48 protein-coding genes and 1 pseudogene (2 of these 49 only partly in view) are annotated in these 57,671 nt (G+C 61.4%); 13 read left to right on the top strand and 36 right to left on the bottom strand.

Annotation, left to right across the window (positions count from 1 at the left end):
- The 4 genes from ligA to J3P96_RS09580 all read right to left on the bottom strand — a co-directional run.
- On the bottom strand, nucleotides 1-1,106 hold the beginning of the coding sequence (gene ligA, locus J3P96_RS09595; protein WP_434656680.1) for an NAD-dependent DNA ligase LigA. The gene continues 1,252 nt to the left of window position 1, outside the view; the window shows 1,106 of its 2,358 coding nt (coding positions 1-1,106); it begins with the start codon at nucleotides 1,104-1,106; the stop codon falls past the left edge of the window.
- A 149-nt stretch (nucleotides 1,107-1,255) separates the two neighbouring features.
- A complete protein-coding gene (gene zipA / locus J3P96_RS09590; RefSeq protein ID WP_434656678.1) occupies nucleotides 1,256-2,107 on the bottom strand; it encodes a cell division protein ZipA in 852 nt (283 codons plus the stop codon).
- Between the two features lie 257 nt (nucleotides 2,108-2,364).
- Nucleotides 2,365-5,853, bottom strand: coding sequence for a chromosome segregation protein SMC (gene smc / locus J3P96_RS09585; protein WP_434656675.1), 3,489 nt, complete (start codon nucleotides 5,851-5,853; stop codon nucleotides 2,365-2,367).
- A gap of 1 nt (nucleotide 5,854) precedes the next feature.
- Nucleotides 5,855-6,514, bottom strand: a complete 660-nt coding sequence (locus tag J3P96_RS09580) for a GntR family transcriptional regulator (protein ID WP_305499923.1) — start codon at nucleotides 6,512-6,514, stop codon at nucleotides 5,855-5,857.
- A gap of 368 nt (nucleotides 6,515-6,882) precedes the next feature.
- On the opposite strand from J3P96_RS09580, the gene xdhA reads away from it, so the two are divergent.
- From xdhA to guaD, 4 genes are all read left to right on the top strand, one after another.
- Complete coding sequence (gene xdhA, locus J3P96_RS09575; protein ID WP_434656672.1) at nucleotides 6,883-8,337, top strand: xanthine dehydrogenase small subunit; 1,455 nt, start codon at nucleotides 6,883-6,885, stop codon at nucleotides 8,335-8,337.
- Complete coding sequence (gene xdhB, locus J3P96_RS09570) at nucleotides 8,330-10,729, top strand: xanthine dehydrogenase molybdopterin binding subunit (protein WP_434601342.1); 2,400 nt, start codon at nucleotides 8,330-8,332, stop codon at nucleotides 10,727-10,729. The genes xdhA and xdhB overlap by 8 nt, the downstream gene beginning before the upstream one ends.
- Nucleotides 10,730-10,852: 123 nt before the next feature.
- Nucleotides 10,853-11,689, top strand: coding sequence for a xanthine dehydrogenase accessory protein XdhC (gene xdhC / locus J3P96_RS09565; RefSeq protein ID WP_434656669.1), 837 nt, complete (start codon nucleotides 10,853-10,855; stop codon nucleotides 11,687-11,689).
- 20 nt (nucleotides 11,690-11,709) lie between these two features.
- Nucleotides 11,710-13,014 (top strand): guanine deaminase, encoded by a 1,305-nt coding sequence (guaD, locus tag J3P96_RS09560; protein WP_434629644.1) that lies wholly within the window; start codon nucleotides 11,710-11,712, stop codon nucleotides 13,012-13,014.
- A 184-nt stretch (nucleotides 13,015-13,198) separates the two neighbouring features.
- Here the strand turns inward: guaD and J3P96_RS09555 are convergent, their stop codons facing one another.
- Nucleotides 13,199-13,963: a GntR family transcriptional regulator gene (locus J3P96_RS09555; protein ID WP_305499918.1), complete on the bottom strand. Its 765-nt coding sequence runs from the start codon at nucleotides 13,961-13,963 to the stop codon at nucleotides 13,199-13,201.
- A gap of 242 nt (nucleotides 13,964-14,205) precedes the next feature.
- On the opposite strand from J3P96_RS09555, the gene J3P96_RS09550 reads away from it, so the two are divergent.
- Complete coding sequence (locus tag J3P96_RS09550; RefSeq protein ID WP_434656667.1) at nucleotides 14,206-15,396, top strand: benzoate/H(+) symporter BenE family transporter; 1,191 nt, start codon at nucleotides 14,206-14,208, stop codon at nucleotides 15,394-15,396.
- 165 nt (nucleotides 15,397-15,561) lie between these two features.
- Here J3P96_RS09550 and J3P96_RS09545 read toward each other — a convergent pair whose 3' ends face one another.
- Nucleotides 15,562-15,903: a YggL family protein gene (locus J3P96_RS09545; RefSeq protein WP_434572947.1), complete on the bottom strand. Its 342-nt coding sequence runs from the start codon at nucleotides 15,901-15,903 to the stop codon at nucleotides 15,562-15,564.
- A gap of 233 nt (nucleotides 15,904-16,136) precedes the next feature.
- Between J3P96_RS09545 and dacB the strand changes: the two genes are divergently transcribed.
- Nucleotides 16,137-17,603: a D-alanyl-D-alanine carboxypeptidase/D-alanyl-D-alanine endopeptidase gene (gene dacB / locus J3P96_RS09540; protein ID WP_434601346.1), complete on the top strand. Its 1,467-nt coding sequence runs from the start codon at nucleotides 16,137-16,139 to the stop codon at nucleotides 17,601-17,603.
- 128 nt (nucleotides 17,604-17,731) lie between these two features.
- Here the strand turns inward: dacB and J3P96_RS09535 are convergent, their stop codons facing one another.
- Nucleotides 17,732-20,116 (bottom strand): sensor domain-containing diguanylate cyclase, encoded by a 2,385-nt coding sequence (locus tag J3P96_RS09535; protein ID WP_434656665.1) that lies wholly within the window; start codon nucleotides 20,114-20,116, stop codon nucleotides 17,732-17,734.
- Between the two features lie 142 nt (nucleotides 20,117-20,258).
- A complete protein-coding gene (gene rlmKL, locus J3P96_RS09530; protein ID WP_434656662.1) occupies nucleotides 20,259-22,529 on the bottom strand; it encodes a bifunctional 23S rRNA (guanine(2069)-N(7))-methyltransferase RlmK/23S rRNA (guanine(2445)-N(2))-methyltransferase RlmL in 2,271 nt (756 codons plus the stop codon).
- Between the two features lie 531 nt (nucleotides 22,530-23,060).
- On the opposite strand from rlmKL, the gene rmf reads away from it, so the two are divergent.
- The gene (rmf, locus tag J3P96_RS09525) at nucleotides 23,061-23,276 is read left to right on the top strand and encodes a ribosome modulation factor (protein ID WP_003223300.1); all 216 of its coding nucleotides are present in this window, start codon (nucleotides 23,061-23,063) and stop codon (nucleotides 23,274-23,276) included.
- A gap of 166 nt (nucleotides 23,277-23,442) precedes the next feature.
- On the opposite strand, the gene J3P96_RS09520 is transcribed toward rmf, so the two are convergent.
- Nucleotides 23,443-24,462 (bottom strand): quinone-dependent dihydroorotate dehydrogenase, encoded by a 1,020-nt coding sequence (locus tag J3P96_RS09520; RefSeq protein ID WP_434656661.1) that lies wholly within the window; start codon nucleotides 24,460-24,462, stop codon nucleotides 23,443-23,445.
- Nucleotides 24,463-24,634: 172 nt separating this feature from the next.
- Here J3P96_RS09520 and J3P96_RS09515 point away from each other — a divergent pair, with 172 nt between their 5' ends.
- Nucleotides 24,635-26,158 (top strand): hypothetical protein, encoded by a 1,524-nt coding sequence (locus tag J3P96_RS09515; protein ID WP_434656658.1) that lies wholly within the window; start codon nucleotides 24,635-24,637, stop codon nucleotides 26,156-26,158.
- A gap of 57 nt (nucleotides 26,159-26,215) precedes the next feature.
- Here J3P96_RS09515 and J3P96_RS09510 read toward each other — a convergent pair whose 3' ends face one another.
- The 27 genes and pseudogenes from J3P96_RS09510 to J3P96_RS09380 all read right to left on the bottom strand — a co-directional run bounded on the left by J3P96_RS09510 (nucleotide 26,216) and on the right by J3P96_RS09380 (nucleotide 50,723).
- Entirely contained in the window at nucleotides 26,216-26,653 is a 438-nt protein-coding gene (locus J3P96_RS09510) for a hypothetical protein (RefSeq protein ID WP_434656655.1), read from the bottom strand.
- A complete protein-coding gene (locus J3P96_RS09505) occupies nucleotides 26,643-27,365 on the bottom strand; it encodes an oxygen-regulated invasion protein OrgB (protein ID WP_434656653.1) in 723 nt (240 codons plus the stop codon). The genes J3P96_RS09510 and J3P96_RS09505 overlap by 11 nt, the downstream gene beginning before the upstream one ends.
- On the bottom strand, nucleotides 27,337-27,906 hold the full coding sequence (locus tag J3P96_RS09500; RefSeq protein WP_434658145.1) for a secretion system protein: 570 nt from the start codon (nucleotides 27,904-27,906) through the stop codon (nucleotides 27,337-27,339). Before J3P96_RS09500 ends, J3P96_RS09505 begins: the two co-directional genes overlap by 29 nt.
- Nucleotides 27,896-28,616: pseudogene (locus J3P96_RS09495) on the bottom strand (EscJ/YscJ/HrcJ family type III secretion inner membrane ring protein); the annotation flags it as partial. The pseudogene J3P96_RS09495 and the gene J3P96_RS09500, both read right to left, overlap by 11 nt.
- Complete coding sequence (gene sctI / locus J3P96_RS09490) at nucleotides 28,613-28,921, bottom strand: type III secretion system inner rod subunit SctI (RefSeq protein WP_434656651.1); 309 nt, start codon at nucleotides 28,919-28,921, stop codon at nucleotides 28,613-28,615. The pseudogene J3P96_RS09495 and the gene sctI, both read right to left, overlap by 4 nt.
- A gap of 60 nt (nucleotides 28,922-28,981) precedes the next feature.
- A complete protein-coding gene (gene sctF / locus J3P96_RS09485; protein WP_434656650.1) occupies nucleotides 28,982-29,248 on the bottom strand; it encodes a type III secretion system needle filament subunit SctF in 267 nt (88 codons plus the stop codon).
- Nucleotides 29,249-29,251: 3 nt separating this feature from the next.
- Entirely contained in the window at nucleotides 29,252-30,433 is a 1,182-nt protein-coding gene (locus J3P96_RS09480; RefSeq protein WP_434656648.1) for a PrgH/EprH family type III secretion apparatus protein, read from the bottom strand.
- Nucleotides 30,434-30,562: 129 nt separating this feature from the next.
- Complete coding sequence (locus J3P96_RS09475) at nucleotides 30,563-30,967, bottom strand: transglycosylase SLT domain-containing protein (protein ID WP_434656646.1); 405 nt, start codon at nucleotides 30,965-30,967, stop codon at nucleotides 30,563-30,565.
- Between the two features lie 56 nt (nucleotides 30,968-31,023).
- On the bottom strand, nucleotides 31,024-32,259 hold the full coding sequence (locus J3P96_RS09470; protein WP_434656645.1) for a winged helix-turn-helix domain-containing protein: 1,236 nt from the start codon (nucleotides 32,257-32,259) through the stop codon (nucleotides 31,024-31,026).
- Between the two features lie 335 nt (nucleotides 32,260-32,594).
- Nucleotides 32,595-33,755 carry a hypothetical protein gene (locus J3P96_RS09465; RefSeq protein WP_434656644.1) on the bottom strand — a complete coding sequence of 387 codons (1,161 nt, stop codon included), beginning with the start codon at nucleotides 33,753-33,755 and terminating at the stop codon, nucleotides 32,595-32,597.
- A gap of 67 nt (nucleotides 33,756-33,822) precedes the next feature.
- Nucleotides 33,823-34,824 (bottom strand): IpaD/SipD/SspD family type III secretion system needle tip protein, encoded by a 1,002-nt coding sequence (locus J3P96_RS09460; protein WP_434656642.1) that lies wholly within the window; start codon nucleotides 34,822-34,824, stop codon nucleotides 33,823-33,825.
- A gap of 11 nt (nucleotides 34,825-34,835) precedes the next feature.
- The gene (locus J3P96_RS09455; RefSeq protein WP_434656641.1) at nucleotides 34,836-35,915 is read right to left on the bottom strand and encodes a cell invasion protein; all 1,080 of its coding nucleotides are present in this window, start codon (nucleotides 35,913-35,915) and stop codon (nucleotides 34,836-34,838) included.
- Nucleotides 35,916-35,939: 24 nt separating this feature from the next.
- Nucleotides 35,940-37,709, bottom strand: a complete 1,770-nt coding sequence (gene sctE / locus J3P96_RS09450; protein ID WP_434656639.1) for a type III secretion system translocon subunit SctE — start codon at nucleotides 37,707-37,709, stop codon at nucleotides 35,940-35,942.
- Nucleotides 37,706-38,197: a type III secretion system translocator chaperone SicA gene (gene sicA, locus J3P96_RS09445; RefSeq protein WP_434656636.1), complete on the bottom strand. Its 492-nt coding sequence runs from the start codon at nucleotides 38,195-38,197 to the stop codon at nucleotides 37,706-37,708. The genes sctE and sicA overlap by 4 nt, the downstream gene beginning before the upstream one ends.
- 294 nt (nucleotides 38,198-38,491) lie before the next feature.
- On the bottom strand, nucleotides 38,492-39,526 hold the full coding sequence (locus J3P96_RS09440) for an EscU/YscU/HrcU family type III secretion system export apparatus switch protein (protein ID WP_434629582.1): 1,035 nt from the start codon (nucleotides 39,524-39,526) through the stop codon (nucleotides 38,492-38,494).
- A complete protein-coding gene (sctT, locus tag J3P96_RS09435) occupies nucleotides 39,501-40,304 on the bottom strand; it encodes a type III secretion system export apparatus subunit SctT (RefSeq protein WP_434656634.1) in 804 nt (267 codons plus the stop codon). The genes J3P96_RS09440 and sctT overlap by 26 nt, the downstream gene beginning before the upstream one ends.
- A gap of 2 nt (nucleotides 40,305-40,306) precedes the next feature.
- The gene (locus tag J3P96_RS09430; RefSeq protein WP_434629577.1) at nucleotides 40,307-40,561 is read right to left on the bottom strand and encodes an EscS/YscS/HrcS family type III secretion system export apparatus protein; all 255 of its coding nucleotides are present in this window, start codon (nucleotides 40,559-40,561) and stop codon (nucleotides 40,307-40,309) included.
- An 8-nt stretch (nucleotides 40,562-40,569) separates the two neighbouring features.
- Entirely contained in the window at nucleotides 40,570-41,229 is a 660-nt protein-coding gene (locus J3P96_RS09425) for an EscR/YscR/HrcR family type III secretion system export apparatus protein (protein ID WP_434656632.1), read from the bottom strand.
- Nucleotides 41,222-42,145, bottom strand: coding sequence for a FliM/FliN family flagellar motor switch protein (locus tag J3P96_RS09420; RefSeq protein WP_434656629.1), 924 nt, complete (start codon nucleotides 42,143-42,145; stop codon nucleotides 41,222-41,224). The genes J3P96_RS09425 and J3P96_RS09420 overlap by 8 nt, the downstream gene beginning before the upstream one ends.
- Entirely contained in the window at nucleotides 42,142-43,017 is an 876-nt protein-coding gene (locus J3P96_RS09415; protein ID WP_434656627.1) for a SpaN/EivJ family type III secretion system needle length determinant, read from the bottom strand. Before J3P96_RS09415 ends, J3P96_RS09420 begins: the two co-directional genes overlap by 4 nt.
- Nucleotides 43,014-43,469 (bottom strand): type III secretion protein, encoded by a 456-nt coding sequence (locus tag J3P96_RS09410; RefSeq protein WP_434656624.1) that lies wholly within the window; start codon nucleotides 43,467-43,469, stop codon nucleotides 43,014-43,016. The genes J3P96_RS09415 and J3P96_RS09410 overlap by 4 nt, the downstream gene beginning before the upstream one ends.
- Nucleotides 43,453-44,739: a type III secretion system ATPase SctN gene (sctN, locus tag J3P96_RS09405; protein WP_434658143.1), complete on the bottom strand. Its 1,287-nt coding sequence runs from the start codon at nucleotides 44,737-44,739 to the stop codon at nucleotides 43,453-43,455. Before sctN ends, J3P96_RS09410 begins: the two co-directional genes overlap by 17 nt.
- Nucleotides 44,739-45,143, bottom strand: coding sequence for an Invasion protein B family (locus tag J3P96_RS09400; protein WP_434656622.1), 405 nt, complete (start codon nucleotides 45,141-45,143; stop codon nucleotides 44,739-44,741). The genes sctN and J3P96_RS09400 overlap by 1 nt, the downstream gene beginning before the upstream one ends.
- 12 nt (nucleotides 45,144-45,155) lie before the next feature.
- Complete coding sequence (locus J3P96_RS09395; protein WP_434658141.1) at nucleotides 45,156-47,207, bottom strand: EscV/YscV/HrcV family type III secretion system export apparatus protein; 2,052 nt, start codon at nucleotides 47,205-47,207, stop codon at nucleotides 45,156-45,158.
- A gap of 23 nt (nucleotides 47,208-47,230) precedes the next feature.
- Nucleotides 47,231-48,337: a type III secretion system gatekeeper subunit SctW gene (sctW, locus tag J3P96_RS09390; RefSeq protein WP_434656621.1), complete on the bottom strand. Its 1,107-nt coding sequence runs from the start codon at nucleotides 48,335-48,337 to the stop codon at nucleotides 47,231-47,233.
- Nucleotides 48,334-49,986 carry a type III secretion system outer membrane ring subunit SctC gene (gene sctC / locus J3P96_RS09385; RefSeq protein WP_434656619.1) on the bottom strand — a complete coding sequence of 551 codons (1,653 nt, stop codon included), beginning with the start codon at nucleotides 49,984-49,986 and terminating at the stop codon, nucleotides 48,334-48,336. Before sctC ends, sctW begins: the two co-directional genes overlap by 4 nt.
- A complete protein-coding gene (locus J3P96_RS09380; RefSeq protein ID WP_434656617.1) occupies nucleotides 49,983-50,723 on the bottom strand; it encodes a helix-turn-helix domain-containing protein in 741 nt (246 codons plus the stop codon). Before J3P96_RS09380 ends, sctC begins: the two co-directional genes overlap by 4 nt.
- A gap of 243 nt (nucleotides 50,724-50,966) precedes the next feature.
- Here J3P96_RS09380 and J3P96_RS09375 point away from each other — a divergent pair, with 243 nt between their 5' ends.
- The 5 genes from J3P96_RS09375 to nirB form a co-directional block, all read left to right on the top strand.
- Nucleotides 50,967-52,178, top strand: a complete 1,212-nt coding sequence (locus J3P96_RS09375) for a CmpA/NrtA family ABC transporter substrate-binding protein (RefSeq protein ID WP_434656616.1) — start codon at nucleotides 50,967-50,969, stop codon at nucleotides 52,176-52,178.
- A gap of 14 nt (nucleotides 52,179-52,192) precedes the next feature.
- Entirely contained in the window at nucleotides 52,193-52,768 is a 576-nt protein-coding gene (locus J3P96_RS09370) for an ANTAR domain-containing response regulator (protein WP_047737436.1), read from the top strand.
- 468 nt (nucleotides 52,769-53,236) lie between these two features.
- Nucleotides 53,237-54,448: a nitrate/nitrite transporter gene (locus J3P96_RS09365; RefSeq protein WP_305499861.1), complete on the top strand. Its 1,212-nt coding sequence runs from the start codon at nucleotides 53,237-53,239 to the stop codon at nucleotides 54,446-54,448.
- 9 nt (nucleotides 54,449-54,457) lie between these two features.
- Nucleotides 54,458-56,128 (top strand): protein kinase domain-containing protein, encoded by a 1,671-nt coding sequence (locus J3P96_RS09360; protein WP_434656615.1) that lies wholly within the window; start codon nucleotides 54,458-54,460, stop codon nucleotides 56,126-56,128.
- Between the two features lie 426 nt (nucleotides 56,129-56,554).
- Nucleotides 56,555-57,671 carry the beginning of a nitrite reductase large subunit NirB gene (nirB, locus tag J3P96_RS09355; protein ID WP_434656612.1) on the top strand. 1,337 nt of this gene lie beyond the right edge of the window, so the window shows 1,117 of its 2,454 coding nt (coding positions 1-1,117); it begins with the start codon at nucleotides 56,555-56,557; its stop codon lies off the right edge, out of view.

Here is a 57,671-nt window from a genome sequence, read left to right as displayed (position 1 = left end):
TCCATGTTGTGCAGCGTGGCGTTGGCCACGGTCACGCCAGCCACCTTGACCGGCTTGAGCCGCGCCACGGGGGTGACGGCGCCGGTGCGGCCCACCTGGAACTCCACGTCCAGCAACTCGGTGAGTTCTTCGCTGGCGGGGAATTTATGCGCGATGGCCCAGCGCGGCTCCCGTGCCCGAAAACCCAGCTCGCGCTGCGAAGCGATGTTGTTGACCTTGAACACCACGCCGTCGATTTCGTAGGGCAGCGAATTGCGCCGCTCACCGATGTCGCGATAGTAGTCCAGGCATTCGTCGATGCCGTGGGCCAGCTTCAGCTCGCGGCTGACGGGCATGCCCCAGGCCTTGAGCTGCTTGAGGTTGCCGATGTGGGTATCGGCGATGTCCGAGGTCACCTGGCCGATACCATAGCAGCAGAACTCCAGGGGGCGGTTGGCGGTGATCCTCGAATCCAGCTGGCGCAAGCTGCCCGCCGCGGCGTTGCGCGGGTTGGCGAAGGTCTTGCCGCCCACCTCCAGTTGCGTAGCGTTGAGACGCTCGAAACCGGCCTTGGACATGTACACCTCGCCACGCACTTCCAACACCGGTGGCCAGCCGCTGCCCTGCAGCTTGAGAGGAATATTGCGCACGGTGCGCACGTTGACACTGATGTCCTCGCCCGTGGTTCCGTCACCGCGCGTCGCGCCGCGCACCAGCATGCCGTCCTGATACAGCAGGCTGACGGCCAGACCATCGAGTTTCGGTTCGCAGCTGTACTCCACCGCCGCGCCAGCGCCGAGCAAATCGCCCGTGGGCAAGTCCAGACCTTCCGTCACCCGGCGGTCGAACTCACGCATGGTGTTTTCATCGAAGGCATTGCCCAGGCTGAGCATCGGGATTTCATGACGCACCTGGCTGAACGCCGACAGCGCCACGCTGCCGACCCGCTGGGTCGGGGAATCGCTGGTCACCAGCTCCGGATGCTGCTCTTCCAGGGCCTTGAGTTCGTGGAACAGGCGATCGTACTCGGCGTCCGGGATGGTGGGTTCGTCAAGGACGTGGTAGCGATAGTTATGCTGGTCCAGCTCGGAGCGCAGCTCCAGGATGCGGGTTTCGACGGCGTTCATGGTGTTCTCTCATAAAGCAAAAGAGCAGCCTGGGCTGCTCATTTTTCAAGACTTTCTGGGAGGGCTTCGCCCTCCAGCGGGAGCAAGCTCCCTCGCCACAGCAAGCTCCCTCGCCACAAAAAGCCCTAGCCATAAAGACTCTGGCGACTTCAGCGCTTCTGGGTCAGTGCCCGGCGCTCGAACTCGACGATACGCTGGCGGTAATGCTCGATGGTCTGGGCGGTCAGTACGCTGCGCTGGTCATCCTTCAATTCACCGTTGAGTTCCTGGGCCAGCTTGCGAGCCGCGGCCACCATCACATCGAAAGCCTGTTTTGGATGGCGCGGGCCTGGCAGCCCGAGGAAGAAGCTCACCGCCGGGGTACTGAAATGATCGATGTCGTCCAGATCGAACACGCCTGGCTTGACGGCGTTGGCCATGGAAAACAGCACCTCGCCATTGCCTGCCATGCTTTCGTGGCGATGGAAAATATCCATTTCGCCGAAACGCAGGCCACTTTCGAGGATGTTCTGCAGCAGCGCCGGGCCCTTGAAGCCGGCTGGATCGCGGCAGATCACACTGATCACCAGCACTTCTTCAGCCTGGGCCTGGTCCTTGTCACCGTTGGAACCGGAGGCCTTGCTCTCGTCCGGGAAATCACCGTCGCGGCTGCTGAAGCCTGGACCGCCATCAAGATCCAGGTTCAGGTTCAGGTCGCCCTGGGACGGCTCGCTGTTGCGCTTGCCGCGCTTGGAGCCCGACTCACGTGGCTCGCGCGCCGGCGCGCTCATGGACGGCAGGTCGTGTTCGTCCAGCTGCGGCTCCTTTTGGGTATCCAGCACCCGGGGCGGGCCCAGCAGTTCGGCACTGTCATCTTCATCCGGCAGGTTCGACAGGCTGCGATCCAGGCGAAACTTGAGTTTCCCCTTGCCGCCGCGCATGCGACGCCAGCCGTCGAAAAGAATACCGGCAATGACAATGATGCCGATGACGATCAGCCACTCGCGCAGACCGATTTCCATGTAATCCCGTGCCTCTATAAAAATGCTGATAAATAAGGGGCTTAGCTATTTGCAAACCGCTTTAAAACGTGGCGCCAACTCTATGTTCTGAATGGCGTTTTGCCCACGCACACGAAAAATTGACATTAAACTAGCACGACCAAAGACAACTTTACACCGTCTGTCGCATTGGCTTATGCCCAATCTGTGAATTGAGTGACAAGCCAAAAGGGTAAAAAGGCCTACAACGCCCTACGCAAAGCGCCTACAGACATGCTTTACGCATCAACCATGGCCATGGCCTCTTCCACATCCACCGCCACCAGTCGCGAGCAACCCGGCTCATGCATGGTGACGCCCATCAACTGATCGGCCATTTCCATGGCGATTTTGTTATGGGTGATGTAGATGAACTGCACCGTTTCAGACATTTCCTTTACCAGGCGTGCGTAACGGCCCACGTTGGCGTCGTCCAGTGGCGCATCGACTTCGTCGAGCATGCAGAACGGCGCCGGATTCAACTTGAAAATGGCAAAAACCAGGGCCAATGCGGTCAGGGCCTTTTCGCCGCCGGAAAGTAAATGAATGGTGCTGTTCTTCTTGCCGGGAGGACGCGCCATGATTGTCACCCCAGTATCGAGTAAATCTTCGCCCGTCAGTTCCAAATAGGCACTGCCGCCGCCGAAAACTTTCGGGAAAAGTGCCTGCAAACCGCCGTTGATCTGATCAAAGGTATCCTTGAAGCGATTGCGGGTTTCCTTGTCGATCTTGCGAATGACGTTTTCCAGGGTTTCCAGCGCCTCCACCAGGTCATCGTTCTGGGCGTCGAGGTAGCGCTTGCGCTCGGACTGCTGCTGATACTCGTCGATGGCGGCCAGGTTGATCGCGCCCAGGCGCTGGATGCGCGCGGCAATGCGTTCGAGTTCTTCCTCGGCCTCTTTCTCGTTGGCACCTGCCAGGAGGGTGGCAAGCACTCCGTTGAGGTCGTAGCCGTCCTCCAGCAACTGGTCCTGCAAGGCTTTGCGGCGGACCGTCAGGGCCTGCCATTCCATGCGCTGCTGCTCCATCTGGCCGCGAATCAGCTGGGATTGCTGCTCGGCCTGGCTGCGGCGCTTCTCCGCGTCGCGCAGTTCGCGGTCGGCGTCCTCCAGCGCGATCTGCGCGGTCTTGAGTTCTTCGTCGACACTCATGCGTTTGTCGAGCAATTCCTCGAGTTTCAGGCGCAGCTCCTCCAGCGGCGCCTCGCCCTCCTCCAGGTTGAGGCTCAGCTGTTCGCGCTTTTCGGTGAGGCGTTCGGATTGCATTTCCAAACGTTCCAGCGCCTGGCGCGTGGAATCGTACTGGGCCTGGAGCGAGCCCAGACGCACTGCCAGCTGATGGGCATGATCCTTGTGTTGGCGCGCTTCCTGGCGCACCCGATCGAGGCGTTCGCGCAGGCTGTCACGCTGGGCCAGGAGCAATTCGCGTTGTTCGGTGTCCAGCGCCATGGCGTCGAGGGCTTCCTGCAATTGCAGGCGCGCCTCGCCAATCTGTTCGTGCTCCAGCGCTCGCTGTTCGCCCAACTCGGCGATTTCTTCATCGAGACGGGTGCGCCGCAGGGCCAGTTGTTCAACCTTGGCCTTGCCGGCGGACAGCTGCGCCTTGAGTTCGCCCTGCTGGCGCGCCTCGTCCTGCAACAACCGGCGCAGGTGTTCGCGACCGTTTTCCTGCTGGCGCTGTTGCGCCCGCAGGTTCTGCAATTCGGTTTCCAGGGCTTCGACGCTGGCCTCGCGCTCTTCGCGCTCGGCGATCAGACGCTGGATTTCCTGGCCACGGGCGAGCATGCCGCTTTCGGCCTCGCCGGCCCGGCGCACCCGCAGGAAATGCCGGCCGAGCCAATACCCGTCACGACTGATCAGGCTCTCGCCGGCGGCCAATTGACCACGCAAAGCCAGGGCCTGCTCCAGGCTATCCACGGGTTTGACCTGACCCAACCAGGGCGACAGGTCAACCTGGGCCTCGACTTTGTCCAGCAGGCTTCCGGGGATCCGCACGCCATCGCCAGCCGGACTGAGCAGGCGCAAATCGCCTTGGGCAAACCCCGAGAGATCGAAGCCGGCGAAATCATCCACCAGCACCGCTTGCAGGTCGGCGCCCAGCACGGTTTCCACCGCCAGCTCCCAGCCCGCGTCGACTTTCAACCCCTCGGCCAGACGCGGGCGTTCGGCCAGATGTTGGTCGCGCAACCACTCGGCCGTGCCGGTGCCGGGGTCCAGCGCGGCCTGTTGCAAAGCTTCCAGCGAGGCCAGGCGGCCGTTGAGGCGTTGCAGTTCGCCCTGGGCCTGCTGCTGGTTCTGCAAGGCCGTTTGCAAGGCTTGGCGCAGTTGTTCCAGCCGCTCGACCTGGGCGTCTTCGCTGGCCTGCAAATCTTCCAGGGTCGCCTCGCTGGTGGCGAGCTGCTCGCTCAGGTCGAGGATCGCCGCGTCTTCCGGATCCGCAGCGAGCAACGCCCGCTCTTCAGCCAGGCGCCGTTGCCGTTCAGCCAAACGTTCCATGCTGGTTTCGAGCTGCTGGATGCGCGACTGCTGCACCTCGGCCTGGCGCCGCGGTTCGGCGGAAGTCAGGTTGAAACTGTCCCACTGCTCCTGCCAGCCGTGCATGGTCAGCTCGGCTTCTTCCAAGGCTGCCGCGGCCTCTTCGGCGGCGGCGCTGGTGATTTCCTGTTCCGGCACAAGACGGTCCAGTTCTTCGCCAAGGGTCAGCAGCAAGGTGCGGTCGTGGCCCAGGTGGGATTCGGTCTCCAGGCGTGCGCGCTCGGCTTCCTTCAAATCGTCCTGTAACTGGCGCAAACGCTGCTGGCCGTGCTGGATGCTCTGTTCAACCCGGGCAATGTCGCCCCCCACCGAATAGAAGCGTCCCTGCACCAGATTGAAGCGCTCGGACAGTTCGTGGTGCCCGTCGCGCAAGCGCTCGATCGCGGCATCGGCATTGCGCTGCTCGGCCACCAGTGCTTCGAAGCTGACTTCCTGGTTGCCGATGATCGCTTCACGTTGGCCGACCTGTTCGTTCAACGCCTGCCAGCGCAACGCTGACAGCTGGGCCTTGAGCTGGCGCTCTTCGCCCTTGTATTCCTGATACTTCTTGGCGGCCTCGGCCTGGCGATGCAGTCGTTCGAGCTGACGTTCGAGCTCTTCGCGCAGGTCGGTCAGGCGCGCAAGGTTCTCGTGGGTACGGCGGATGCGGTTTTCGGTTTCGCGGCGCCGCTCCTTGTACTTGGAGATGCCGGCGGCTTCCTCAATGAAATTACGCAGGTCTTCCGGCTTGGCCTCGATCAGCTTGGAGATCATGCCCTGCTCGATGATCGAGTAGCTGCGCGGGCCCAGGCCGGTGCCGAGGAAGATGTCAGTGATGTCGCGGCGACGGCATTTGGTGCCGTTGAGGAAATAGCTGTTCTGGCTGTCGCGGGTCACTTTGCGACGAATGGAGATTTCCGCGTAGGCCGCGTATTCACCGATCAAAGTGCCGTCGGAGTTATCAAACACCAGTTCAATACTGGCCTGGCTCACCGGCTTGCGACTGGTGGAGCCGTTGAAGATGACGTCGGTCATCGATTCGCCGCGCAGGTTCTTGGCCGAGCTTTCGCCCATCACCCAGCGCACGGCGTCGATGATGTTCGACTTGCCGCAGCCATTGGGCCCGACCACCGCCGCCATGTTACTGGGGAAGTTCACCGTGGTCGGGTCGACGAAGGATTTGAACCCCGCCAGCTTGATGCACTTGAGCCGCACGTCAGGCCGCCGTCAGGGCCGAAACCACCAGATCGCAACTGCGCTGGGCATAGGCCGTCAGCACGATGCGGATCTGCGGCAGATCGCGGGCCAGCACCGCTACAAGCAGACGCTGGAACAGGTCGAGGAATTCGCTCATTTCAGCCTTGCGCTGCTCAAGTGCCAGGAAATAGGCGCGGCTCATTGCCGGCTGCAGGTTCTCGACGGTCTCCTGCAGATACGGATTGTCGGCAAACGGATAGGCCGCGCGCATCACGCTGAAGCTTTCATCGACGAAGGTGCGGATGTCCTGGCGCTCGTAAGCTTGCTGGAGGCGCTGCTGGATCGCCACGAACGGGGCCATGTCGGCCTGTTCCTTCCAGCCATGAGCCACCGCGTTGCCCAGCAGGATGTAGAGCTCGCTCATCAACGCGCACAGGCTGCGCACCTTGTGCTCGGTAAGCTCGGTGACGTGGGCGCCACGGCGCGGCAGGATAGCGATCAGATGACGCCGCTCGAGGATCAGCAAAGCCTCGCGGACCGAGCCGCGACTGACATTGAGCGCCAGCGTGACCTTTTGCTCCTGGATGCGCTCTCCCGGTTTCATTTCGCCGCGAATGATGCGTTCGGCGAGGTAATGGGCGATTTGCTCGGCGAGGCTGTCCGGGGCCTTGAACGTCATGGTTGTCCTTCAAACTCTTCGATCTGCACAAGCGGCGCAGTGTAGCGCACTCGATACGTCATGGCGCAGGGCCTGCACCGGGTTTTTGGCACGATATAAGCAAAAACTTCAGGAGTTTGTACCGAAACAAAAAACTGTGGGAGCGAGCTTGCTCGCGATAGCGGTCTGTCAGCTTGCATCCATACTGAATGTAACGCCGTCATCGCGAGCAAGCTCGCTCCCACAGGGCTCTACAGTGTCCATAGGTCATTGTGTATCGACAAAACAGCTTTTCTTGACCTTTAAGTCAGAAAATCGTTGACCGAAAAGTCAGAACTGCTAAATTCAGCCCACGTCGATACAACAATAATGAATCTGCGAGGCCTTCCGTGATCCAGTTTTTACTCAACCAGGAACTCCGTAGCGAGCACGCCCTGGACCCGAACCTGACCGTGCTCAACTATCTGCGCGAGCATGTTGGCAAACCCGGCACCAAGGAAGGCTGCGCCAGCGGCGACTGTGGTGCATGCACCGTGGTGGTGGGCGAACTGGAAACGGACGCGAACGGTAGCGAGCGCATCCGCTACCGCAGCCTCAATTCGTGCCTGACCTTCGTCTCGTCGCTGCACGGCAAGCAACTGATCAGCGTCGAAGACCTCAAGCACAATGGCCAGTTGCACAGCGTCCAGCAGGCGATGGTCGACTGCCACGGCTCGCAATGCGGTTTCTGCACCCCGGGCTTCGTCATGTCACTGTTCGCCCTGCAAAAGAACAGCGAACAACCCGACGCCCACAAGGCCCACGAAGCCTTGGCCGGCAACCTGTGCCGCTGCACCGGCTACCGGCCGATCCTGGCGGCGGCCGACCAGGCCTGCTGCGGCAAACAACCGGACCAGTTCGACGCCCGCGAAGCCCAGACCATCGCCCGCCTGAAAGCCATCGCCCCGACCGAAACCGGCGAGCTCAACAGCGGTGACAAGCGTTGCCTGGTGCCGCTGACCGTGGCCGATCTGGCCGACCTCTACGACGCCTATCCGCAGGCGCGGCTACTGGCTGGCGGCACCGATCTGGCGCTGGAGGTCACGCAGTTTCACCGCACCCTGCCAGTGATGATCTACGTAGGTAACGTCGCCGAACTCAAGCGCATCGAGCGTTTCGATGACCGTTTGGAGATCGGCGCCGCCACCGCGCTTTCCGATTGCTACGAGGCATTAAAAGCCGAATACCCGGATTTCGGCGAACTGCTGCAGCGTTTCGCCTCGCTACAGATCCGCAACCAGGGCACGTTGGGCGGCAACATCGGCAACGCCTCGCCCATCGGCGACTCCCCGCCCCTGCTGATCGCCCTCGGCGCGCAGATCGTGCTGTGCAAGGGCCAGACCCGCCGCACCCTGGCCCTGGAAGACTATTTCATCGACTACCGGGTAACCGCCCGCCAGGAAAGCGAATTTATCGAAAAGATCATCGTGCCCCGAGCCAGCGCCGAACATACGTTCCGCGCCTACAAGGTTTCCAAGCGCCTGGACGATGACATTTCCGCAGTGTGCGCGGCTTTCAACCTGCGTCTTGAAAACGGTCTGGTCGAAGACGCGCGTGTCGCCTTCGGCGGCATGGCCGCAACACCCAAGCGTGCCAGGCACTGTGAAGCCGCACTGATCGGCGCGCCGTGGAACGACAGCACCCTCGAACGTGCCTGCGCGGCCCTGGCCGAGGATTTCACGCCGCTGTCGGACTTCCGCGCCAGCAAGGAATACCGTCTGCTCAGCGCTCGCAATTTGCTGCGCAAATACTTCATCGAGCTGCAAACGCCGCACATCGAGACTCGGGTGACCGCTTATGTCTAACCATCACGCCGTAGAGAAGACCCAGGCCGAACTGGCCGAGCTGTTCGCCCGCGACCTCACCACGGGCGTAGGCCGCAGCGTCAAGCACGACAGCGCTGCCAAACACGTGTCCGGCGAAGCCCAGTACATCGATGACCGGCTGGAATTTCCCAACCAGTTGCACGTCTACGCTCGGCTGTCGGATCGCGCCCATGCGCGAATCCTGCGTATCGACACCACGCCCTGCTACGCCTTCGAAGGGGTGCGCATCGCCATTACCCATCAGGACATACCAGGCCTGAAGGACATTGGGCCGTTGTTGCCCGGCGACCCGCTGCTGGCGATCGATGACGTGCAGTTCGTCGGCCAACCGGTACTCGCCGTGGCGGCCAGGGATCTGGAGACCGCACGCCAGGCAGCCATGGCCGCGATCATTGAATATGAAGACCTCGAACCGGTGCTGGATGTGGTCGAGGCGCTGCGCAAGCGCCACTTCGTGCTCGACAGTCACACCCACCAGCGCGGCGATTCGGCCACGGCGCTGGCCACCGCCGAACATCGCATCCAAGGCTCGCTGCACATCGGCGGCCAGGAACACTTTTACCTGGAAACCCAGATTTCCTCGGTGATGCCCACCGAAGACGGCGGCATGATCGTCTACTGCTCGACCCAGAACCCCACCGAAGTGCAGAAGCTGGTGGCCGAAGTGTTGGGCGTGTCGATGAACAAGGTCGTGGTGGACATGCGCCGCATGGGCGGCGGCTTTGGTGGCAAGGAAACCCAGGCCGCCAGCCCAGCCTGCCTGTGCGCCGTCATCGCGCACCTAACCGGCCAGCCGACCAAGATGCGCCTGCCCCGGGTGGAGGACATGCTGATGACCGGCAAGCGCCATCCTTTCTATATCGAATACGACGTTGGCTTCGACGACACCGGGCGCCTGCATGGCATCGCCTTGGAACTGGCCGGCAACTGCGGTTGCTCGCCGGACCTGTCGGCCTCGATTGTCGACCGGGCGATGTTCCATGCCGACAATGCCTACTACCTGGGCGATGCGACCATCAACGGCCATCGCTGCAAGACCAACACCGCGTCGAACACCGCTTACCGTGGTTTCGGCGGGCCCCAAGGCATGGTCGCCATCGAAGAAGTGATGGATGCCATCGCCCGGCACCTGGGGCTCGACCCGCTGGCGGTGCGCAAGGCCAACTACTACGGCAAGACCGAGCGCAACGTCACGCACTACTACCAGACCGTCGAGCACAACATGCTCGAGGAAATGACCGCTGAACTGGAAGAAAGCAGCCAGTACGCCGAGCGCCGCGAAGCGATCCGCCGCTACAACGCAGGCAGCCCGATCCTCAAGAAGGGCCTGGCGCTGACGCCGGTGAAGTTCGGCATTTCCTTCACCGCGAGTTTCCTCAATCAGGCCGGGGCGTTGATTCACGTCTACACCGACGGCAGCATCCACCTGAACCACGGCGGCACAGAAATGGGCCAAGGGCTCAATACCAAAGTCGCCCAAGTGGTGGCCGAGGTGTTCCAAGTGGAAATGGACCGCGTGCAGATCACCGCGACCAATACCGACAAGGTCCCGAACACCTCGCCCACCGCCGCGTCCAGCGGCGCCGACCTGAACGGCAAGGCCGCGCAGAATGCCGCCGAAACCATCAAGCAACGCCTGGTGGAATTCGCCGCGCGGCAATACAAGGTCAGCGAAGAAGACGTGGAATTCCATAACGGTCACGTGCGGGTGCGCGATCACATCCTGACCTTCGAAGCGCTGGTACAACAGGCCTATTTCGCCCAGGTCTCGCTCTCGAGCACCGGCTTCTACAAGACCCCGAAAATCTACTACGACCGCAGCCAGGCCCGTGGCCGGCCGTTCTATTACTACGCCTTCGGCGCCGCGTGTGCCGAGGTGATCGTCGACACCCTCACCGGCGAATACAAGATGCTGCGCACCGACATCCTCCACGACGTTGGCGCCTCGCTGAACCCGGCCATCGACATCGGCCAGGTCGAGGGCGGTTTCATCCAGGGCATGGGCTGGCTGACCATGGAAGAACTGGTGTGGAACGACAAGGGCAAGCTGATGACCAATGGCCCGGCCAGCTACAAGATCCCGGCCGTGGCCGACATGCCGTTGGACCTGCGGGTGCGACTGGTGGAAAACCGCAAGAACCCCGAAGACACGGTGTTCCATTCCAAGGCCGTGGGCGAGCCGCCGTTCATGCTCGGCATCGCCGCGTGGTGCGCCATCAAGGACGCCGTGGCGAGCCTGGGGGATTATCGGCAGCAACCGAAAATCGACGCGCCGGCGACGCCGGAGCGGGTGTTGTGGGGATGTGAGCAGATGCGTGGGTTGAGGGTGGTCAAGGCTGAGGAAGCTGAAGCCGAAGTGGCTTCGCTCTAGACCGCGGCGCGGCCAATCGCGAGCAAGCTCGCTCCCACAAGGGATTTGTCAACACCGATCCAATGTGGGAGCGAGCTTGCTCGCGATGAGGCCGGAACAGACAACAGAGATGTCGAGGTGAATATGTACAACTGGATCAGCGCCCTCGCCGACCTGCAAACCCGCGGCGAACCCTGCGTGCTGGTGACGATCATCGAGGAGGTCGGCTCCACCCCGCGCAACGCCGGCTCGAAGATGGTCATCAGCGCCCGCCAGACATTCGACACCATTGGCGGCGGTCATCTGGAATACAAGGCGATGGAGATTGCCCGGCAGATGCTTGCCAGCGGCCAGCAGAACACCCATCTGGAGCGCTTCAGCCTCGGCGCCAGCCTGGGCCAATGCTGCGGCGGCGTCACCGTGCTGCTGTTCGAACCCATGGGCCAGGTCCAGGCGCAGATTGCCGTGTTCGGCGCCGGTCATGTCGGTCGCGCCCTGGTGCCGCTGCTGGCGAGCCTGCCTTGCCGGGTGCGCTGGATCGACTCGCGAGAAGCGGAATTTCCTGAGCAGTTGCCCCACGGCGTACAGAAAATCGTGACTGAAGACCCGCTGGACGAAGTCGATGAGCTGCCCGCCGGCAGCTACTGCATCGTCATGACCCACAACCACCAGCTCGACCTGGAACTGAGCGCCGCGATTCTCAAGCGCAACGACTTCTCCTACTTCGGCCTGATCGGCTCGAAGACCAAACGCGTCAAGTTCGAACATCGCCTGCGTGATCGCGGCTTCGACAGTGGCGCCCTGCAACGCATGCGCTGCCCGATGGGCATCGGCGAAGTCAAAGGCAAGCTGCCCGTTGAAATCGCCATCTCCATCGCCGGCGAAATCATCGCCACCTATAACGCGGATTTCGGCCAGCACACCTCCCGCGCCGAACCCATTGCCAGGTTGCTGCCGGTTTCGCGCCGCAACCAGCGTTAACCCTGTTATCGAGAATTCCCATGCCCCTGACACGCAAAGCCTACCGCGCCGCCCTGCTCCACAGCCTCGCCGACCCGGCCGAAGTTGGTATCGAGGCGTCCTATGAGTATTTCGAGGATGGCCTGCTGGTAGTTGAAAATGGCCTGATCAGCGCTATCGGCCACGCCAGCGATTTGTTGCCGACCCTGCCGGCGGATATCGAGATCACGCACTACCAGGACACCCTGATCACTCCCGGCTTCATCGACACCCATATCCACCTGCCGCAGACCGGCATGGTGGGCGCCTATGGCGAGCAGTTGCTGGATTGGCTCAACACCTACACGTTCCCCTGCGAAAGCCAGTTCGCCGACCCTGCCCACGCCGAGGCGGTGGCGGACATTTTCGTCAAGGAACTGCTGCGCAACGGCACCACCACAGCCCTGGTATTCGGCAGTGTGCACCCGCAATCGGTGAATGCATTTTTTGAGGTTGCCGAGAAACTCGACCTGCGGATGATCGCCGGTAAGGTCATGATGGACCGCAACGCGCCGGACTACCTGGTCGACACCGCCGAATCCAGCTACACCGAGAGCAAGGCGCTGATCGAACGCTGGCATGGCAAGGGTCGCCTGCATTACGCCGTGACCCCGCGCTTCGCGCCGACCAGCACACCGGAGCAGCTGACCCTGGCCGGCCAGTTACTCGGCGAATACCCGGACCTGTACATGCAGACGCACATCAGCGAGAACCTGCAGGAAGTGCAATGGGTCAAGGAGCTGTTCCCCGAGCGCAAAGGCTACCTGGACGTCTACGACCACTACCAATTGCTCGGCGAGCGCTCGGTGTTCGCCCATGGCGTGCATCTGTGCGACGAAGAATGCGCACGCCTGGCACAAACCGGTTCGGCCATCGCGTTCTGCCCGACCTCGAACCTGTTCCTGGGCAGCGGCCTGTTCAACCTGCCGATGGCCGAGAAGCACAAAGTCAATGTGGGCCTTGGCACCGACGTGGGCGGCGGAACCAGTTTTTCGCTGCTGCAAACCCTGAACGAAGCCTACAAGGTCATGCAGTTGCAAGGTGCGCGACTGAGCCCGTTCAAATCGCTGTACCTGGCCACCCTCGGCGGCGCCCGGGCCTTGCGCCTGGAAGACCGGATCGGCACGTTGCAGCCGGGCACGGACGCGGACTTCCTGGTGCTGGACTACAACGCCACGCCGCTGTTGAGCTATCGCCTGAAGCAGGCCAAGGACATGGCCGAGCGGTTGTTCGTGCTGATGACCCTGGGGGATGACCGGACGGTGGCGCAGACTTATGCGGCAGGCCGGTTGGTGCACCAGCGCTAACTTTCAGCGCCTGCCAGACCGCTTTCGCGAGCAGGCTCGCTCCCACAGGGTTGCCTGACCCCAGAAGCCAGATTGGTGTCCAACTTTCTGGAGACAGTCCAGGGTCAGTGTGACCAACACAAATCCACTGTGGGAGCGAGCCTGCTCGCGAAGGGCGCGCCTCGGCATCGCTGACTCAACTCAATCAGAGCTTGGCCGTCGACCGCCCCGGCTTCTTGCTCTGCAACAGATGCGAGAACACTGCATGCAAATCGTCCGACGCGCTCTCTTCGTCGAGGTTGAGCTTGCTGTCGATGTGATCCATGTGATGCATCATCAGGTTCACCGCCAGGGCTGCGTCACGGGCCTCGATGGCGTCGATCAGCTGGGTATGTTCGTCATAGGAACAGTGGGAACGGTTACCGCTTTCGTACTGGGCGATGATCAACGAAGTCTGTGATACCAGGCTGCGCTGAAAGCTGATCAGCGGCGCGTTTTTTGCCGCCTCGGCCAGCTTGAGGTGAAACTCGCCCGACAACCGGATGCCGGCGCCACGGTCCCCCCGGGAAAAACTGTCGCGCTCGTCGCTGACCATCTGCCGCAGCTCGGCAAGCTGTTCGGCGCTGGCATGCTGTACCGCCAGTTCAGTGATCGCCTTCTCCACCATGCGCCGGGCAAAGAACACCTGGCGTGCCTCTTCGACGCTCGGGCTGGCGACCACCGCACCGCGATTCGGGCGCAGCAGCACCACGCCTTCATGAGCCAGGCGCGACAGCGCGCGACGAATGATGGTGCGACTCACCCCGAAAATCTCCCCAAGCGCCTCTTCACTCAACTTCGTACCAGGCGCCAGACGCTGTTCGAGGATGGCCTCGAAAATGTGCGCGTAGACAATATCGTCCTGGGTTCCGCTGCGGCCGGCTTTGCCTGCTCGCGGTTGTTTCTTGAGGGGTTGCAACTGTTCGTTCATGGGCACTCGAGTCGGGAGAACTGCGGCGATTTAACCGTGACTGTAATACGGCACAGCGGGTCGCTGGCAAGTATCGCGTAATAAACACGGCGATTGTACACAACCTCTGATGGCAACACGACTGTACGGCTCTTTGCGGGCATGGCTGTATTGCAATCGACAACTGCGTTGAGTTTAGGCTTGATCCGGCAATCCGTGGCTCCGCCAGTCCAGCCAATCTACAACAAGGACAACCGCTCACCATGACCGAAATCAGCACCGCGCCACTTCGCCCCCTGGCCGATACCTCGCCCTCGGCCATCGTCGCCGGTTTCATCGCCATGATGACCGGCTATACCAGCTCACTGGTACTGATGTTCCAGGCCGGGCAGGCGGCGGGGCTGACCAGCGGGCAGATTTCATCATGGATCTGGGCCATCTCCATCGGCATGGCGGTGTGCTCCATCGGCTTGTCGCTGCGCTACCGCACGCCAATCACCATCGCCTGGTCAACACCCGGCGCAGCCTTGCTGATCACCAGCCTGGGCGGCGTGAGTTATGGCGAAGCCATCGGCGCGTACATCACCTGTGCGGTGCTGGTGACGATCTGTGGCCTGACCGGCAGCTTCGAGCGCCTGGTCAAACGCATTCCGGCTTCGCTGGCGGCCGCGCTGCTGGCGGGGATTCTGTTCAAGATCGGCAGCGAAATATTTGTCGCCGCGCAACATCGCACCGGCCTGGTGCTGGGGATGTTCTTCACCTACCTGATCGTCAAGCGTCTGTCCCCGCGTTATGCGGTATTGGCCGCGCTGCTGGTCGGCACTGCCTTGTCGGGCTTGCTCGGGCTTCTGGATTTCACCAGTTTCGCCCTGGAAGTGGCGACACCGGTCTGGACCACGCCAGAATTTTCCCTGGGGGCCACCATCAGCATCGGTATCCCGCTGTTCGTGGTGGCGATGACCTCGCAGAATATGCCCGGCATCGCCGTGCTGCGCGCCGACGGCTACAACGTACCGGCCTCGCCATTGATCATCAGCACCGGCGTTGCGTCGCTGTTACTGGCCCCATTTGGTTCCCATGGTATCAACCTCGCCGCCATCAGCGCGGCGATCTGCACCGGGCCACATGCCCATGAAGATCGCGACAAGCGCTACACGGCGGCCGTCTGGTGCGGGATTTTCTACGGCTTTGCCGGGGTCTTCGGCGCCACGCTGGCGGCGCTGTTCGCTGCGCTGCCCAAGGAGTTGGTGCTGTCCATCGCGGCATTGGCGCTGTTCGGCTCGATCATCAATGGCCTGAGCATCGCCATGAGCGAAGCGAAGGAACGGGAAGCGGCGTTGATCACCTTCATGGTCACGGCGTCGGGGTTGACGCTGTTTTCCATCGGCTCGGCGTTCTGGGGGATTGTCGCGGGGGTGGTGACCTTGCTCATCCTGAACTGGCGGAGTGCCTGAATCTTGAAAGCTTCGCGAGCAGGCTCGCTCCCACAGGAGATGTGTGAACACCGACCCAATGTGGGAGCGAGCCTGCTCGCGAAAGCGGCCTGAAGGACAACAATTACCCAACCGACAGGCACAAAAAAACCGGCACCCAAACGGGTTGCCGGTTTTTTCAGACCATCAAGCCTTGTTGATCGGCTTTTCCGGATACCAGACATCCATCAGCGGGCTGACTTCAACACTGGTCAGCTCAGGACGGGCCTTGAGCCAGGCTTCAACGGCAGCGCGCTGCTCTTCGGTCACCGAGCCACGCTTCTGCAGGCAGACCAGACCATAGTCGTCACCGCCGACATAGCCCAGGCCATTGGCTTCCATGGCTTCTTTCAGGAAAGCGTCGAGGAAAGCGTCAATAGCCTCATCGGCCAGATCTTCTTTGAAATCCAGGTTCAGTTCGAAACCCAGCTCTTGAAATTCATCCACGCACAGCTTTTTGCGCAGACGCTGGGAACGGTTAGTCGCCATTGGAACAATCCTCATAAGTAATAACGGCCGGCACTTTACCAGTTTGGTGCGTCGATTGCCCGACTGATCGGGCAAGTCCGCCTACCGCCGGTAAAAAAATACCGCTTCGCTGGGCTTGGGCACGGCACAAGCCGTTGCGCCTTGGGGCATAATGCCGACACTTTCATGACCGTTGAGGGCGTTCATTTTCATGTCCTCGTTCTTTTCCCCTCGCCTGTAGGGTTTTATTTCACATGATCAAATCTTTGCGCCCATTGCTTCTGGCCAGCCTTCTTCTTCCTTTGGCCCTGCCTGTCACCACCCAAGCCGCCACCATCAACACCGCCCTGTCGCCGAATGTGCAAAAGGCCCTGAAAAACAGCAAACTGCAAGACAACGCCCTGTCCCTGGTGATGGTACCGCTCAACGGCCCCGGCACCCCGACGCTGTATAACGCCGATGTCTCGGTGAACCCGGCGTCCACCATGAAGCTGGTAACGACCTACGCAGCCCTGGAAATGCTCGGGCCGAACCATCAGTGGAAAACCGAGTTCTACACCGACGGCACCCTCAGCGGGGGCATTCTCAACGGCAACCTGTACCTCAAGGGCGGCGGCGATCCCAAGCTGAACATGGAAAAGCTCTGGCTGCTGATGCGTGACCTGCGGGCCAACGGCGTGCAGCAGATCACTGGCGACCTGGTGCTGGACCGCAGCTTCTTCATCCAGCCGCAATTGCCCGAGTTCAACGACGACGGCAATGACGAAAACAAACCCTTCCTGGTCAAGCCCGATTCGCTGCTGGTCAACCTCAAGGCGCTGCGCTTCGTGGCCCGCAATGACGCTGGCCGGGTACTGATATCGGTCGAACCGCCCATCGCCAGCATCCGCATCGAGAACGTGGTCAAGGCCGCCAACTCCAAGCAATGCACTGGTGGCGTGCGCTACAACCCGGTGGCCCAGGCGGACGGCAGCATGACCGTGACCGTCAGCGGCCAACTCGGCGAGGGTTGCAGCTCCCAGACCTACCTGTCGCTGCTCGACCATGCCACCTACACCGCTGGCGCCGTGCGAGCGATCTGGAAGGAGCTGGGCGGCAGCATCCAGGGCAGCGACCGCCTGGCCGCGACGCCGAAGAACGCCAAACTGCTGGCCCGGGCGTTCTCGCCGGACCTGGCGGAGATTATCCGCGACATCAACAAATACAGTAACAACACCATGGCCCAGCAACTGTTCCTGAGCCTGGGCGCGGAGTTTCGCAACGAGGCCGACGGCGACGATGCCAAGGCTGCGCAGCGGGTGGTGCGCCAGTGGCTGGCCAAGAAAGGCATCACCGCGCCGCACCTGGTGATGGAAAACGGCTCCGGCCTGTCCCGCGCCGAACGGGTCAGCGCCCGGGAAATGGCGGCGATGCTGCAGGCGGCATGGCGCAGCCCGTATGCGGCGGAGTTCATCAGCTCGATGCCCATCGCCGGTACTGACGGCACCATGCGCAAACGCCTCAAGACCACCGCCATGGCCGGCGAAGCGCACGTCAAGACCGGTACGTTGAACACAGTCCGCGCCATTGCCGGCTATAGCCGCGACATCAATGGCAATACCTGGGCGGTCGTGGCGATCCTCAACGATCCGAAGCCATGGGGCGCCTCCTCCGTGCTGGACCAGGTGCTGCTGGACTTGTATCGCCAGCCGAAACTGCCGCAGACGGCGTCGGTGCTCTGATCGCAAAGATCAAAGTGGGAGCGGGCTTGCTCGCGAACGCGGTGGATCAGTCAGTACGATTGTGACTGACCCACCGCGTTCGCGAGCAAGCCCGCTCCCACAGTGGACTGTATGTATCCAGACTGAGGCTATCCCAACTGCACCTCGACCCGATCCCGCCCGGCCTGCTTCGCCGCGTACACACCTGAGTCGGCGCGCAACAGTAGCGCGTCGGCACCTTCGCCGACGCGCCAGCTGGCGATGCCAAAACTGGCGGTGATGGTACCAATGTCGTCGATCGGCGAACCCCGCAGGCCGTCCCATAACCCCAACGCCAGGGTGTAGGCACTTTCATTGTCCGTATCCGGGCAGAGCACCACGAACTCTTCACCGCCCAACCGGCAGAATACGTCCGTGCGGCGCAACCGTTGGGTGATGCGCTGGCAGACCGCCTGCAACACCCGATCACCCACCGCATGGCCATGCTGGTCGTTAATGCGCTTGAAGTGATCGATGTCGAGCATGATGACCGCCAGCTCGCCGGAGCCACGTTCAACCCGGGCCATCTCCGAAGTCAGGCGCTCCTGGAAATACCGTCGGTTGCGAATGCCGGTCAAGGCGTCGGTGATCGACAGCGCCCGCAGTTCTTCTTCCACGCGCTTGAGGTCGGAGATGTCCGAGACATAGCCGTGCCACAACACACCGCCGCCAGGCAATTGCTCGGGCGTGGCCTCTCCGCGTACCCAGCGCAGACCGCGCTGCGGCAGTTGCACCCGGTACTCTTCGCGCCACGGGCTCAATGTATCCGCCGAGATGCGGATCGAAGCACGCACCCGAGCGCTGTCCAGCGGATGGATGCGCGAAAACACCGCTTCGGCGTGCCGTACCAGCACGTCAGGCTCCAGTTCGTAGATGTCGCGGATGCCGTCGCTGGCATAGATCACGCTGAACTCACCGGTAAAGTCCATCTTGAACTGATAGATGCCGCCGGGAACATGGGCGCTGAGTTTTTTCAACAGCAGGTCCCGTGCGGCCAAGGCTTCGTGGACGCGCTTGCGTTCGGTGACGTCGATGCAGATTGCCAGGTGCCCGACCCACAACCCTTGGTCGTCGAGCACGGGCGTGGCCAGCATGTTGACCGTCAGGTGGCTGCCGTCGCGGCGCACCAGGGTCCACTCCCGAGCCTGTTGGCCGCCCTGCTCACCGCCTTCGAGCAGCATCGCATGGCACGTCGGGATTGGCTTGCCGAAACGCACGGCCAGCTGTGCGGCCCGATGCTGCAGCTCACGCGGAACGTGAAGACTTTCCAGGGTCATGCTCTGCAGGACATCGCAGCTGCGGTAGCCGAGCATCTGCTCGGCGCCGGCATTGAACGTGGTGATGACACCGCGCAGGTCGGTCGCGATGATCGCGACTTGCGTCGCGGCGTCGAGCACGCCCTTCAGTTGGCCGTGGGTGCCGCGCAGTTCCGATTCCCGGGCGTGCAGTTCCCGGGTGCGCTGCTCTACCAGCGCCAAGGCCCGCTGTCGCTGGCTGACCAACGTATACAGCAAGACGCTGAGCATCAGGCTGAGCAGCCCGCCCAACACCGTGACGCTCACGACGCTGGAATGATTGTTCGACAGGAACGCGAGACTGGGCCGCAACTCCACGCGGAAGTCATGATCGGCCAGGCGCAACATCCGGACAGCCGACAGCTCGCTTTTACCCGGTCGGTTGGATGTTTCGAACAGGACTTCCCAAGGGGTATCGTGGGCGGAATCAATCACACGCATCGTCAGACTGTCATCCTGCGCCTCCGGCAGCCCATCGGCGACCAACTGGCGCATGCTGATGGCCGCCACCACGTAGCCGAACGGCTCGCTGGCCAGAGGCTTGAGAACGGGCGCCGCCAGCATCACACCTCGGGCAAAGGCCGGATCGCTCCCGATCAGATCAATAGGCTCGGAAACTACCAGGGCGTTACGCTGGCGCGCCCGTTCCAGCGTGGCACGGCGCAGTGGATGCGAAAGCAGATCCAGGCCCAGCGGCGCGCCATAGGATGGCTGGCTCTGGATATACAGCAGCGGCGCGTATTCATTCCGCTCAGCGGCCTGGCGCAGGATTCCGGCCTCGTCTCGTTCACGAACGGTAAAGGTAGTGGATACTTCGGCTCGTGCCTGTTGCTCGAATGCCTGGCGCTCACCCCGCAGCACCCGTGGCGCCCAGGCAAAGGCCCGGGTACGCCGCAGGAGGGCTTCGGTATAGCCATGGAATTCGGCGCCAGACACTCCCGCGGAGTTGGCAAAGAACCGCCTCAGACTGTCGAGACGTTGCTCCTGGTCCTGGAAACGCTCTTCGAGGCGGCTATAACGTTCTTCGGCGAGCAATTCGAAGCGCTGGCGCAATTGCTGGTTGAACTGCTTCAACGTGCCCCAGGCCAACAAACCGGTCAGCAACAGGCCTGCCATCAGGACGACGCAAGCCACGAGCCATGCTGAAACATCTTCGCTGATAAAGCCCAGGATCCTGGGACGCACCTGATGTAATGCCATAAACATGACTCAGAAAGGACCAGGTATTGGTCCAGCCCCGGTCACACACTAAGTTATAGCTATTTGCCATTACTTTTGCCAGTCCCAAAAACGCCTGCAAGCCTTGAATTTCAAGGCCTGCATGGATCCAATCGACCGCCGGTCAGCGCGCCATGATTTTCCAGGCGCGGTGAATCTTGCTGTTTCGGGCAAAATCCGGGTCGATGGTCCCGGCGGTGATTTCCTCCACGGCGTAACGCTCGCCCAGGTTGTCTTCGAGCTGGAACTTGCGGAAGTTGTTGGAAAAATACAGCACGCCGCCCGGCGCCAGGCGCGCCATGGCCAGGTCCAACAGCTGGACGTGGTCGCGCTGCACGTCGAACACGCCTTCCATGCGCTTGGAGTTGGAGAACGTCGGCGGATCGATGAAGATCAGGTCGTACTCGTCGCGACTGGCTTCAAGCCAGGCCATGACATCGCCCTGCTCCAGGCGGTTCTTGTCGGAAAAACCATTGAGCGACAGGTTGCGCCGCGCCCAGTCCAGATAGGTTTTAGACAAATCGACGCTGGTGGTGCTGCGCGCGCCACCCTTGGCGGCATGGACGCTGGCGGTCGCGGTGTAGCAGAACAGGTTGAGGAAGCGCTTGCCGGCGGCCTCTTTCTGGATCCGCAAGCGCATTGGCCGGTGATCGAGGAACAACCCGGTGTCGAGGTAGTCGGTGAGGTTGACCAGCAGCTTCACGCCGCCCTCGTTGACCTCGGTGAACTTGCCCTGGGCGCTCTGGCGCTCGTACTGCTTGGTGCCGCTCTGGCGCTCGCGACGCTTGATGACGACGCGGCTCTTGTCGACATTCAACGCTTGGGGAATGGCCGCCAGCGCATCGAACAACCGGGCCGAGGCCTTTTCCGGGTCGATGGACTTCGGCGCGACGTATTCCTGGACGTGCACCCAATCGTGGTACAGGTCGATGGCCATGGAATATTCCGGCATGTCGGCATCATAGACCCGGTAGCAGTCGACGCCCTCACGCTTGGCCCACTTGCCCAGCAGCTTGAGATTTTTCTGCAGGCGATTGGCGAACATCTGCCCGCCTTCGCTCAACCGCGCCTGCTCGACCACAGGGGCTGGCGCCGGGGCCGGTTTGATCGGGTTGCCATTCTTGTTGTACTGGCGCTCTTGCGGTACTTCAGGGGTTTGATCGTAGACAGCCTGTTCACGCTCGGCCTGGCGTTGTTCCGGGGTGCGCCGCTCGCCAGTGACGAACTGATCCGGGAGCACCTTGATCAGCAGCAACTTGCACGGCAAGGCGCCGTTCCAGAACGAATACTGCTTGTGGCTGCGAATGCCCATGCGCTTGCCCAGGTCCGGCGCGCCAGTGAACACCGCGGCCTCCCAGTTGAGGCAGGCCTGGCGCAGGCGTTCACCGAGATTCTGGTACAGATAGAGCAGGCTGGCTTCGTCGCCCAGACGCTCGCCGTACGGCGGGTTGCAGATCACCAGGCCCTTCTGGTTCTGGTCCGGACGCGGCTCGAAGGTGGCGACCTCACCCTGATAGATCTTGATCCACTCGCTCAGGCCCGCACGTTCGACGTTGTTGCGGCCCGGCTGGATGAGCCGTGGGTCAGCTTCGTAGCCGCGAATCCACAACGGTGGTTTGGCCAGCCCGGCGGCGGCGCGCTCGCTGGCTTCTTCGTGGAGTTTTTTCCATAACGCCGGCACGTGGCCGAGCCAGGCGGTAAAGCCCCATTGCTGGCGACGCAGGTTCGGCGCCATGTCGGCGGCGATCATTCCGGCTTCCACCAGGAACGTGCCGACGCCGCACATCGGGTCCGCCAGTGCCCCGCCTTCGGCGGCAATGCGTGGCCAACCGGCGCGAATCAGGATCGCGGCGGCGAGGTTTTCCTTCAGCGGGGCGGCGCCCTGCTGCAAGCGATAGCCACGTTGGTGCAGGCTATGGCCGGAAAGGTCGAGGGACAGGATTGCTTCGCCACGGTCCAGGCGCAGGTGGATGCGCAGGTCCGGGTTGAGCTTGTCGATGGATGGCCGCTCGCCCGACGGCGTGCGCAGCTTGTCGACAATGGCATCCTTGACCTTCAAGGCGCCGAAATGTGTGTTGTCGATGCCCGAGCCGTGACCGCTGAACTCGACCGCCAAGGTGCCATCGGCGAGCATGTGGTCTTGCCAGTCGACGTCCAGCACGCCGTGGTACAGGTCTTCCGCGTCTTTCATCGCGAAGCGCTTGAGCACCAGCAATACGCGGTTCGCCAGGCGCGACCACAGGCACAGGCGATAGGCCGTTTCCATGTCCGCGATGCCGCGAACGGCCGAGGTGTGCTCGCGCGCTTCTTCAAGGCCAAGCCCGACGGCTTCCTCGAGAAGCAGGCCTTCGAGGCCCTTGGGGCAAGTGAGGAAGAGTTCGAAACGATCGGACATGGGATTCCAGAGCCTTTGGCTAAGTGGGCCGGGCAACGCATTGCCGGGCCGGGTTCAATCAGGTGCTTTTCTCAAGAGCACCCGCGTGGCACGAACGTGTGCCGTTCCGTCCTCGCCGCTCAGGTTCAAAGAGCTTAGATGCGAGGACAGCTAGAAAATTCTGTGCAACAAATTGTGAAAAGTTGTCCCTTTCGTCGAATAGTACCCGAGTGCAACGGGGGGACATTCTCATTCGACACCGGCGACCGCCCTTCGGCGCAGGGCTGATCATACAGGGGTCTGACGCAAAAGCGGGCGCCGAACATGATGTTACTTATCGCACTAACATCTTTCCTGTTACGTGCTTATGACAAAACGATCATTCCATCCATGTGACGCTTTGGTTAGAACTCACCACAGGTTGACGTCGCAACGGCGTCAACACCCTTGGCTCGTCACGCCGGCAACGAGCCACCAACGGCAGAATGATTCTGCCCCGGCCTCGATAGAGGTCGACGCTAAGCAACAGTCAACAAGTGAGGGCAACACCCTATGAGAAGACTTAAGCGTGATCCGTTGGAAAGAGCATTTTTACGCGGTTACCAATATGGCGTTGGTGGTAAATCCCGTGAGCTTTGCCCCTTTACTCTACCGTCGGTACGTCAAGCCTGGATCAACGGCTGGCGAGAAGGACGCGGCGACAACTGGGACGGTATGACCGGCACTGCGGGTATCCACAGACTCAACGAACTTCACGCCGTCGGCTGACACAGGGCCCTGATAATCAAAAACCCGACAATCTGACATTCAAACCGTTTTAACCACGCACGTCCCATCCGGGCGGCGGGCTACGGCCCAGAGGGCTCCCTTGAGGAGCCCTTTTTAATGGGCATGACAAAACCCATGGGATCTGTTCAGTGACCAGCCTTGGGAATCAACCCAACGCCGCAATCGCATCCACCGACTCGCGAATCAACGTCGGGCCCTTGTAGATGAACCCGGAATAAACCTGCACCAGGCTCGCCCCTGCCGTGATTTTCTCGGCGGCGTGCCGGCCTTCGGTAATACCGCCCGCCGCGATGATCGGCAAGCGTCCCGCCAATTCGCCGGCCAGCACTTTCACCGTGTGGGTGCTCTTGTCGCGCACCGGAGCGCCGGACAGGCCGCCCGCCTCGTCACCATGCTCCAGGCCTTCTACACCTTCGCGGCCCAGCGTGGTGTTGGTGGCGATCACCGCATCCATGCCGGTCTCGATCAAGGCCTGGGCCACTTGGACGGTTTCTTCGTCGCTCATGTCCGGGGCAATCTTGATGGCCAGCGGCACATGCCTGCCGTGCGTCACCGCCAGTTCCGCGCGACGTCGCGCCAGGTCGGCCAGCAATTGCTTGAGCGAATCGCCGAACTGCAGGCTGCGCAGCCCTGGCGTGTTCGGCGAACTGACGTTGACGGTCACATAACTGGCGTGAGCGTAGACCTTGTCCAGGCAGATCAGGTAATCGTCGACGGCGCGCTCCACCGGCGTATCGAAGTTCTTGCCGATGTTGATCCCCAGCACACCCTTGTACCTGGCAGCAGCCACACGGGCCAGTAGATGATCGACGCCCAGGTTGTTGAAGCCCATGCGGTTGATGATTGCCTCGGCCTGCGGCAAACGGAACAGCCGTGGCTTGGGATTGCCCGGCTGCGGACGCGGCGTCACGGTGCCGATTTCAACGAAGCCGAACCCCAGCTGGGCGAACCCGTCGATGGCCGCGCCATTCTTGTCCAGGCCTGCGGCCAGGCCGACCGGGTTGGGAAATTCCAGGCCCATGACTGTCACCGGCAGTTTTGCCGGGGCCTTGCACAGCAACCCGTTGAGCCCCAAACGTCCACCCGCGCCGATCAGGTCCAGGGACAGATCATGGGAAGTTTCCGGGGAAAGTTTGAACAGCAGTTCACGGGCCAGGGTGTACATGGGCGGCTTTGACTCGATCAGAGAAATGAGTCGGCGATTATAGCCGGGCCGGAAGAGGCCAGGCGAGCAACCCTGTCAATAGAGCGCTATTTGATAGTTCCGCCTCCCGGAAGCGCTTGATGATTAAACAGCCGTAACAGCTCATCGGCCCCCCAATCATGCAGGATGAATAATGATCCCTTTGACTCCAGGCTTGATTACCTCACCTTTCAACCCATCAGGCGTCAACACGAACGGTCCAGCGGCCAACACCACGAACAAGCTTCACACGACCATAGAAATGGGCGATTGCACCAAGGCTCATAGCGAGCTGCTCGAACATTTGAGTGAGCCCGACCAGCGAATGGATCGACTGCGGATGGACAACATCGTCCCGATGCTGACAAGCGTCAACGATGAACTTGCCGATCTCATAGCGCAAAGCATGGAGAATGCTCCGATCAAGGTCCAGGAGCTGGTTCTTGACATACAAGCGTTGATGCAGGGCGTCCCCGACCGAATAAAAGACCGGAGCGACTACATCGTCCTGGATATCGAGAGTCCAGAGCTTTTCGATAACTCGATACACTCCGCAGAGCCCGAAACACTCATACAACGCGGCACAATCCTCATGGATTATCTCGGCGAGCAGTTGGGCAAACTGGCCAGGAACGAATTCGAAGGCGACCTCGGACGCTGGGCCAGCAACCTGACCATTTCCACTGTGCGCACCGGGCTGGTTACCGGCACCTTGACGGTGCTCAGGCAGCTCATCGGGTTCGCCGTAGAAAAAGCCTTGCAATCCAATGCCGCCTCGCCTCTGACTCGCAGCGTTATCGGTGGAATAGCCCTGGCCATCGGCCCGGTACTGAACACCCTCGGCGCGATCCGCGACGAGTGCAACGGAACTGCAAACGCAGAAACGCGCCTGGCTCGCCTCGCCGCATTCGCGCTGTCGATAGCCGCTTTCGCTGCCGCGGTATCGGTACCCACCGTGCTGCCGGCATTGGCTTCCTTCGGCCCACAAATGGCTTTCTATACTTTTGCCCAGGACCTGGTGAACCTGTTTTGCCCGACCAAAGACAACACAACGGCCAACGCCAACGGCACGGCAGCCACCGGTGCGCTGAACGGCGCCCTTCAGTTCCTGTCCTTTACCGGCATGAACTACACCGCACCGCATTCCGGACCCGGATACGTGATGGCGCAAAGTCGCGAGCCACTACCGCCCGAGACGGAAGGCCTGGCCTTTCAACTTGCATCCTGGGCGGAACAGCAGGCGGGTATGACTCTCGATGCCAATCTATCGGTCGAGGCCCGGGCCAACCAGATCGTCGAGTCCCTGGTTCCGGTATTGGGGCACGATGTATTGCGGGGTGTTTTCAACGCCGGCGCCGACGTCGCCGGGCAAGTGCTCGGGGGTGAAGTGATGCATTTCTTTCAGCCGAACGCTTCTGAAAAAGGCTACCGGCTTGATCCCCTCGCCCTACGAACCCCTACCACCGAGCAAGCGCTTGACCAATTGCTGTCCACCAACGCGATACGAACCTCCACGGGCCAGACGCTCTATGGCATTTTGATCTCGACGTCCCGATACTTTTCGACCCTGCCAATCCCGAAAGAAACGGTGGACCATATCGCCAATCTACTGATTGCTGCCTTATTTTTCGTTGCGCGCGGGAGCAGCGTGTACATCAACCAACGCTCAGCGCCGTAACAACTTCTTCCAGAGAAAAAACGCCTGCGCCTCGCTTCTCGCCAAGGCGCATGGCATTTACCACTCAGTCTTTTCCCAGGCCTCATCCCCCATCGGCTGGAATACCTGCCGCATGAAGTCTTTCGTGAACAGATCCATCGAGAACGCCCGGCCATTGGCGCCCGCGACTTCCTCGTACAGGCATGAGTCCCTCAGCCCCCCCTTCACCAGTTGAACCAAGACCCGCTGAGTAACCCCCAGCAACTCCTTGGCGGTGGGATACGCACGCGTCTCTCCATCTGCACCCAGTCGCGTGCGGATGAACTCGTAGATCGCTTTCTCCCCTTCCCCCTCCATCGCCAGCAGCAATTGATACAGCTGCTCGAACTGCGGATCCGAAGACGGGCTTTCTACCGCCGGCTGGCGAGCGGCAAGCAGCCGGGATTCCAAGGTCTCGACCGGAGGGCAGGCACTTGAATCCGGCACGTCGGAACCGGCACTTGCTTCAATTTTCATGTTCAACCTTGGATTTTGCGGAACGTGGCGAATCTGCGGGACGCTCGGCAAAAATCGAGCACAAGTCGATGAGCATCTGTCTCGATGTCTGGTCCAGGGCGCGGGCTGCCTCAGGCAGATTGGCGACTTTCGCCAACAACCTTGGCTCCAGCCTTTGCCGGACAGCGTCGACATTGAACTCCAGCAGTTGGTCGGCGAGCCGCAGCACATAACGCTCTTGAGCGTGGTATTCCAGGCTCAGTCTGCCGGACCAGCGTTCACGCAAGTGTCCCAGCAGTTCGTTGCCTCGCGAACGGCAATGCAACGGCAGCAGCAAGTGCAGTACCGCGTCAGAATCGTCTGGTAGCTGTGCCTGAAGCCAACGCTCAAGCATTTCATCCAACCAGTGCGGGCTACTCAAAGCTTGCGAGAGCACCTCACCCGCCGCCCGGGCCAGCTCTTCGCGCAATTGGAGCGCCAAGGTTTGCGCTTCAAGCAAAGCGTCGGCCAGATGCCCGGTCGCCCGCAGGATGCCCTCGGCATAGCCCTGCTGGAACGCCTTCGCGTGTACCGCCTCGACGTCGCGGTGTGCCTGCTCGATATACTCGCGCGCCCGACGCTGGGCCTCACGCTGCAAGGCGTGGCGGCGACGCGCAGCGACGATGTCCTCGCGCGCCAGGTACGCATCGCTGCTGGCAGGCAGGTCAGTCAGGGTTCGGATGGAGTCGAGCATGCTGCACCGCCAGGAAAAAAAGAGCTGGGTCAGGTTTTGCGAGCGGCCATTGCCTGTGCAGGCGAACAACCGGCTCGGAGAATTGCAGGAGCAGGCGCTCCACCAGATGGGCCGGAACCTGCTCGCACCAGCTGCTTAACGCGTTGAGGCCAGCGGCATCGACCTGGTCCACCGAAATCGGTGAGCCATCGAACATCAGTGCGCCGCCACTACCGAAACCGTAGCAGGCAAACCGGCGGACCGGCTCCGCCAGGCGCAGCAGCGCCGCGCCGCGCGCGAGGTCCGGCATCCAGCGAGCGGCCCCGATCAACCTGGCGATATAGGGCAACTGTTGCCAATGACGAACCCATTGTTGCGCCACAGCCGTCAGCGGCGGCGACGCTAACCCCGGTCCCTGCAGCGCCAGCCCGTCCAGCACCATCCGATTGAGCAAGCTGCGCGCTTCGGGCCCATCGAACCCTGCAGGGACAACCAGCCGTTGCCGGTGCAGGTAAGCCAAAGGCTCGGCCAGGATCGCCTGCAGACATGCCTCGGACGACATCACCGCGCCCTGCGCCTGACGACTGGATAGGCCCAGGCCGCGCCACCGATAGTCAGTACAGCGGTTATCCCGATCAGCCACCAAGGCCAGTTCGACCGCCCTTGAGTGACAGCCACCGAAGGCGCGACATGCTGGATAGGCGCTCGCTTGGACAGTACCACCGAAATGTTTTCGTAGCCGACGGCCGCAAAGCTGTTCTTGAGGAAACGCTTGATATCGGTAATCAGCAGTTGCGGTTCGACATCGCGCTCATGCAGGACCATCGCAGAAAGATGAATGGGCGGCGCCGCACGCCCGCCTTCCCCGGCATCCAGGTCGTAACTGACATGCACCCGCGCGGAAACCACACCTTCAAGTACGCCCAACGATTGTTCGATACGCTGCTCCAACGCTGAATACAGCCGGGCTTTTTCCGCCCGGGGCGAGGCCACCAGAGCATCTGCGGGAAACATCTCGGCCACCTGCAGGCGTGGTCGCGACGGCAACGAATAGAGGTTGAGCAGATCGACCGCGGCCGCGAAGTCGCGCTGATCGATCTTCACTGCATAACCGGTTTTTCCGCCATCGACTTTAACCGCCACGATGTTGTTGCGCTGCAGCACCGAGAGCACTTCGTTGGCCTGCTGCTGATCCAGGCCTTCGAGCAGGCTGGGCTGTCGGCACGCCGACAATGCGAGGCACAGCAGAATCAGCCACACGCCCGGTTTCATGATGCACGCAAAAGGGTTTCAGCCGTGCCTACCGCTTTGCGTACCAGCACGTTGAGCAAATTGATGTCGACGTTGTACTGCCCTGTCAGTTCCTGCAACCGTGCGAGCACTTCCGGGTCGGTGACATCGGCGCGCTGAGTCAACTGGTTGATTGCCGAAACTTCCTGCCCGCTGTTGACCGCCGAGCCGGCAAACGCCTCGATCAGTCGTGATTCAAGTGAAACGACCGGGACTTCTCCGGGGCTACGCAACTCGCTGAGGGATGACTGGGCGATGAGCGAAGGGGAAAGGTTCTGGATGGACATAGGTGCACCTGTGCAGGTGGCCATTGCCGCGGGGCAATGGCCAATGAAGAAGAGAACGCTTCAGCGCGCCGCCTGGATGATCGCCATGTCGATGTCCTTGAAGCCCTTGACCGTGTTGGTCTGGGCGTTTCGGAACACCGTGTACGATGAAAATGCGGCCTGGTATTCGGCCAGTTTGGTAGGGTCAGAGGCATCGCCTTTGAGAGCTGTAAGTGCTTTATCCAGGATATCTTTGAGTTTTACTGCGCCAACTTCGAAATCGGCCGCTTGCTGGCCTAGAAAATCATCGTGAAACTCAGGAACTCTTATGGGCAAGGTATCGTTCATTGCTTACCTACTCTGTTTGTCTGGAGGAAAATGCCAGGACGAAACACTCGTCTTGACGTAGCCCTGCGGGCCGGTTTGAAACGACTTGCCCTTGAGCGCCTCGTCCTTCAGCTCGACAGTGAAATGCACATGACGATTACCCCACTGCCGGTAAAACTCATCGACGAACCCGCGCGCGGCGGCCAGCTCGTAGTCCTGCAGGTTGCCTGCGACGGCGAACGTGACGCCGCCCTCGTGCTCGGTCCGCTCGAAAACCAATGCAAGCCGTTCCAGGCCACTTTGCGCCGCGTCGGCAAGCAGCGCGTCGTCCTGCATCTGCACCACGATGTCGCGTGCATACGGCGCCGCCGCGAGCAGCACTTCAAGTAACCTTGCCTGCTTGTCCGGTGCGAGCACATTGCGTTGCGCGCTGAGCAGCAGACGCGGCACCGAGGGGTTCTTGAGATCGAGGAAATGCCAAGCCAGTTGCGGATCGTGATCGACCAATAATTGCTCCAATCGACGGCGCTCCTGATCGATCAGCAGCACCTGACCGGCCGAAGTGTCGTGACGCATCAGTACCTGCCGACTCCAGCCGGCATCGCGTTCGGAAGCGACAAAGACGTAGACCGAACCATCACGGCCGCGCAACACTTGCGCCTTCGTACTGGCCCCAGCGATCAATGCGTGGATATCCGCCTCGGGCGTCGGCTCCGGCAGTCCCCAGAAACTTGCGGCGATCACCGACACAAGCAGCGCCAGCCCGCCAGCAGCCCGGCGCATCGACGGCGCAGTCCAGCTTGCGAAAGCATCCTGGTGAATCGGCTCGCTGCCCGGCAGGGTGAAAAGTCCGCAAGCCCAGGACTGGTTGTCGGGACGCAAGGCAATTTCCAGTCCGCCCATCCAGACCCGGACCTGGAAGGCACAGTGGCGTACCTCCACCGAATCGCCCAGCAGCCGCACCGGCGCTCCATCGGAAGTGGCCTGATCGGCCAATACCTCAAAATTGCATCCACCCTGTTCCAGCGGCACGTAGATCGTACTGACGGGAACGCTGGCGCAACGCGTTTCGTTCCCCAGCACCTGCGCAGGCCCGACCACAAACAAGGTCGAGCCTTCGTCCAGCGGGAACTCGGCACCCTGCAACGGACCGTTGAAGATCCGCAGGATATAGCGCTGTAGAACGGTGGCCGTCGGGACTGTCACGGTAGAAATTCCGGCGCAGACAAGTGAGCAAGCAGGGTAGGAAATCCGTCCGTGGACTTCCTGATGGGATTCTGTCGATCGCTGCCTGCGCAGGATCAGAATTACCGACCCGCCGGGTCATTGGCACCGTCATTCCCGGGCTTGGGTGAGCACTTGATAGCGCTGCCAGACCTTGCGCGCATAACGTATCCGCGCGGCCTGACGGTCGGGAGAGTTTCCCGCGTTGTAGGCGCCGACCGCCGTCCAGTTATAACCGTAACGCTTGATGAACCCGGCGAGCACCGATGCGCCGACCTCCACCGACAGGCAAGGTTCGGCCAGCAAACGTCGCTCGGTAATACCCCGGGCACGCAATCGTTGCAGGTGGATGCTGTTGATCTGCATCAGGCCGATATCACGCGTGCCATTGCCATTGTGGTTGATTACATCGGAGCGCCGGGAGGATTCGACGTCGGCAATCGCTTGCAGCAACTCGGGCTCGATCGCATGCGCCTCGCCCGCCTTGCTCCAGCAGAAGGCGTGCGCCTGAGGCATGCTCACTATCAGGCCCAGGTAAAGCGGCCAACGAAACCAGCGAGCCCCGCGCCGGCTCATGCCAGACACCGCTCATGGACAGGACGGCTGCCTCCCGGTTGCAGGTTCCGATACGCCCAGGCACCCACCGATTCGCCATCGCGCCCAAGCTCAATTCGAGCCTGCAAGGCTTGCGCCCGGACACACCCTGGATCATGTTGCAGGCACTTGTCGATACTCCGCGCAGCCTGATCGCTGCGCTGCCAGGACCAGTGGTGCCAGGCATGGAAATAGTGGACATCCGCCTGGTCGACCGACAACAGGCAGCGCCGGAACAACACTTGGGCCGCCTGGTCGCAACCGCGCAGGCTGGTCAGCAGCGCCAGTCGCGTCAATGCCGGGACGCTGTAAGGGTCCAGCGCCAACGCCTGGGAAACCGCCGAATGCGCTTCTTCGACCGCCCGCTCCGGCTCACCCAGTCCGATCATTACCTGCCCCAGCCAGACATCAGCCACACCGCACCAGGGCGGCGCATACCCGGCATCGAGCTTCAGGCAATGCCCGAACAACACCAGGGCGTCACGCAGACTTTGCGCAGTGTGTTGCTGTAAGCAGCACAGCCCATTGAGATAGGCCATCGCCACCGGATAAGACCCACAACGATCACCCACCGGGCGCAAGCCGGGCACACGCTGAGCAACCAGACAAGTCAGCGCGCCCAGTGCCTCCCCTCGGTCGAGGGCGTCCAGCGTCTGCCCATGCAGCAGCGCCTGGTCACCGCCACGAATCAATTCGACCGACCAGTGTCGCTGTTCACCCAAGCCGATATGACGCCCGCTCAGGCAATAATCTGCCGACAGTCGCCCGGCCAGCGACCGTGAATCCGCCGATACCAGGGCGGACGCGATCAGCCCCGAGGGAATGACGTGCAGCGCCTCGCCGAATGCCGTGGTCAGTTGACGGATCATCAGGTCCTGCAGGTCCAGCGCGGCCATCTCATCCAGGTGACGAAAAGGCAAAACCGCCAGCGACGGCGCTATCACCCTCGCCTGGCTCGGCACATCGAGTTCAACCACGCAACCGGTGAATCGATAACCCTGGCCGTAAACCGTCGCAATGTAATCCTTGTCCTCCCTGAACAATTTGCGCAATGCATAGATACAACGGGTCAATGACTCCTCTGCAGCATCCATTCGCGGCCAGACATGGTCCAGCAAGTAATCCTTGTGGACGACCGTACCCGCCGACCGCAACAACAGGCGCAGCACTTGCAACTCTTTGGGTGGAACGTGAACTCCTTGTCCCTCTCGCATCAGCGTTCCATCGCTTTGCAATAACCAGCGGTCAAAAACATATGACTGAGCAGGTGTTTGATCAGTTGTACTGTCCATACACTAGGATTTCTCTATAGAAAGTTACTGAAGCGCGATCGAGCCCGGCGTGTGATCGGGCTCGGGAGACGAGCTGCGTGACTATAGGAAGATGTTTGGGAGGAGTCCGTAGGATTTGGATGCTGTAGACGTAGGAAATCGCGACACGAACTGTGGGACCAAAACCTACCTGAATCGCATCATCTTCACGCCTTCGGCACAACCAGCAGCACCTTGCAAAAATAATGGACGCAACATTAACCCCTTTCACAACACCATCAAGTTAGCTTCAGCGTGTACGGATTTTCCGACCTGGATTTTTCGGGTATGACTCGGATGGAATCAGCTTCATTGACCAACGTGTACAACACACCATCGTTTCTTCCTAAAACCAGCTCGTTCATCGTTCCGCCATCCTCCAGTGTTTTGATGACATCACTCAATCCAAAAGAGCGAGCCTGGTTAAGGGGATGATCGGCAACGTTGACACGTGCATGCAGGTGCAACGTCGCCGTCACATCAGCAGGCGGAAAGTGGAAATACAACTGGACCTTATCAACATTGGCGTCAACATCGTAAGTCTCGGCCAAATAACTGAGCACGTGCCGCTGCAACGCCTTCAACATCCCTATGTCTTCAGCACCCAAATCAAGAATCGAGGCCAGATACTTAACATCGGTACCTGCTTCTATTTCTGATAGGGTGCGCTTGTTATCGGTGTGATCGGCCTTGACCTGCGACTCTGCAAAACCAGTGGCGACGCCCATCTTTTCGATGAGTGACAGATTTTGATTCGGGTGAATGGCATAAGCGCCCAGGCATATACCGTTTCGCCGATCCTTGAGCTCGGCGGGACTTGCGGAGAGAGCATTCAAATCAATATAAGGTGCATTCGGAAAAATCAGGAAACCGTTGGAGGCCGAACTCACGGGCGGCAGATAGGAAAAATATTCAGGACGACTTGAAAATATATCCAGGTCCTTGCCTGGGATCAGATCAAGAACATTCCTCAAGAAACCGGTGACACCTGAAATCTGATGATAAGTATCCCGCAACGCGTTCAGACTATGCTCGTTAACGTTGAGCTTGGTGCACTCCGGCACCTGATATTTTACTGTCGCAGGGCCTTCATGGAATCTGAATACCCCATATTTATCCCCCGCCTGAGGGTCCGAAATATATAAACCGGTCTTGAGATTGATCTGACCCTCTGGACTTCTATGGGCAAGAATTATCGATGATTCCTGAGCCTGGGCTTTGGCCACATGATCAAGGTTCAGATCAATTCCATATTTATCAAGGATGCTTTTGAACTCTCGCGACGAATTCTTCACAACCACCAATTTTTCGCCGAGACTGCCCTGCTCGTTTTTTTGCGCCAATGGACTAAGATCCATCAGGCTAGCTGATCGATTAAAATTTACGCTACCTAACATCATCATACTTCCTTGCGATTTAACCAATTATTGAAACAGCTTTGCATCAAACAAACTGCGCTAATGCAATTCAAAAACTCAACATTGCCTTCAACATATCCGCAAACTGATTCAAGTGCGCCGATAACGTCTTGTTGAAATTATCGTGATATGAATTGGCGTTCGAATATTTCTGCGTCAAGGACTGCAGCATGTTTTTCATGCGTTCTTCCTGGGCGTTGAAGCCGGTTTGCCAGGCGTTGAATCTGGCGGTGTCCCACGTTACGGTGCCGCTGGACGGCAAACTGCCGGTCATACTCCAAAGCGGGCCTGTATCGATGACGACGCACCAACTGCCATCGTCGTTCTCCTTTAAACACTGCGGGGGCAGGCCCAACGCTTCAAGCCACTTCTCGGCTTCTTTCTTGCTGGCTCCCTCACTACCCGGTTTCGGAAAAAGAACAGAGGCAGACTTGGGATGGGTGTAGTTGGCAATAAGCTCAGTCAATGCGTCATGCAATTTACCGGCCTCCAACTCAACCTTTTTGCCGTCATCCACCCCTTCGACCCAATCCTTCATCATCGCAGTGATTTTCGAGTTGAACTCGGCGAAAAAGTCCGAGTAGGCCTTGATGATATGTTCATAGCCGGCAAGGTAGCCGTTCTTGATCAGGTCGATCAGGTCACGCAGTTTCTTGAAAAAGTCCTCGGGTTCCTCGGTATTGAACGCGCCGATTTCCGGCGGGGTCCGCTGTTCATACAGGTTGTTCAGAATCTTGTCCTGCTTGTCTGCCAGTTGCTTAAGCTGTCCCTCGCTCAGGGGCGCCGCCTGGATGCTGTAGGTCATCACGGCGAAACATTGCTGCAACTGATGCGCCCACATTTCGTAGCGCGCCCCCTTGGCCTGCCCGGTCGACCCGTCGAGTGCACGATCGAGATGTCGATTGAGGTTTTTTACCGAACGTTCCAGCGGGTCCGCCAGATCAAATCCCGGCCCGACGGCGGCGGGCATTTCGGCGGGTGTCGGCGGCGAGGCTGCGGTGTTCGGTTCGGTGAGTCGGTGGTTGGTTGGGGTGAACCCTTGAATGATCATCTGATTGACTCCTAGGCCGTCAGGGCACGAATGACATCGCTCCGCGATTGAAAGAGCTGCATCACCATTTCCATCAGTTTTTGCACCAGCGCCGCTTCCGCTGCGTCTTTCTGCCCAATCTCATCGCCCAAGGTCTTCTGGCTGGTCTGGGCGCTCTGCATCAACACCTCCTTTTCCCGCGCCGCGTGCTCGGCCATGCGTACCGTGTTCGCCACGACCTGGCTCATGCTCATCGACATGGCGTTGAGTGCGCGTCCGATTTCCAGTTTCTTCTCGATGCCCTTGCTGCCCATCTGGCTCAACCAGTCGGAGGTCTGGCCGACCTTCTGGGCCTTGAGGATCTCGCCGTCGAACCAGGCCTGTTCCTGCGGCGTCAGTGCCGAACCCTTGGGTTTGAAATCGACTGTCGTCGGGCGACCGAAGTCATCGAGTGTCTTGAGCTTGTAAGTGGCATCCGGATTCCAGTCGTTGCGCTCGCGCTCAAGCTTGAGGTCGCGCTCAACGTTGCCGGCATCCAGCGTGTTGCGCTTGTTCAGGTCGATATCCGCATGCTTGAGATTCTGGCCCTGGAAAGTCTTGACCATGGCGAAGCCTGCGATGGCGCCGGACACGACCGCCGCCGTGATGGCGCTGTTAAGCGCCGCCCGGCCTGACTCGACGATGGCCGCGCCCTGGGCCTTGGCCGCCTCGGCGGCCATGACGCCGAAGTGGCCGCGTAGCTGCGCGTTGGCGACCCGTGCGATGTTCAACGCGATGATCGCGGCCACCAGAACGTTGGCATGTTTCTCCCAGGCGCCCGGGTCAAACACCAGGTCGTTGCGCACGTCTTCGCCGACCATCGACAGGGCTTCATCGAAGTCCTTTCGATCGGATTCAGTAGGCTGATAGGCGTTGATCCGGTTTTCCAGTTCCGTAACCGATGGCGTCGGAAACTGGCTGTCCTGGAGTACCTGCTTCGCGGTGATCCGGTCGAGCATCGGCGAACCCGCGAGGGACTTGTCCCGCGAAGGTCCGCTTGGCCCTGTGTCGTTGGACGAGTCGTGGTGAACGGCAGCGGGAACGATCCCGACCGTGGTGATAATGAGGGTCATGATGGGTTCCTGTCGGATGGGATGTCAGACGTGCCGGGCCATTTGCAGGCTGACGGAATGGCTTCGTTGCAGGTCGGCAAACAGTTGTTCGATCTGACGGGTACGGGCCTGCATTGCCTGGCCGTAGTCCTCGACCACTCGGGTGAGGTAGGTGGTGACTTCCTCGCTGATGGCCATGCGCACCCGCACATCGGCGAGGTGCATGGCCGCCTGGGCCTGGTGCTGGCCGCTCTTGATCTGTAATCCGCCTTGCACCGCCACGTTGCCGAATTCAGTGATTGCCTGGGTGATCTCCAGGTTGGCGGCATAGCGCGCCAGCGTTACCGGATCGGCGCCGTTGGTAATGATGCTGCGCAGTTGCGTCAGCATCTGGGTCAGTGTATTGCCGACCGAGGTTGCCACTTGCTTCATCGCCTGCATCGCCGCGGGTGCGGCCTGGGCGACCAGCGAGGCGAGTTTCGAAGCGACGGCGCTGAGCATCGGCCCGATCACCTGCGCCCCGACCACGGCTACCAGCGCGACGGCGGCCAGCGTCGCGACGATCCCCTGGATCATGCCGGCGATCTGCGCGATTTCCCGGGCCTTGTCCTCATCGACGCCCAGGCCGACCAGCAACCTGGTGTAGAGCTCGGTGAACAGCTTGATGGCTTCCTGCATGACGATGGTCAGCGGCTTCATGACTTCGCCCATGAACGACACTCCGGTTTTATCCTTGATCACCGAATCGGCGATCATCACGGCCGCGCCGACCACGCCCACCGCGATCAGCACCGGATTGGCGGTCAAGACACCGGCGGCAATGGTCGCGATGGCCAATATCGCGCCAACGATCTTGCCGATGCAGCCCATGGTTTTCTGCAATGCCTCAGCCTTGCGGACTTCTTCCAGGTATTTCTCCGACTCACGTTCCATGTGGGCCTGGAGCCTGGCCTGCAGCTCGTGGAAAAGCTCCTGATTGAGTTCCTCCTTGTTTTGCGCCGACTCGCCGAGCAGCTCGATGATTTGCAAACGGCTCAACAACGCTTGCGCCCCACTGGAGAGGGCTTTTTCGTCGGCTTGCCGAGCGCCTGGCGTGTTGATGCCGGAGGCATGCACTTTTGCGCTTGTTTCGCTCACCGCCTTGGCAGAGGCGTTGGCCACTTCGATCAATTTCAGATGAGCATCGGTTGCCACCTTGAAGGCTTGGGTGTGGCTCGCCAACTCGCCTTTGAGCTGGTCGCGAAGCGCCAGCTCCCGCGTGTATTCAGGCGATTGCGGGTCAAGCTTCGTCAGCCTGGCTTCGCTTTCATCCAGCCGTCCCTGGGCATGCGCGACCCGTTCACGCAACTGATCGAGGTGTTGCTGGCTACTGCCGACGTCGCCCTCGGCAACTTCCATCGCCTGGACGGCAGCGGTGTATTCGGCGGACAGTTTTTCATGCCCCTGCTGCCTGGCACCGGCCATGCTCTGGAGCATTGCCAGGCGACTCTTCAGCTTCTTGACGTCGACCTCGCCGATCAGCTCGTTGATAATTGCCATCAACAGCGTGAACAGATCGCCACTGGTATCCGGCTTGCCGCCGTCGGCGCGCGGAGGCGGCGCTTGCAGTACGGGTTTGCCTGCGTTGGCACCAGGCTGACCGTCGCGGCCTTCGTACTTCACCGACATCAGGCGTGCCAAAGCGTCCTGCCCGGCCTTCTGGTAATCCGCCGTCCGTGCGGCCTTGGCGGCGGCCTCGGCGTATTTTTCAAAGGCCTCGCCACGGCTCATGGGGCCGTGATGCCCCGGGTGGCCAGTCGTCCTTATTTCGCTCATGTGCAGTCCTCCGGACCTTGCTGTTCCATCATGCGAGCCAACGTGTCGAGATATACCCTGGCTTGCTCGTGCAGCTCGTCTTGCGTGGTTTGTTCCAGTACATACTCGAAACACAACCGGGCCTTGCCGACCTTGCCCAAGGCCAGGTGACACTGGCCGGTGTACAACATGGGCCGGTAGTCGTTCTTGCCCTGGGCGAAGGCAATCGCATACAGATCGATGGCTTTCTGGTGGTTTTGCTTGAGTTGATGCACCGCAGCCAGTCCCATCCAGTAATGGCTGTTGTAGAAGTCGTAGATGCACAGGAAGTGGAAGAACTTCTCGGCATCGTCCAGCCTCCCCTGTTCATAGAACTGGAAGGCAAAGGCATACAGACTGTCCATGTGTTCGTCGGTGATGCCTTGCACATCCTTCAACGCCGCGCCGCCGAGCACGGCGTCGACGACTTCCAGGGCTACCTGCTCGTCTTGTTTGTTGTCGCGACTCATCCGCCACACTCCTGAGAAAACGCCAGCGTTGCTGACCGATGCATTGAGCCAAAAACGCTGAAAGGCCCGCTGCCAGATTGCGCTCATGCAACAAAAACCAGACCGACGAAACTGCTCTTGTGCCAAGCCGCTTTTGTGGCGAGGGAGCTTGCTCCCGCTGGGCTGAGCAGCAGCCCCCTCCAAAAAGCGACTCAATCGGTCTGAAGCACCGCGCCGCCAGGCTTTGGGGCCGCTTTGCGCCCCAGCGGGAGCAAGCTCCCTCGCCACAAGGGCCGTGCCTGGCTTTGCTTGGTTTCAAGCCTGCTCGACCTGTTCGAGCCAGATCAGCAGGCGCAGCACTTCCTCGACTTCCTGCACCTGGAGGAAGCTGTAGCGCTGGTGGGTCTTGAAAATCCGCCGGGCCAGAGCGATGTCGTTGACCACCGGCACGCCCACCTCCTTGGCATATGCCCGCACGGCCAGGGCGCGCTGGTTGGTTTCCATCAGCGAGATGAACGGCAGCAAAGTGATTTCCGGGCGGAAATACACGCCGATGGCGATGTGGGTCGGATTGGCGATGATCATGCGCGAGCTGCGCACATCGGACTTGACCTGCTCCGACAGCAGTTCCATGTGCAGGTCACGGCGGCGGCCCTTGATCTGCGGGTCGCCCTCCTGCTCCTTGTGTTCACGCTTGACCGCGTCCTTGTCCATCATCTGGTCTTTCATGAACAGCCAGTATTCGCTGAGAGCATCGAGCACGACGATCAGCAGGACGCAGGCGAGGAAGGCCAGCACCAACACCAGCAACAAGTGCCCCCAGATCGCGAACAACTCCGGCGCCTGGACAAACAACTGGGCAAACAGTAGCTGCCGCTGAGTGATCCAGACGATCCACAGCGCCATGGCAAAACTGACCAGGTACAACAACGCCTTGAAGGTGTCCTTGACGGTCCGCAGGCTGAACAGTTTCTTGAAGCCGTTGACCGGGTTCAAGGCGTCCAGATTGAGCTTCAACGCTTCGCTGGCCAGGGCAAAACCGCTTTGCAGCAACGCCGGCAGCGCACTGGTCAGTACGCACACCAGCAACAGCGGCAGCAGCGTCTTGAGGCCGAGCAGCACCAACGTCGCCGAGTAACCTTGCAGATCCGCCTGAAAATCGCTGGCGATGATGCGCCGGTAAACGTCCATGATCTCGACCAGCGAGCTGTTGAATACCATGTAGGCAATGCCGCACAGGGTCAGGCAGGTGATGACCAGGTCCTTGGCCTTGAACGTCTGCCCTTTGCGCGCCGCGTCCCTGAGCCGCTTGGCGGTGGGCTTTTCAGTCTTCGACGCGCTGGACGACATGACTGGCCTCTCCGCTTTCCAGATAGCGCGCCAACCCATCGGCCTGCATGCCCATGCGCAGGACTTCATCCGGCAGATGCACGCCGAAATACAGGATCAGGACTACCAGTGCCACCAGGCTCTTGACCGTCAACGACACGGAAAAGGCGTTCATCTGCGGCGCATAACGCGAGAGCAAGCCGAGCAAGGCCTCGCTGATCAGCAACGTCGCCACCACCGGCGCGCTGATGGCCAGCGTCTTGCTCACCAGCGCATCCAGCAAATCCAGGGCGGCAGGCAGGATCACCTGGCAGTGATTCGCCGGCGCACAGATGCGATAGCTATGACTGACGGTCTCAAGCATCAACAACATGCCGCCACCTTCGAGATAGACCGCAGCGGCAAACAACTGGAGAAAATTCGCCAGCTCCGAAGTATCGACGCCGTTGGCCGGGTCCACCGTGCTGCTGAGCATCGCGCCGCGCTGGTTGTCGATCAGGTTGCCCATGGCATGCAACACCCAGAACGGCCAGCACAGCAGCACGCCCAACAGCACACCGATACCCGCCTCGCGTAGCATCAGGGCGAAGAACGCCAGGCTGTCGAGGGCTGGCGCGGGCACGCCGACGTAACGCCAGAACCCCAGCGCCACCAGCACGATCACCGCGTGGCGTGCCACGCCGGTCAGCACACCGCTGTTGAGAAACGGCAACATGAAAAAAATCGGTGCCAGGCGAGCCACGCCCAGTGTTGCGGCGGCAAACCCGGCATAGAGTTCGAAGAACAGCGTCATGGACATCGCTAACCCAACGCCAGGCGGATGACTTCACGACTGAAATCGAGCAGGGTTTCGCCGTACCACCCCGAGAGCAGGAACAGGCACGCCGCGACCGCCAGCAACTTGAAGCCGAAGGGCAGCGTCTGTTCCTGCAACTGGGTCACGGTCTGGATCAACCCGATCACCAGCCCGACTACCGTGGCGACGATGATCGGCCAGGCCACCATAAGCAGGATCAAGTACAAGGTCTTGTTACCGGCATAAACCAGATCATTCATGGCCGCGCCTATGCCAGCAGCGTCAGGTATTGCTTGACCAGGCCGGTCGACAGCAACGCCCAGCCGTCCAGTGCGACAAACAGCACCAGCTTGATCGGTACGGAAATGATCACCGGACTCATCATCATCATGCCCAACGCCAGCAGGATGCTGGAAATCACCAGGTCCACGATCACAAAGGGCAGGTACAGATAAAAACCGATCTTGAAGGCACTTTTGATCTCGCTCAGCGCATAGGCCGGCAGGAGCGAAAACAAAGACGGCGTCAGTTCTTCATCGGCCGGCGGGTCTGCGTCGGTTCCATCCTGGACCGCCTGGGCTCGCTCGAAAAACAGCGCCAGTTCCGGGTCGGTGTACTTGCGCAGGTAATCCTTGTAGCCGCCCAGGCCGTTCTCGGCGAAATTCACCACCGACTCGATATCGGTAAAAGTCACCGCTTCGGTCTTGTAATAGTCGTGGCCCTGCTTGACGACCGGCGTCATGACAAAAATCGCCAGCATCAGCGCAATTGCATTGAGGGCCATGTTCGACGGCACCTGCTGCAAGCCCAGGGCGTTGCGCACGATGACAAAGACAATGGAAAACTTGATGTAGCAAGTGCCTGCCGCCACCAGGAACGGCAGCAGCGAGGCGAAGGCCAGCAAGGCGATCAGCGAAACGTCATTCATCACCACGGTCCCGATAGACGTCCAGCAGTTCAACGCCAAGTTGTCCGTCCAACTGCACCAGCTCACCACGGGCGACAGGCTTGCCGTTGGCACGGACCTCGATGTTTCGCGCGACATCCCCGGGCAGGGGGATCAGTTGCCCGTCGCTGATCTGCGCGAGCATGGCCAGATCGGTTGCATGGGTGGCGAGGACGAATTCCAGGCGCACCGGGAGCGCCCCCAGGTCAATCTGCGCGCCGGGCCCCGACGTTTCTTCCGGGCAGGCATCAGCCAGCGTTGGTTGCATGCGTAAACCCTCCTGGGTCAAGGTGAAAGTGCCAAGGCATTGCTGTATTAAAAAGCACTGCCGGGTCAGCCGGGTGATGCGCAGGACATCGCCCTGAGCCAGGCGCAGGCGACTGGCGAGGCTCAGGTGGCTGATGCCCAGGACGAAGGTCAGTCGCAACGGCAGATCGCTCAGCCATGAACCCGCCTCCAAAGGGACGCAGGCAGTGCCGGGCGTCGGTAGCTGCTGCAACCACAGGCGCCCCCGCGGCGTCGCGATCCAGGGCAAGGGGTAAGTGGGTAATCGCGTCGGGGCGACGCATTCGATGTCGCACAGATCCCGGTAGCCCAGCTCGTCCACGTCCGGCAACAAGGGCCGTGGCACGGCTCGAAACAAGGCGACGATACTCGGCAACGGGCATTCGGCCGTCAGCAACGGTTGCAGGGTGGGGATCGAGTGATGCAACCAGTCGTGGGCCATGATCAACCCTTGCCAGCCGCCCCCCTCGCCCCGCGCGCGAAATCGCAGATAGCCGCGACGCTGCGGCATCTGCTCCAGCCCCGCGTCCCGCCCGGCACGCCGCCAGCGTTGAATCGCTTGGGCATGAGCGTGCGCCGAAGCGTCGACGCGGCGCAGCTTCAGCGCGCTCATGCCGAATGCTCCGCCGATTCATCCTGATCCTCATCCGGCGATGGCTGCGACCCTTGGCGCTGCTGTTCGCCACCACGTTCAGCGAGTCGCCAGGCCGGCTCGCGGGCCAGCTCGAAAGGCTCCTTGAGCTGCTCGAACACCAAGGCATTGCTCGGGCTGAGCGTCAGGTTCCGAGTGGGCTCTTCAGGCCCGCGGCTGATGACCACCTGACCACTGGCCGCGCCTTTGTTGAAAGGGATCTGCAACAAGCCCCGGTCTGCCGATGGCAGTGCTTCAACCAAGGCGTCGCTTGTCGAGGACGGCATGGGCGGCAGCGGGCGCTGCACGGAAACAACTGACGAAACCTGGCGCGGGGCTTGAAGATTCGACGGCAGTTGGGGTATCTGTTCGGCGCCGATGGGGGCCGTTGGCGTATCACTGGCGAGGGGACGGTTCATCGGCTCGGGCAAAAGTGCAAGCGCTGCCGGCATCACCTTGTCGACAACAGATGCCGCCGGCTCCGGACGTTGTGGCAACGCCTGTTGTACCGGTGTAGCGGACAACAAAGGCTTTTCCGAAAAAGGCATGGCTGCCCGGAGATTCGGCTGAACGATGTCTGGTTCGATATCCATCGTCGCCTGGACAATCGGTGCAGTGCCGTCGAATTCAATTTCCACGCTTCGCCGGGCAGCGACTGTCGTGTGCCAGGCAATTGCGCCACGGGGTTCGGCAGGTCCCGGCCGTATCAGCAAAGCCATCAGATCAAGGACACCTTGCGGCAGCTCGTCCAACTGCACCGGAACCAGCTCGGTCCGGTGCTCATCGCTCGAACGCCGGTCGGCGGGATCCTCGACCTGGATCGGTCGAGTGGGAACCACGGATATCTTGCTCATCGACGAACTCCGATCATCTCTTCCAGCTCCCGCTCTTCCCGGCGCGCCGCTTCAAGCCGTTGCGCGCGCACCAGTCGCTGGACTGAATCCACATATTTGTCATGTCGGCACTGCAATGAACGCAGCAGCTCACGTTGCCCGAGCAAATGCTGCTCGGCCTGCCGGCACTGCTGCTCGACGCGGTCACGCTCGACGCGCAACACGTCGATCCGCCGGCGGATCACCGCCTGGGTGCGCAGCAGCGTCAACAGTTGTCCGTGATCCAGCACACAATCGTTCACTCGATGGCTGGCCAGCAGGCGTCGCAGCGCAGCTTCCTGTTCATCGAAACCGGCGCGTTCTCGCAGCAGCGGCTGCAACTGACGCTGGGCGCGCACCACCGCCAGTTCGCCGCGTTGCCGGCGAAACAGACTGAAGGCCAGCAAGCGCCGTCGATCATGCAAGGAGTTCATGCAGGCTCCGCAGCGCTTTATCCGGCGCGCAATATTCGGCTGTCGGTTGGCGCAGCCACCCGTCAAGCGCGTCGCGACGTTGCAGCGCGTGGTCGTTGGCGGCGTCGGCACCCGGGCTGTATTCGCCCATGTCGAGAAAAACCTGCAACCGTTCCAGGCGCGCCAGGATCTCCCGGGCCGCCGCAGCCAACTGCCGGACCTCTGGCGAGGTGACTTGCGTCGCCACCTGACTGGCGCTGCGCAGGACATCGATTGCCGGGTAGTGCCCCTTGGCCGCCAGGGCACGGCTGAGGTAGACATGGCCGTCAAGAATGGAGCGAATCTCCTCGGCGATCGGGTCCGGCTCGTCGTCACTTTCCAGCAACACCGTGTACCAGGCGGTAATGCTGCCCGAGGCGGTCACCCCGGGTCGTTCCAGCAGACGCGGCAAGGCATCGAACACCGAGGCCGGATAGCCGCGCCGCGCCGGCGCTTCGCCAGCCGCCAGGGCCAGATCGCGTCGCGCGCGGGCGTAGCGCGTCAGCGAATCCAGCAGCAACACCACGCGCCGTCCCTCGTCACGAAAATATTCGGCGATGGCAGTGGCCTGTAACGCTGCGTTGCAGCGATCCACCGAGGAGAAATCCGAAGTGGCGTACACCACCACGCAACAAGAGCGCTTGGGCGACTGGCGCAGGTGCTCGATGAACTCGGTCACTTCGCGCCCGCGCTCGCCAATCAGGCCGACCACGAAGACGTCTGCGTCCGTGTGCTCGATCAGCATGTCGATCAGGGTGGTCTTGCCGGAGCCGGCGGCGGCAAAAATGCCGATGCGCTGGCCCACTCCGCAGGTCAGCAAACCATCGATGACCCGAATGCCGGTTCGCAAGGGTTCCACGACTGGCCGTCGCTGCTGGTACGACGGGGGATCGGCATCCACCGGGCAGTCGCGCTGGACGGTCAACGTCGCCGGCGCCAGGCGCTCGACCACGACGCCCTGCGGATCGACCACACTGCCAAGCAAGGCGTCGCTACAGGTCAGTTGCAGGGACGAGCCCGTCGGCACGATCATCGATTCGCGGGACAGGCCCTTCGCATCGCCAAGCAAACTGAGCAGCACCGCACCGGGCTTGAAGCCGATGACCTGGGCCCTGGCGGCGATGTCGGGCGAGCGCCAGTGCCGACGCACCTCACAGATCTCGCCAATGACCACCTCGCTCAGCGCCGCCTCGATCAAGGGACCGCTCAGGCGCAACGGATGGGCCGCCCGTCGTTCCAGCCGGAAGTTGATCAACGGAGGATTTCCAGGAGGCGTCCAAGGCCCTGCACAAAGGAATCGAGCGCCTCGGCCAAATGCTCGGCATCGCTCAGGGCCTGGGCATTGGCCAGCAAACGCAACTCCAGCCGCCCCTCGACTTCGCACAGGTGCAGTTGCCCGGTACGGGAAAACGGGTTGCCTTCGAGCAAGAAATGCAGCACATCGAAAGCACAGTAATTCAACGACTGTGGCATCGCCTCGGCGACCGCTGCCCAGAGCCACACGTCGCCTTCGACGACGGCCAGGCTCACATCGGGCAGATTGCTTAATTGCATCGCTATCGTGCCGTGGCTGTCGAAGTGCCCTATCTGACTGTCCACGCAACCGCTGTGACGCAGTGCTTCGCGCAACAGGCCGGCAATATCCATCGGTATCATTTGCAGGGTTCCTTAGAGCGTCTTGATGACATTGACCGAGACGGTCTCGGAAACTTCGCCGAACGACATGACGTCCAGCTCCCGAAAACGCCCCTCGATCAGCCGCTTGATGTAGCGCCGTACGTCGACCGAACACAGCAGCACCATGTCCTTGTGGGCGATGTGCAGACTGTCCAGGCCGACACTGAGTCGGTCCATCAGCTCTTCCGACTCGGCCGGTTCCAGATTGAGAAAATGGCCGCCCGAGGTCTGCCGGATGCCACGGCGTACCACGTCCTCGAATTCCGCCGACAACAGCAACACCGGCAACTCGTTGCCCCGGGCAAACTTGTTGCTGATATAGCGGGCCATCGCGCCGCGAACGTGCTCGACCAGCGCCAGTACGTCTTTCTCCCGGGAGGCCCAAAGGGCCAGTGCTTCAAGGATGAGTTTCATGTTGCGCACCGAAATGCGTTCGCCGACCAGCCGTTGCAGCACTTCGGCAATCTTCTGCACCGTGACGTGGCGATAGACTTCCTTGAGCAGATCGGGATACCGCGTTTCCATTTCGTCGAGCAGGTGCTTGGTTTCCTGCACGCCGAAAAATTCCTGGATGTTGCGCGCCAGCAACGTGACCAGGCAGCGGTAGCATTCTTCGTCAGCCGGTCGCAGGTGGTAGCCCAACTGTTGCACCCGCTCCCGGTCGGCGGCGCTGACCCAGACCCCGCCGAGGCGATTGCTGTCGTCGCCGCGCACCAGGGCAAAGCCCAGCGGTTCCAGCTCGGGGGAATAGTCCAGCAGGCGCCAATGGTCGAAATGGATATCGAACTGTTCGGCGCGCACTTCGTTGATCAGCACCGCCACTTGATGCGCCGGCAGCGCTTCGCTGGCCCGTAGCCGCGGCTCCGGAATGCGCAGCCCGTAGTCGACGAAGAACTGGCTGCGAAAGCGCGCCGCCCAGCGGTTCTTTTCCAGCTCCTGCAGGCGTGCCGTGGGCACCAGCAGCATCAGCGCAATGGTTTCTGTCGCGATGTCGTCGACATTATCAAGCAACTCCGATTCGCCCTGGACCGCCCCCTGTTCGGCAGGTTCGACGCGGCTTTCGTCCGCCCCCGCCTGGCGCAACGAGCGGCGATGGCGCACAAACACAACCAGCCCCAGCACACTGGCGATCGAGAGGAATGTCAGCAACGGAAAACCGGGCAACAGGCCCACGCCCACCGCCAGCAGCGCGGTCACACCCAGGACGAACGGGTTGCCGAGCATCTGGGCGAGCATGTTGCGCCCCAGGTTGCTGTCGTCACCGTTGACCCGGGTGACGATGAAACCTGCGCCAATGGCGATCAGCAGCGCGGGTATTTGTGCGACCAGGCCGTCGCCGATGGTCAGCAGGGTGTAGGTCGACAGGGCCGTGGACATGTCCATGCCCATCTGCCCGACACCAATGGCCATGCCGCCGATGAAGTTGACGAAAATAATGATGATGCCGGCGATTGCGTCACCCTTGATGAATTTCATCGCTCCGTCGAAAGAACCGTACAACTGGCTTTCGCGCTCCAGCACACTGCGTTTTTCCCGCGCCTGGGTCGCATCGATGGCACCGGCCTTGAGATCGCCGTCGATACTCATCTGCTTGCCGGGCATGCCGTCCAGGGAGAAGCGCGCCGCCACTTCGGCGACCCGCTCCGAGCCTTTGGTGATCACGATGAACTGGACAATCGTGACGATGGAAAAAATCACGAACCCCACCACCAGGCTTTCGCCGATCACGAAGTCGCCGAACGAGGCGATGATCTCCCCGGCATCGGCCTGGCTGAGGATCAGCCGGCTGGTGCTGATCGACAGCGCCAGGCGGAACAGCGTGGTCAACAGCAGCAATGCCGGGAACGTCGAGTAGCTGAGGATGCGTTCGATGTAGAACGAGCCCATGAACACCAGCAGAGAAATGACGATGTTCAGGCCGATGAGGAAATCCACCAGCACCGTCGGCAGGGGGATGATCAGCATCGCGATGATCATCACCATCAACGTCAGGATCAGCAGCTCGGGCCGGGCACTGACATTACGCAGAAAGACGTTGAGCAGCGAGGCCGGGTTGCGGGAGGACATCATGGTTGGGTCTCGCTGCGGTGCTGCTCGATGCACTCGTGGGCATGGGCAACATCGGCCAGGCGCGTGAACTGCAAGGCCAGGCGCTGCGGCGCGGCTTCGTCGACGAACAGTGGCGCGGGCAAGCGCAGGCAGAGCCGACGCACGGCTTGCAGCAACATCGAGCGTTCACGGTGGGAACTGAGCAGCACCTGCTCGCCCACTGTGCCGAGCAACAGTTGGTCGAGATCATCGGGGCAGGTCAACACGCCGAGCAGGAACACCAGCCAATCGGCCTCGTGGGGGTTGTGCCGGCAGATGAGCCCATCGTCGAGCACAGCACCGACGAACAGCTGGTCGGCCGAGCGCAGGCGCTTGATATCGGTCACCCTGGCAAAAAGCAGGCCGAACTCGATGCGCGAGCAACTGGGGTCCTGGGCACTAATGTCGGTCAGCAATGCGGCCTCGATGAAGGCCAGCACATTCATGCGCTGTGGCGCGCCGTACTGGGCAATCCAGTCCTGGTAGCAACCGAGCGGGCCTTCGTCGGACTCGAGGAAATCGCGGTAGGTCTCGCGTAGCAGGCTGGCCCGCACCGCCATGCTCGAACCGAACATTCGCGCCTTGAGCGCCGCATTGATGCCGGCGTTCATGCGCTTGGGATCAGCCTGGGCAACCACCGTCTGCTTCAGCGCCGTGAGTCGCTGCCGCGTGGAGGCTTCGAGTGTGCGGCGGCGCAACAACGCTCGCAGCACCAGCACCAGATCGCTGTCATCGGGAAACAGGCTGCGTGCCATCTGCAGCAACCAGTCGACAGATTTGTCCGCCAGCCGGGCCAGGCTCAATACCTGGCGCGCCTTGGGCACGGTATCGTCCTCGAGCACTCGTTCGAAGGTATCGGCCTGGGTACCTGACTTGAGTTCGAACAACCGTCGGCCACGGAACTGTGCGAGCGCCGCCGACAGCTCGTCGCTGATCTGCACGATGCGCTGCGCCACCGCGGCCGTCGCGCTGTCGTCCGGGCCCGTCTCGACGTCGACTGACGGCTGGCGGTGCTCGGCGGCCTTCTCGGTATTCAAGCGCGCCTGGGCGGCTCGCCCACCTGGGGAAGTCGGGGTCAGGATCATTTCTCCGACATCCGGAAGTACATTCGGCGCACCCGTTCGTGAAGCTCCGGGCTCAGCACTTCTGCGCCCTGCTCCAGCGTGGCCGACTCAAGGGCATCGACGATCTCCTTGGGCTGGATCAGGAACACCCGAACCGTGTTGGCCGAGCGGCTCTGGCGATAGCTGAACAACCTGCCGATCCAGGGAATCGAACCCAGCACCGGGATGCGTCCGATCTGCTCGCCGTGGTCATCGCGGGTGAACCCGCCGACCAGCAGACTCTTGCCTTGTGGCACCCGCGCCACGGTGCTGATACGCGTGCGCCCGACCGTCGGCAAAGCCCCTTGCTGTTCGCCCTGGCCGGGGTTCTCCACCTCGTTGCCGTCCTCGATATTGAGCAGCATCTCGATTTCATCCGACTGGGCGAAACGCGGCAGAACGCTCACCAGCGTGCCGTAGGTCACATGCTGCAGATCGACGCTGCGCTCGCCTACCAGCGGCGCGTAGAACGTGCGGTTGTTATCGAAGATCGCCGGCACGTTCTCTTGCGTCAGGATGACCGGGCGCGAGACGACGTTGGCCCGCTGGGTACGCTCCAGCGCCATGACCTGGGTGACGAACGAAACACCGTCCAGGGTAGTGGCCGAACCGGCGTTGAGCGATGCACTGAACTGGCCGCCCGACTTCAATGCGCCTTGCCAGTTGATGCCCAGTTGATTGAGCTCATCCTTGTGCAGGTCGATGATCCACAACGACAACTCGACGTGTCGTTTCGGCGTGTCCAGGGCACTGACGAGATTTTCGATGAAGTGGACCTGCTCCGGCAGGCCCTTGACCAACAGACTGTTGGTGTCCGGATAGGCCACCACCCGAATGTTGCCGGCGGCCAGCTCCCGCGCAATGATCCGCGGTGCCAGCGGGTCCTGGTCCGACGAGGCGTTTGCCAGCCCCTCCAACGGGAACTGCGGCATCGATCCACGCGTTTGTTGGGCCGGGGCTTGCGCCACTACCGGCTCGACACCACGCTTCTCGCCCTGCAATAACTGCTCGATCACCGTGGCCAGCCCGGGGACGGTGACCTTGTCGTCACGCAGTTCATACTTGCGGTCACCGACGAAGGTGTTGCGCACATGGATGACGCCGATCTGTTGCTTGCCCAGCAGCAGCTCCGAGCGCTGGTTGTCCATCAAGCTTGCGGCTTGCGTCACCAGGTCGACATAGATCGGCGGCCCCGACACATGGAAGGTCCGTAAACCGTCGTGGCGCAACGGATAACGCGGATCATCCAGTCCGGAACGCCCGAGGAATGCCTGGAGCCTGGCCACGGTCAGGGTTTGCAGCGACATCATCGAGCTCTTGAATTCCGCAGCGTCATACAGGTAGATCGCCTGGCCATCGCTGTACCAGATCAACCCCATCTGCGCACTGACTCGCTCGAAAGTCCGCTGCGGCGTGCGCAGGTCGAACGTCCCGCCGATCCGCTTGACCGCTGCGGCCTTGCTGACAATCACCGGCTTGCCCAAGGCTGCGGAGAGTTCGCTGAAAAATGTCCTTGCGCTCTGCTCCCGGGCTTCGAACGTATAGACATCGGCCTGCGCGGCAACGGGCGCAAGCACCGCGATGCCCAGGCAATAGACGAGAAGAGCGGTAAGGGACAATCGGCATTTCATCGGTTCACTGGCCTGGGCAAGTAGGTAATGTCAGCCAGGCTGCTGGGCGTAAAACCCACCAATTGACGAATCTCCCGAGAGAAATGCGAAGAAGAGGCAAAGCCGAACTCCAGCGCCACGTCGGTCAGGGAACCGTCCCGCAGGCTCATGTCCAGTAACGCCCGGGCCGTGCGCCAACCACGCAGGGCCGGTTTGGCCGCGCTCCCCAGGGCCTGTCGGCAAAGCCTGCGAAAATGCGAAACCGAGACACCGTAGCGCTGTGCCAGGGTGTTGAGCTTTTCGCTGTGAGTGCCCTGCTCCAACAGAAAACGCACCAGCCCGTAACTTTCCTGGTGACGCAACAGGTTGGCCACCGCGTGATAGGCCTCGGTGCCGCGCATCGCCTGCTCGATGTACCAGCGTTCGAGGCGCTGCGGCGAGCGGACGATTCCTTCGTCTACCGATAACAGCGCCCAGGGCGCAACATCGGCCTTTTGCCCGGAGAAGGCAGCGCTCATGTCGAAAAAAGCCAGTAGCTTTACCAACGGCGCTTCGTCAATCGGCGTGACGTGCAATTCGCCGCCGTGAAATTGCAGCGAATCGCTCAGCACCAGCAGCCCCTCCCACCCGGACGGCAGTGTCTGACCGAGGCCCGGCTGTCCCGCGCTCAGTTGAACCGGGCCCAGGGCAACACGCAGGTGCAGCACTCGCCCGCGCAGATCAGGCGAGGCCGGGAAGCAAAACGATTTTTCCTGCACATCCGTCTCCTTTGCCAGGTGGCGATGAAAGGAGCGACAGGATGCAAGGCACGCCGTCCGCAATCCTGATGGGAAGGTGATGAGGCGCGAGCTGGCATATGCCTTGCACCCTTCGTGTTCATCGGCACCCATCCCAATGGCGGAATGAGTGCCACACTGTTTCAAGGACAACGGCGTCGTCCTCCGGCCTTGCTCTGGCATCGGTCCGGGCACGGCGCTTTTTTATGCGGAAGGTGATGCGCGATGAATGAAATTCCAGCCACCCCCCTGGCTTGGGTCAATGGCAGCGATGCCCCGGAAAAGAGCGCGATCAACCTCGGCTTCATGGCCCTGAGCGACTGCGCCCCGGTGGTCGTGGCCGCCACCCAGGGCTTCGCCCAGCCCTACGGCTTGACGCTGAACCTCAAGCGCCAGGCCTCCTGGGCCAACTTGCGGGACAAGCTGGTCAGCGGTGAAATCGACGCGGCCCACAGCCTGTACGGCCTGATTTATGCCGTGCACCTGGGGATCGGCGGCGTCGCGCCGACCGATATGGCCGTGCTGATGGGGCTGAACCAGAACGGCCAGAGCATCAACCTGTCCCATGGTTTGCAGGCGCAAGGCGTGACCAGTCCTGAGGCACTGGAGCAGCATGTGCACCAAACTCGCCCGAAACTGACCTTCGCCCAGACCTTTCCCACCGGCACCCATGCCATGTGGCTCTATTACTGGCTCGCCGCCCAGGGCATCCATCCGTTGTCGGATGTCGACAGCGTAGTGGTGCCACCGCCACAGATGATCGCGCACCTGCAAGCCGGGCGCATCGATGGTTTCTGCGTCGGCGAGCCCTGGTGCGCCAGCGCCGTGAAGCAGAACCTCGGTTTTACCCTAGCGACTACCCAGACCATCTGGCCCGACCACCCGGAGAAAGTCCTGGGTTGTACCCGCGCGTTTGTCGAGCAATACCCCAACACTGCCCGCGCGCTGGTGATGGCCATCCTCGAAGCTAGCCGCTTCATCGAACAAAGCACTGAAAACCGCCGCAGTACCGCGCAATTGTTGAGCGCCCCGGAATACCTCGACGCTCCGCTCGACTGCATCGAGCCGCGCCTGCTCGGGATTTATGCCGATGGCCTGGGCAACAGCTGGCAGGATCCCCACGCCATGCGCTTTCATGGGGACGGCGAGGTGAACCTGCCGTACCTGTCCGACGGGATGTGGTTCATGACCCAGTTCCGGCGCTGGGGCCTGTTGCGCGAAGACCCGGACTACCTGGCCGTGGCCCGCCAGGTCCAACAGCTCAAGCTGTATCGTGAAGCCTGCGCGGCGCTGGGCGTGACGTCGCCTCGCCAGGACATGCGCAGCAGTCAACTGATCGACGGCACGACCTGGGACGGCTCGGACCCGGTCGGGTATGCCCGCAGCTTCAAACTGCACGCCTTGAGCGATGCGGCTCCCCTTCTCGCCAGCCGCTGACAGGAGCCTCGATTATGCTGCGTATCCTGCTGATCAACGACACCGCGAAAAAAGTCGGGCGTCTCAAGGCGGCCCTGATTGAAGCCGGATTCGAGGTGATCGACGAATCCGGATTGACCATCGACCTGCCGGCGCGCGTCGAAACGGTGCGTCCGGACGTGATCCTGATCGATACCGAGTCACCCGGGCGCGACGTCATGGAGCAAGTGGTGCTGGTCAGTCGTGACCAGCCACGACCGATCGTCATGTTTACCGACGAGCACGACCCGGATGTGATGCGCCAGGCGATCAAGTCAGGCGTCAGCGCCTACATCGTCGAAGGCATCCATGCCGCACGCCTGCAACCGATCCTCGACGTGGCCATGGCCCGCTTCGAAAGCGACCAGGCCCTGCGCGCGCAACTCCTGGCCCGGGACCAGCAACTGGCCGAACGCAAGCGCATCGAACTGGCCAAGGGCATGCTGATGAAGATGAAGGACTGCAACGAGGAACAGGCCTACACCCTGATGCGCCGCCAGGCCATGAGCCGCCAGCAGAAGCTGATCCAGGTGGCGGAGCAGATCATTGCCATGAACGAGTTGCTCGGCTGAAAGCCTTGTAGCGCCTGGCCAGCCGCCTTCGCGAGCAGGCTCGCTCCCACAGGTTCCGAGAACACCTCCGATTCCATGTGGGAGCGAGCTTGCTCGCGATAGCGATTTTGCATTCAACATCACTGTCGACTGACCCACCGTCATCGCGAGCAAGCTCGCTCCCACATGAACTCTAGGGTGCACGCAGCATCGCGAACGCCACCAATCACCTGTGGGAGCGAGCCTGCTCGCGAAGGCCTCCCCCGAACCTCGCAGGTTGGCACAGATCTCGCTTAAGCAACCCCACAGGTAACCAACGGCGGTTGCCCCACCTACGACAAAGACGTCGCACACCCTCCTCGCCTCTCTGGCGATCCGGGTTGCGGCGTTTTTTTGTTTTGGCCCCGCGGGGCCGGTGGTGCGACCACAGACGGCGCACTGCTCAAAGCACTGACTCATTTCTCGAGACTTTTACAGCTGAGGTGCGCGATGAATTCAAGCTTCTGGAAATCCGGCCACACCCCGACATTGTTCGCGGCCTTCCTCTATTTCGACCTGAGCTTCATGGTCTGGTACCTGCTCGGCCCTTTGGCGGTACAGATCTCCGCCGACCTGCACCTGACCACCCAGCAACGCGGCCTGATGGTCGCGACGCCAATCCTCGCCGGCGCCGTGCTGCGCCTGTTCATGGGCCTGCTGGCCGACCGCATTTCACCGAAGACCGCCGGCATGGTCGGCCAGGTGATCGTGATCGGCGCGCTGTTCTGCGCCTGGAAACTGGGCATCCACAGCTACGAACAAGCCCTGCTGCTGGGCCTGTTTCTGGGCGTGGCCGGCGCTTCGTTCGCCGTGGCCCTGCCGCTGGCTTCCCAGTGGTATCCACCACAGCACCAGGGCAAGGCCATGGGCATCGCCGGTGCCGGTAACTCGGGTACCGTGCTTGCCGCGTTGATCGCTCCGGTGATGGCGGTGGCCTTCGGCTGGACCAACGTGTTCGGCTTCGCGGTGATCCCGCTGGTAATTACCCTGGTCCTGTTCGCCTGGCTGGCCAAGAACGCACCGGAGCGGCCCAAGGCCAAATCCATGGCTGACTACCTCAAGGCCCTCGGTGACCGCGACAGCTGGTGGTTCATGTTCTTCTACAGCGTGACCTTCGGCGGCTTCATCGGCCTGGCCAGCGCCCTGCCCGGCTACTTCAACGACCAATATGGCCTGAGCCCGGTGACCGCCGGCTACTACACCGCGGCCTGCGTTTTCGGTGGCAGCCTGATGCGGCCCTTGGGTGGCGCGCTGGCGGACCGTTTCGGCGGCATCCGCACCTTGCTGGGCATGTACACCGTGGCGGCTGTCTGCATCGCCGCGGTCGGCTTCAACCTGCCGAGTTCCTATGCGGCGCTGGCCCTGTTCGTCTGCACCATGCTCGGCCTGGGGGCGGGCAACGGCGCGGTGTTCCAACTGGTGCCACAACGTTTCCGTCGCGAGATCGGCGTGATGACCGGGCTGATCGGCATGGCCGGCGGCATCGGCGGCTTCGCCCTGGCGGCGGGCATGGGCGCGATCAAGCAGAGCACCGGCAGCTACCAGCTGGCGCTGTGGTTGTTCGCCAGCCTCGGTGTCCTGGCCTGGTTCGGCCTGCACGGGGTCAAGCGTCGCTGGAGGACCACCTGGGGTTCGGCAGCGGTCACCGCGGCTCGGGTATAACCTGCAACCATGAGCCTGCAACTGAGTTTTGCCGAAGCCAGCGCCACGGGTCCCCGAGAGGAAAACCAGGACGCCCTGCGCCTGGTCACTCCCGCCCCGGCCCTGGCCGCCAGCAAGGGTTACCTGTTCGCCATCGCCGACGGCGTGAGCCAATGCGCCGATGGCGGATTGGCCGCGCGTTCGACCTTGCAGGCACTCGCCCTGGACTACTATTCCACGCCGCAGACCTGGGGCGTGGCCCAGGCGCTGGACCGGCTGCTGCTGGCGCAGAATCGCTGGCTGCAAGCCAACGGCGGCGGCCAACCGCTGCTGACCACGGTCAGCGCCCTGGTCCTGCGGGGGCGGCGCTTCACCCTGGCGCACGTCGGCGATTGCCGGGTCTACCGGTGGCACGCCGACCATTTGCAACGGGTCAGCGAAGATCACGTCTGGGAACAACAGGGCATGCAACATGTGCTCAAGCGTGCCTTGGGGCTGGATCAGCATTTAATACTCGACTTCCTCGACGGTGAGCTGCGTGAAGATGAAACCTTCGTGCTGCTCAGCGACGGCGTCTGGGCGGTACTGGGGGACACGGCCATTGCCGGCATCCTGCGCGACCAGCCGGACCTGGATCGCGCGGCGCAGACGCTGGTCAACGCCGCGCACCTGGCCGGTAGCCAGGACAACGCCAGCGCGCTGTTGGTGCGGGTCGATGCGGTGGGCGAAGCGAGCATCGGCGACGCGCTGATCCAACTGCAACAGTGGCCGCTGCCCCCTTCACTGAAGGCGGGCCAGGCGTTCGAAGGCTGGCAGATCGAAAGCCTGCTCGGCCAGAGCCAGCAATCGTTGCTCTACCGGGTACACGATGGTCAGGGCCAACACTGGCTGTTGAAAACCTTGCCCGTGCAACTACGGGATGACAACCGCGCCGGCCAGGCGCTGTTGTCGGAGGAATGGTTTCTCAAGCGGGTCGCGGGTCGGCAATTTCCGGAGGTGCATGGCGTCCCCCAGCGCCAACATCTGTACTACGTGATGCGTGAATATTCGGGCGTGACCCTGGCCGAGCTGTTCAACCAAAGCGGTCCGTTGCCCCTGGCTCAATGGCTGGAGCTGGCGCAGCGACTGGTGCGCGCGGTGGGCCTGTTGCATCGAAGGCAGATCTACCACCGCGACATCAAGCCGGAGAACTTGCATCTGGGCGACGATGGGGAATTGCGCTTGCTGGATTTTGGCCTGGCCTACTGTCCGGGCCTGTCCGAGGACCAGGCCAACGTGTTGCCCGGCACGCCCAGCTACATCGCCCCGGAAGCCTTCGGCGGCACCGCCCCCACGGCGCAGCAGGATTTGTACGCCGTCGGCGTGACCTTGTACTTCCTGCTGACTGGGCATTATCCCTACGGCGAAATTGAAGCGTTCCAGCGACCGCGCTTTGGTGTGCCCGTGAGCGCCAATCGTTATCGACCGGACCTGCCCGAATGGCTCGGGCAGAGCCTGGAACGCGCCGTGGCGGCAGACCCTGCGCAGCGCTTTGAAACGGCTGAAGAATGGCTGTTGCAGTTGGAACAAGGCGAGCGGCGAAGCTTGAGCGTAAGGCCCCGGCCATTGCTTGAGCGGGAGCCGCTGAAGGTCTGGCGGACGTTGGCGCTGGTATCGTTGGTGGTGAATGTTGTGCTGTTGTTCTTGGTGTTTCACTCATAACCACCGTGGCGAGGGAGCTTGCTCCCGCTCGAGCGCGCAGCGGTCGCCGTTTTTTTGGGTCTGCTTCGCAGCCCAGCGGGAGCAAGCTCCCTCGCCACAAAAGCCTTCTCGCCAGCCCTGCCACGCTCCATTACCGGGCAACACGCTTTGATTCGGTGCAATAAATCCCCCCGCAACGCGGCCAATCCGCGCCTCCTCCAGTAAATCCAAGCCCTCGCGCCACTTGGCACAACCACTGCATAAGCTCTTCCACCATACATAAAGCAACGCCTCCAACGATGAAGGCGGTGCTTCCCGAGAGAACGGGACCAGGACAAAGGCGTCCTCGCTAGTTTGCTAGCGAGACGCCTTTTTTTGTTTTCGAAAAAATTGCCGAGCCAGCCCGACCGCCGCGATGAAACGGGCCTGAGCTTGCGGAGAACCCTGATGAAAAAACTCAAACTGGTAATGATCGGCAACGGCATGGCCGGGGTTCGCACCCTCGAGGAACTGCTCAAACTGAGCAACGAGCTCTACGACATCACGGTCTTCGGCGCCGAGCCCCATACCAACTACAACCGCATCCTGCTCTCGCCCGTGCTCGCCGGGGAACAGACGTTCGAAGAAATCGTGCTCAACGACCTGAGCTGGTACCTGGACAACAACATCAAGCTGCTGCTCAACCGCAAGGTGGTGGAGATCGACCGGGTCAAGCGCCGGGTCATCGCCGAAGACGGCAGCGAAGCCGAATACGATCGCCTGCTCATCGCCACCGGCTCCACGCCGTTCATCCTGCCGATCCCTGGCAACACTCTGGATGGCGTGATCGGCTACCGCGACATCGCCGACACCCAGGCCATGATCAATACCGCCAAGACCCACAAACACGCGGTGGTCATCGGTGGCGGCCTGCTCGGCCTGGAAGCCGCCAACGGCTTGAAACTGCGCGGCATGGACGTGACCGTGGTGCACATCGGCGAATGGCTGCTGGAACGCCAGTTGGACAAGACCAGCGGCCAGCTGCTGCAAACCGCCCTGGAAAACCGTGGCCTGAAATTCCGCCTCAGCGAGCAGACCCAGGCCTTGCACGACGCCGGCAACGGCCGGGTCGGCTCGGTCCAGTTCAAGAACGGCGACATCATTCCCGCCGATCTGGTGGTAATGGCTGCCGGTATCCGGCCCAATACCGAACTGGCGGAAAAATCGGGCATTCCGTGCAACCGCGGAATCCTCGTCAACGACACGATGCAAACCTATGACCCGCGCATCTACGCCATCGGCGAATGCGCCAACCATCGCGGCACCGCCTATGGCCTGGTGGCGCCGCTGTTCGAGCAAGCCAAGGTCTGCGCCAATCACCTCGCCCAACTGGGCTTCGCCACTTACAAGGGTTCGGTGACGTCGACCAAGTTGAAAGTCACCGGTATCGACCTGTTCTCCGCCGGGGATTTCATGGGCGGCGAAGGCACCGAGACCATCACCCTTTCCGACCCGATCGGCGGCGTCTACAAAAAACTGGTGATCAAGGACGACGTGCTGGTCGGCGCCTGCCTGTACGGCGATA

The organism is Pseudomonas sp. R3-56, from assembly GCF_051132075.1.
Lineage (GTDB): Bacteria > Pseudomonadota > Gammaproteobacteria > Pseudomonadales > Pseudomonadaceae > Aquipseudomonas.
The sequence above is the reverse complement of the archived record's forward strand: the minus strand, read 5'-3'. Positions and strand labels throughout refer to the sequence as shown.

Bases quoted from the DNA above. Each gene is read 5' to 3' on its own strand.
- zipA (WP_434656678.1), bottom strand. From the start codon at position 2,107: ATGGAAATCGGTCTGCGCGAGTGGCTGATCGTCATCGGCATCATTGTC.
- J3P96_RS09580 (WP_305499923.1), bottom strand. From the start codon at position 6,514: ATGACGTTCAAGGCCCCGGACAGCCTCGCCGAGCAAATCGCCCATTAC.
- xdhB (WP_434601342.1), top strand. From the start codon at position 8,330: ATGTCTAACCATCACGCCGTAGAGAAGACCCAGGCCGAACTGGCCGAG.
- xdhC (WP_434656669.1), top strand. From the start codon at position 10,853: ATGTACAACTGGATCAGCGCCCTCGCCGACCTGCAAACCCGCGGCGAA.
- guaD (WP_434629644.1), top strand. From the start codon at position 11,710: ATGCCCCTGACACGCAAAGCCTACCGCGCCGCCCTGCTCCACAGCCTC.
- J3P96_RS09555 (WP_305499918.1), bottom strand. From the start codon at position 13,963: ATGAACGAACAGTTGCAACCCCTCAAGAAACAACCGCGAGCAGGCAAA.
- J3P96_RS09550 (WP_434656667.1), top strand. From the start codon at position 14,206: ATGACCGAAATCAGCACCGCGCCACTTCGCCCCCTGGCCGATACCTCG.
- J3P96_RS09545 (WP_434572947.1), bottom strand. From the start codon at position 15,903: ATGGCGACTAACCGTTCCCAGCGTCTGCGCAAAAAGCTGTGCGTGGAT.
- dacB (WP_434601346.1), top strand. From the start codon at position 16,137: ATGATCAAATCTTTGCGCCCATTGCTTCTGGCCAGCCTTCTTCTTCCT.
- J3P96_RS09535 (WP_434656665.1), bottom strand. From the start codon at position 20,116: ATGGCATTACATCAGGTGCGTCCCAGGATCCTGGGCTTTATCAGCGAA.
- rlmKL (WP_434656662.1), bottom strand. From the start codon at position 22,529: ATGTCCGATCGTTTCGAACTCTTCCTCACTTGCCCCAAGGGCCTCGAA.
- rmf (WP_003223300.1), top strand. From the start codon at position 23,061: ATGAGAAGACTTAAGCGTGATCCGTTGGAAAGAGCATTTTTACGCGGT.
- J3P96_RS09520 (WP_434656661.1), bottom strand. From the start codon at position 24,462: ATGTACACCCTGGCCCGTGAACTGCTGTTCAAACTTTCCCCGGAAACT.
- J3P96_RS09515 (WP_434656658.1), top strand. From the start codon at position 24,635: ATGATCCCTTTGACTCCAGGCTTGATTACCTCACCTTTCAACCCATCA.
- J3P96_RS09510 (WP_434656655.1), bottom strand. From the start codon at position 26,653: ATGAAAATTGAAGCAAGTGCCGGTTCCGACGTGCCGGATTCAAGTGCC.
- J3P96_RS09505 (WP_434656653.1), bottom strand. From the start codon at position 27,365: ATGCTCGACTCCATCCGAACCCTGACTGACCTGCCTGCCAGCAGCGAT.
- J3P96_RS09500 (WP_434658145.1), bottom strand. From the start codon at position 27,906: ATGTCGTCCGAGGCATGTCTGCAGGCGATCCTGGCCGAGCCTTTGGCT.
- sctI (WP_434656651.1), bottom strand. From the start codon at position 28,921: ATGTCCATCCAGAACCTTTCCCCTTCGCTCATCGCCCAGTCATCCCTC.
- sctF (WP_434656650.1), bottom strand. From the start codon at position 29,248: ATGAACGATACCTTGCCCATAAGAGTTCCTGAGTTTCACGATGATTTT.
- J3P96_RS09475 (WP_434656646.1), bottom strand. From the start codon at position 30,967: ATGCCTCAGGCGCACGCCTTCTGCTGGAGCAAGGCGGGCGAGGCGCAT.
- J3P96_RS09470 (WP_434656645.1), bottom strand. From the start codon at position 32,259: ATGCGAGAGGGACAAGGAGTTCACGTTCCACCCAAAGAGTTGCAAGTG.
- J3P96_RS09465 (WP_434656644.1), bottom strand. From the start codon at position 33,755: ATGATGTTAGGTAGCGTAAATTTTAATCGATCAGCTAGCCTGATGGAT.
- J3P96_RS09460 (WP_434656642.1), bottom strand. From the start codon at position 34,824: ATGATCATTCAAGGGTTCACCCCAACCAACCACCGACTCACCGAACCG.
- J3P96_RS09455 (WP_434656641.1), bottom strand. From the start codon at position 35,915: ATGACCCTCATTATCACCACGGTCGGGATCGTTCCCGCTGCCGTTCAC.
- sctE (WP_434656639.1), bottom strand. From the start codon at position 37,709: ATGAGCGAAATAAGGACGACTGGCCACCCGGGGCATCACGGCCCCATG.
- sicA (WP_434656636.1), bottom strand. From the start codon at position 38,197: ATGAGTCGCGACAACAAACAAGACGAGCAGGTAGCCCTGGAAGTCGTC.
- J3P96_RS09440 (WP_434629582.1), bottom strand. From the start codon at position 39,526: ATGTCGTCCAGCGCGTCGAAGACTGAAAAGCCCACCGCCAAGCGGCTC.
- sctT (WP_434656634.1), bottom strand. From the start codon at position 40,304: ATGTCCATGACGCTGTTCTTCGAACTCTATGCCGGGTTTGCCGCCGCA.
- J3P96_RS09430 (WP_434629577.1), bottom strand. From the start codon at position 40,561: ATGAATGATCTGGTTTATGCCGGTAACAAGACCTTGTACTTGATCCTG.
- J3P96_RS09425 (WP_434656632.1), bottom strand. From the start codon at position 41,229: ATGAATGACGTTTCGCTGATCGCCTTGCTGGCCTTCGCCTCGCTGCTG.
- J3P96_RS09420 (WP_434656629.1), bottom strand. From the start codon at position 42,145: ATGAGCGCGCTGAAGCTGCGCCGCGTCGACGCTTCGGCGCACGCTCAT.
- J3P96_RS09415 (WP_434656627.1), bottom strand. From the start codon at position 43,017: ATGAGCAAGATATCCGTGGTTCCCACTCGACCGATCCAGGTCGAGGAT.
- J3P96_RS09410 (WP_434656624.1), bottom strand. From the start codon at position 43,469: ATGAACTCCTTGCATGATCGACGGCGCTTGCTGGCCTTCAGTCTGTTT.
- J3P96_RS09400 (WP_434656622.1), bottom strand. From the start codon at position 45,143: ATGATACCGATGGATATTGCCGGCCTGTTGCGCGAAGCACTGCGTCAC.
- sctW (WP_434656621.1), bottom strand. From the start codon at position 48,337: ATGATCCTGACCCCGACTTCCCCAGGTGGGCGAGCCGCCCAGGCGCGC.
- sctC (WP_434656619.1), bottom strand. From the start codon at position 49,986: ATGAAATGCCGATTGTCCCTTACCGCTCTTCTCGTCTATTGCCTGGGC.
- J3P96_RS09375 (WP_434656616.1), top strand. From the start codon at position 50,967: ATGAATGAAATTCCAGCCACCCCCCTGGCTTGGGTCAATGGCAGCGAT.
- J3P96_RS09370 (WP_047737436.1), top strand. From the start codon at position 52,193: ATGCTGCGTATCCTGCTGATCAACGACACCGCGAAAAAAGTCGGGCGT.
- J3P96_RS09365 (WP_305499861.1), top strand. From the start codon at position 53,237: ATGAATTCAAGCTTCTGGAAATCCGGCCACACCCCGACATTGTTCGCG.
- J3P96_RS09360 (WP_434656615.1), top strand. From the start codon at position 54,458: ATGAGCCTGCAACTGAGTTTTGCCGAAGCCAGCGCCACGGGTCCCCGA.